This window comes from Okeania sp. SIO3B5, from assembly GCF_010692555.1.
Lineage (GTDB): Bacteria > Cyanobacteriota > Cyanobacteriia > Cyanobacteriales > Microcoleaceae > Okeania.
Genome location: NZ_JAAHHG010000008.1, coordinates 1 through 56,646 on the forward strand (window position 1 = coordinate 1; position 56,646 = coordinate 56,646).

The following is a 56,646-nucleotide window of genomic DNA, read 5'->3' on the forward strand; positions in this document are numbered from 1 at the left end:
TCTCTTTTGCTTGGCCTCATGGTAAGCGGCCAGAGGAAATGTTAACAGGATTATTACAGCCAGAACCTATAGTTTCAGGAGTTGATTGCTAGTATCAATGCCATCTCTCGACCGCTTTTTATCCCCTTAAAAGGTTATGCTTTATAAAGATTTTTCTTAACATAAAAATTGACAAAATAGACAAGTTATGTTCAAGTCTTTAAAAGGTTTTTGTCAGAGAAAAAGTGTATTAACAAAGTACATTTTTTTTGATAACTTAAACAGCTTTCACTAACTTTTTTAGTGTAAGAAGAAAATTATAGTGGTCAATAGGAGTTAATAATTCAGTAAGTATTTATGCTTAATGTTTTCCTGAGAATTTAACTTTTGAGCAGTAATTTATACAGTATAAATATTTACCAATAATAGAAACTGTATACTACTTTTAATCTTACAAATTGACGTGCGGTGTGAGTTAATGCGCTAACTTTTAAGCAAAAAATGACAGCTTTTTTTCCTTAACTGAAGTCCCTTTGAACCTTAATTATTCGGTAAAGTCTTTTAACCGCCCTAATTAGAGCTTGCTGATTAAATATTAAAGCATTGACTGATATTGGTTTCAGCCTTTTTTTGTCGAAAAAAGTGCAAACTTTTCGGTCTAAAAAGTTCATGAATGCTAGTATTTTGGGACGATTATGGCAGAACAATCTTGGGACGATTCTTCTGACTACTTCTTCTATAATTCCCATTTCTCCTGAATTCTGGATTCTGGATTCTGGCTCCTACCCTTACCAAAAAACTTTCCATACGCAAACCCTAATTAGAGCTTGCGGATTAAATATCAAAGTATTTACAGATAAAGGTTGTAGCATTTTTTTTGTCTCAAAAAGTATCAGCTTTTTGGCGGCAAGAGCTGCATAAAGCTAGTATTTTCAGACGATTATGGCAGAAAAATCACTCTTACAATTTTTCTGATTACCTCCTCTATAATTTCCATTTCTCCTGAATTCTGAATTCTGTTTGCGGAGCATAACAAACGGAAATTATGACTCCTACCCTTACCAAAAAACTTTCCATACGCAAACCCTAATTAGGGTTTGCTGATTAAATATTAAATAATTGCCAGATAAAGGTTTTAGCCTTTTTAGGTATTGAAAAAGTATATGGTTTTCAGCTCTTAATGGTCAAAAAGTTAGCATTTTTAGCGCATAGTTGGGCAAAAAAATTCTCCCCTACTCCCCTACTCCCCTTTTCCCCTCCTGGGAGGGGTTAGGGGTGGGTACCCTACTCCTTAAAAAGACTTTTTCAGCAAACCCTAATTATTCGTGACATTCTTTTTCCACACTTGGTATTAGTAATAGAAGTTATTCAATATAACTCCACAAAAAATAATTCCACAAATAAAGAACTTAGAAATTTATACCTAGAAGGAACTTATTCAATCCTATTTGTTATTTATATCTATTATTATTTTCCTTTTTTTATTCTCCCTTATCCCTTCTTCCTGATCCCTTATCCCTTATCCCTTATCCCTTCTTCCTGATCCCTTCTTCCTTCTTATACCAAATCCAGGTATAAAAGCAGGTTTTTCCTATCGGCCAATCCCTTATTTAGCAACAGTTGTAACTTTAGAAAACACCCTCTCACTAAGGCGGATTTGATATTACTTCTTCCTTTCTTAATCAAAGTATATATTCTAGAATAACTATGGTAACTTATTAGATAATAATGTCTCAAATTTTTATCTAAGTTAGGTGGTGTCACCCCCCAAGGATGATTTTTATTGAAGCTGCATTTCTATAATCTTGTCAATAATGCAATGCATATCTCGATCAAGGGAATTGTTTCTGATTTTGTCATAACTACTCTGGAAGAGATATCAAAGTTTGCTACTACAATTATCATCAAACAAACTCGAAAATTAAATAACCAACATGAAGCCAAATAATCTATATGATTCCTGCTATTTATTTCTATCAACTATAATAATATGCACATTATGTATATTAAATTTCGGTTGTAATAACCAAGTAAAAATTTCAGAAGAACCAGAATCAACTTCCTCTGAAAAACAGTTATCTTCTCCAGTTAATCAAGTATCAGACGAAATTTTTCAAACAGAAATCAAAGCTACTAAACCTTGGAAAATAGCCTACATCCTCAAAACAATTCCAGAGGAACCTTATTGGAAAGATGTCAAAGAAGGTGCTGAAAAGGCTGCACAAAATTTCAATATAGATATAACTATAATTAATTCCGAAAAACCTCAAACATCAGAATTTGTTGAAGATCAAATTATTCTAGTAGCAAATTTAATTAAAACAGAAGAAATAGATGGAATTATCATCGGTTCATCTGATTCAATTCGATTAGTTCCTGCGGTCGAAAAAGCTATTAATTCTGGTATACCAGTTATTGCTATGGATACTCCACTTAATAGCGATCAAATACTAACTTTTGTTGGATTTGATAATTTTTCTGGGGGAAAATCAATGGGTGAGTGGGTGGTTAAAAATTTAGGGGGAAAAGGTACAGTAGCTATTTTAGATGGTGCGCCTAATCACGATAATGCTATTCAGCGCCGCCGGGGTTTTATGGCTGGTTTAAAAACAGGGGATATGAAAGTAATTGCTATTGAATCTGCTAATTGGGAGCAATCAAAAGCACAAGAAATTGCCACAAACTTTTTCAAAAAGTTTGAAAATATTGATGCAATTATAGCAGCAAATGATAGTATGGCTTTAGGCGCTAGTCAAGCAGTAGAAAATACTCAATATCCACCAATAATTATTACAGGATTTGATGGTCTAGAAAATGGTTTACAAGCAATTAAACAAGGTAAAATTACAGCTACAATTAATCAAGTACCAAAACAACAAGCACGATTGGCAATTCAATTAATGATTCGCCATTTAGAAAATGGAGAAACTTTCCCCAATGTTATCCTTCTACCAAATACTGAAGTCATAACTTCAGAAAATTTTGATTGAAGAAGGAAGAAGGAAGAAGGAAGAAGGAAGAAGGCAGAAGGCAGAAGGTCTAATACCATTTCTCAAAAACTTTTCTACATTTTGTTGAGCAGGGGAGTAGGGGAGTGGGGGAGTGGGGGAGAAACAAACATAAGAATAATTAACATTAACGCAAGCTAAAATTAGCATGCAAAGTGATTTTGATTGTGCTGATTAGTTGATAACTGAAGTACTGCCCAAGTATAGCAATACTTTTGGGAATTGGTATAATTGTATGGGGATTAAAACTCCAAACAATTTTAAGTACCCCCCTTGACGGTGGGGTATTAAACCCAAAAGAAAAAAATAATAGTCAATAAATTTAATTACCAAAGCCATGAATATAAATAATATTTATACAAATTTTTTTTATCCTAATTCAAAAACTCAGGAATTAGAAAAACAACCAATATCCTTGAGAAAACAAGTAACATTTAGAGTTATTATACTTAGCTTAATTGCTATTCTCGGTATTACAGCTACAACTTTGTTAAGTTTGTTAGTGACTATACAACAAGCTCATCAAAAAATTAACCATGCAAAAGTAGAAGCAGCTACAAGTTTTAACCAATTTTTTTTAGCACTAGAAAGCGATATGATAGCAACAAGTGCTGCTTTATCAACAACTAATAATGTTAATAAAATTAACTTGATAATGAATCAGATGCGAGACAGAAATCGCTCTTTTTTAGATTTAGTAGTTGTAGATATGGACGGGAAAGTTTTAGTACAAAATAGTAGATTTAATCGTCTAAAACAAAAGCAAATAAGTCAACAACCTTGGTTATCGGATCGTGGCCGAGTTGAATCTTTATATATTAGTAACGTCAAATTTGAAAATCAACAACCATATTTAGAAGTAGCAGTTGCTGTTACTAATGATATTGGCATTTCTCAAAGTTCATTAGTGGCGAGAGTTGACTTGACAGAATTATGGGATAAAACAATTGAAATTAAAGTAGGAAACAACGGTTGTGTATATATAGTAAACAATGAAGGCTTAGTCATTGTTCATCAAAATCAAAATTTTATTCAAAAAACAACGAATCTTCAAGCATTATCTGGTGGGAACAGCAGCAAATATCAACCACAAGTAAATATATATCAAGCAATTGATAAAAATTGGGTATTTTCTAATAGTCAAAATTTAGCAAAAGTACCTTGGTTAGTTATTGTTGAAGAACCAATAAAAGAAGCTCTTAAACCATTCCTAGTACCAGTAATATTTTTATTGCTGACTCTGCTATCTATAGTTTTAATTGTCTATAACATAGTTTCTTTTACTCGACATAGAATCGTATTACCATTACGCTTTATACACCAAGCCGTAACTACTATGGCAAACGGAGCATTAAACCATAGAATAAAAGTTAAACATAATGACGAACTAGGAGTTTTAGCCCAATCTTTTAATAAAATGGCCGAACAGTTACAAAATTCTTTTGAAGCATTAGAAATTAGAGTCAAAGAACGTACTGCTGAATTAATGGAAGCCAAAGTAGCTGCCGATACTGCTAATAAAGCAAAAAGTGAATTTTTAGCAAATATGAGCCATGAATTACGGACTCCTTTAAATGGAATATTAGGTATAGCCCAACTTCTGCAAAATTCACCAAATTTTACATCTCAAGAACAACAAGAAGTTGAAATTATTTATCAATCTGGTTCTCATTTACTTACACTCATTAGTGACATTCTCGACATATCTAAAATAGAAGCTGGCAAACTAGAATTTTTACCAGAAGAGTTAGATTTCCCCAAATTTCTGCATGGAATAGTTGAAATATTTAGGATTCGTGCCCAAGAAAAGAAAATTTATTTGAACTATCAAGTTACTAACGAATTACCTTCTAGAGTTATAGCAGATGAAAAAAGATTAAGACAGGTACTAATTAACTTATTAGGAAATGCAATTAAATTTACTGTTAGAGGAGGGGTTAATTTTAAAGTAGTTTCTATGGAAGAAAATGATTCAAAATCAGAAAAACAACAAAAAATTCGTTTTCAAGTAGAAGACACAGGTAAAGGTATTCATCCCAATGATTTAGAAAAAATTTTCCTACCATTTGAACAAGTAGGAAGTAATCGAAATAAAGTTGAAGGAACAGGATTAGGACTAGCAATTAGCAATAAAATAGTAGAGACAATGGGAGGTTCATTAAAAGTAACCAGCAAACCAGGAATTGGTAGTATTTTCTGGGTAGATTTAGACTTGCCTATAGCTACAGAATTACCGCAACAAGTAAACTCAAATTCATCATTAATTACTTCTCAAAAATCTAATAATTCCCAGGCTATAAAACAATCTATTTTACGCATTCTCTTAGCAGAAGATAATCCTGTAAACCAAATTATTGCGAAGAAGATGTTGCATCGTTTAGGGTATACTATAGAAGTAGTAAAAAACGGTTTAGCAGCAGTAGAAGCAGTCAAAAACCAATTCTACGACATCATCTTTATGGATATACAAATGCCTGAAATGGATGGGATAGAAGCGACTCATCATATCCGTCAACAGTTTAAAAATACTGAATCTACTTGCCAACCTTGGATTATTGCTATGACAGCAAATGCAATGAAAGAAGACCGAGAAAACTGTCTCAAAGCAGGTATGAATGACTATCTAAGTAAACCTGTACAACTGCATGAGCTCGTTGCAACTCTAGAAAAATTCTTTGAAGAAGGAGTCAGGAGTCAGGAGTCAGGAGTCAGGAGGGAAAAAAGAGCCATTGCTGAGGGGCGGGATGAATATAAGTAGTAATATCATGTTCGGTTGAATACTTACACTTTGGAGGAAGGAAGGCAGAAGGCAACCCACCCCTCGCCCCTCCCCCTCCCAGGAGGGGAAGGCAGAAGGGAAGAAAGGGTTAAAAGGGATAAAGTTTTTTTATAAGTGATTATCCGAACATGATATAAGTGGAAGCAGGCATCTTGCCTGCCTTGAAGAAGGAGTCAGGAGTCAGGAGTCATATCATGTCCGGTAGCATCGGAGCGTGTATAAAATTAAGGTGACAATGAAAGAAAACCTTCTGCCTCCTGCCTCCTGCCTCCTGCCTTCTGTACACCAAAGTCTAATTATTCAACCGGACATGATATCAGGAGCCAGGAACGGGCAAGATGCCCATTCCACAAAACTCACAAAACTTACAAAACTATTAAAATTCCAAGCGCATTTATGCAACGCCTAATTCAAGAAAATTAGCTAGCTAATTCTTTAACCTTACTCATAATACCTTCAGGATCGATCCCTTGATGAGGGAACTGTTCCCATAAACCACCACAACCTTCTTGGTGAGTAGCTAGATAACCAAACTTAGGAGTCAAACCACGTTCCAGTAACCAAGAACCGAAACGGCTACCCAAACCTGTACGACGGTTGAACGCTTCAACAACCAATACAAAAGGAGCAGTACCAACTTTCTGCAACATATCTTCGTCAATAACATTGAGAGTCGGTTTATTAATCAAACCAACATCTATTCCTTCCTGCTTCAGACGTTCCACTGCATCAAGGGAGCGGTACAACGCATCACCAAAACTGACAATATAACCTGCTGTACCTTCCCGGATGACTTCATCTTTGCCAGGAGTAAACTTATAACCTTCACCAAAGAACTCATTACCATTGCTATCTAACAGAATTGGTACTTTAGAGCGGGTAGAAAATATAAACCGCATTCCAGTTTGAGTAAATACTGCTTCCACACAAGCTTTCATTTGGTTAGCATCAGCAGGGAAATATAAGCGAGTTTCATAACCATCATCAAGGCCGTTATCAGCAAACATATTATTGATGCCAAAGTGACAAGTATTGTCTGCCATGTCATCTATACCAGCGTGGGAGAAGTGACACAAAACGTTCGAGTTGTTCAACCGCGCCATTGTAATTTCAGAAATACACATTTCTAAGAAAGCACTGAATGTGGCAAAAATACCTTGCTTCCCTGCTTCCATACCAAACCCCGCAGCAGCAGAAAAATTGCCGCGTTCCATGATGCCACCACTAATAAACCGCTCTGGAAAAGCATCATGAATTTGTTTGAAACCGCAAGAACCTTCTAAGTCACTGTCAACAAATAAATGATTTTTGCGTTCCTCTTCACTCATACCTTTGAGGACAGATACCACACTTTCACCAAAGACATTACGGTTGGAACCCATTTTGTCACTTACACCCATGAATGTGTAACTTTGCTTTGGTTTTTCAATATCTTTAAGATAATTAACTGCTTCAGTTCTGCCTTTTGCATCTAGATATTCGATCGCTAATTTTAGAGGAATCACATCATGTCCGTGGGTAGAACCTTCTAAACCTTCAATACCCACACTCATTTTCCGCTTATTAATAATAGCGATCGGACCTTCGGTTGTAGCTGCTTGACATATTCGTTGATACAGACTATCTAAATCTTCCCCATCTCCTTCGAGTACTGTTAAGCCATGACCTGTCAAGGTTTTGTTGAGGTCGTAACCTTTTAAATAATCAGAAGGATGACCTGCAATAGTAACATCATTATCATCAATTATCAATTTAACATTGAGATTTTGTGCTACTGCCATTCTTGCTGCTTCAGCATCGTTACCCTCTTGTTGGGAACCATCGGAACCTAAGCAAAAGACTAATTTCTCAGGATTTGCCATTGCCACACCGTTGATATAAGGCCACATATGACCTAATCTACCGGAACTGAATTTTACTCCAGGAGTAAATCCAAGTTCTGGGTGTCCTGGTAAATGAGAATTTGCTGCCCGATAATTTACCAGGCGTTCCACAGGAAGTTCTCCTGCGATAGCTGCCATTAAGTATTGAGTAGCTACACGGTGTCCAGCTTCATCAAAGAAAATAGGTACAAACTTTTCTGCCGCACCTCGGAAAAAGGCATCTAAAATCATAACTTCGGGTACTGTGTCATAAGGGCCACCTGTATGACCTCCTACTCCTCTAGCAGCACCAGTGGCGGTGAAGAAGATTATTGTATCACGGCAAAGTTGAATATTTGCTTTGAGTGTTTCGCGTTGTTCGTCTGTGAGAGTTGGGTTTGTGGGGTCGAGAGAAAGTGGTTTATAGCTTCCTATGTCAATTGGAAATGGTGCTGTAGTAATTGTCATGCTTAATAAGAGTGATAATATCTATCTATGGTTTATGTATCTGTGTCCATGATTTATTTCATACCTGTGATGAGGGATAAAATGTTTATGGGCAAAGAGTTAAAGAAAGCCTACCATAGTTGGTGAATTTTTTAATAATTATTTTATTTTTTTGACTAAGGATGCTTAAGACTTTAAAATCTACTGTATAAAAAATTTAGTTTGTAGGTTGGGTTGACAAAGGAAACCCAACAAACGCATCTTTAATTGTTGAGTTGTGAATCGCACTTTTTCTTTTCCTTTGGAATGCTACGCAAACGAAATGCTCTGCCAACAGGTGGCGGAGCAAAACTAAACTTACGGTGCGATCGCTAATTAGGGCTTGCTGAAAAAGTCTTTTTTAAGGAGTAGGGGAGCGGGGGAGTAGGGGAGTAGGGGAGAATTTTTTTGCCCAACTCCTGCTAAAAGTGCGCTCATTTTTGAGCATGAAGAGCTGAAAACCATGTACTTTTTTAATACATAAAAAGGCTCAAACCTCTATCTGGTAATTCTTTGAGATTTAATCAACAAACCCTAATTACTTGAACCTGATATTGGATATTATTTTGTTTTGGGTCTTAGTCGGTATCCTAAAAATCAAGGTGGTGGTGCATTGTAATGGTGGTCTATTGTCATTATTTTGGTCAAGGACAAAATCAGTGGGAGCATCTTGCTCCCTCCAATTATTTTGATAAATTAAGGAAATTATGACACTTCCCTACGGAGCATTTCAAAATAAGGTTTATATTTGCTGAGAATGTCTTAGGGTAGTGGTATATCAACCACTTTAAATGGAACTTTCACTACTGATTCAGATGATTCAGATGTAAAAACGTACAAATTGAGTTGCGCTTTGGAAGGTAGTTTTTCCTTAAAGCCATAAACTCGAACTTCTTCCTCACTATCATTAATAGCAAAGGAACCTGCTGGTAAAATAACTTCACCACTTTCAGATTCAAATTCAATACCTTTCAGCTTTGAGTCTGCATCCCTAATCAAAATGATTACGCTCTTGTCTTGTTGGATAGAAGCAAACGTAGAAGCATATATCCCACACTGAATCTCTGAAAAAAAACTGGTCAAAGAACTAGCAAACACAGAGTCTTCTTCTTGCTGAGTAGCCTGCTGATCGACTGGACATTGGTCTTGATTTACATCCTCTGGTTTTTGAATCAAAACCTCAATGTCTGAATACTTGAGAACTGAACTGGAAATTGGCACACCAGTCTTTTCCTGGAAATTTTTCACTGTTACCGTTGATTTTGAATTTTGATCGGGAATAAACATTTCCAGAGTACCTGAAATCTCTTTGATTGTTGCAGCTTGCCTAGTAGGGCTTTTCAATGTTAAGTTAACTCTAGTAAAGTTGTGCCCTGGAAAAGAGATTTCTTCAAACTCACTTTCTGATTCTTCTGATTCATTGTTAACAATACTTTTCCCAGTTTCATCTATAGCTCGATCAACATTGACGCGCATTGCCTTAGCATCTACTAGCATATCTCCAAGAAACTTCAGGTCAATTGCTAGTCCACTATTATTATCAGTCATAGCATTATCCCTAACATCTATAATATTTTCCACCGTTACTTCCACCTGAGCTAAGGCAGCAGGACAAAACATTAATGTGGCAACAGCAGCAGACATACAAGCAAGCTTGACTTTTACTGCAGCTTTAGCGACTATCTCAATTGGACTTTTCATAACAACTATCTCTCTAGAAAAATCTATATTTGTTAATCAGGCATAAATACAAAATTTATGAAAAAAAGTTGAAAGTTTCAAGCTATACTGTGACTGTAGACAAAAAAATTCTCTTAGGAAATTTACCGAAAAATTCAGGTATAAAGCCTCTCCATTCATGGAGAAAAAAAATTCTTTGATCCAATCCTCTTATTTAATAAGAAGAGGTAATTCTAAATTCTAAATTCTAAATTCTAAATTCTTAAACCTCATCCATGCAGTTGCAACGTCAGTTCAGTGGACAACTCATCACATTAGACACCCAAAACTCGATCGGTGGCGGTGGGGAAGGCCGTATCTATCCTGTACTACAAGATCCTTCGTTAGTGGCCAAGATTTACCATAAACCCACAGATGAAGATGCTGATAAACTGACTGTGATGTTTTCTCATCCACCAGACGCACCGATGGCAGCCGGACATTCAGCGATCGCATGGCCTGTAGATTTACTACACACTCCCAATAGTAAACAGAAAATTATCGGTTTTCTAATGCCCCGTGTTTTTGAAGCTGAACCGATACATATATTCTATAATCCTAGAAACCGTAGAGAACAAAAACCCCACTTCAACTATCGTTATCTTCACTGCACAGCTCGTAATTTAGTAACAGCAGTTCATGCTTTACACAAGAGAGATTATGCTATAGGCGATATCAATGAGTCAAATATTTTGGTAAAAAATACTTCTATAGTGACTTTAGTGGATACAGACTCATTTCAAGTTCGCGATCCCTACACCAAAGAAGTTTATCGTTGTCCAGTAGGAAAACTAGAATTTACACCCCCAGAATTACAAGGTCAAAGTTTTCGAGAAGTCGATCGCCTACCAGAACATGATTTATTTGGGGTGGCGGTGTTAATATTTCAGATTTTGATGGAGGGAACTCATCCGTTTGCTGGAGTTTATCAAGGTAGAGGTGAACCACCCAGTCTTGAAGCTCGAATTAAAGCAGGTCATTTTCCCTACGGTAAAAAGCGAGTTCCCTATCGCCCAACGCCACTTGCACCAGATTTTAAGATTTTGCATCCCAGCATACAAGAATTGTTTATTGATTGTTTTGAAAAAGGGCATGAACATCCTAAAAAGCGCCCAGATACTAAAATTTGGTGGCAGGCGCTACGAGAAGCAGAAAAGAACTTGATGGTTTGTAAGAAAAATCATCAGCATAGATATGGTAATCATTTAAAATCTTGCCCGTGGTGCGATCGCACAAAAAAATTAAAAGGGCGCGATCCCTTTCCCTCAGAGGAAGCAGTGCGAAATAAGAAACATCTGCAACCAGCTCAAACGAAGCAACAAAAATTATTTTCGTTGGGGCCGCAGAAAACTACTACTCCCAAAAAATTAGCACCGCCAAAACCCATTATTATTAACAGAAAAATGGGTCAATATCAACCTTTATTAACACCTATTCTGACTAAAACTAAACCGCCATCATTACCAATAATTCCTCTACCAGGTGGTGGAAATGGTATTACTGGTATTGCTCAAGATGCTATGTGGGGTAGCCTTTGGGGAGTATTGTGTGCAGCAGCAGTAGCAGGTATAGTGTTAGGAATAATTAAAGGTAGCCTTGCAGTTTTTGGTGGTACGATCGTGGGAATGTTATGGGGCAGTTTTTTTGCATTAGCTTGGCAATATATTATTCCTGTGGGAATGTCTGGTGGTAGTTTAGGTTTAACTGGAGCATTTTGGGGAGGGTTTATTGCAGTTGCTATTAGTGGTAGTGTATATGGAATTGGCAATCGTATGGAGTCATTTGGGCAAGCAGTTTTATTTGGAGGATTTTTAGGTACTATTTGGGGTGTTTTTTGGAGTGCTTTTAAACCACCTTTAACATTGCCTGGGCCTGGACGAGTTTGGGGAAGACGTGGTTTATTTTTAGGTGCGATTTGGGGTGCTTTTTTGGGAACAGTTATTGGGGCAATTTTAGCTGGTGTTTTTGTATTTCAGGAAAGTATGAATGAGAATAGTAATACTTGGCAGGAATTAGTATCAATATTTCTAAGTAGTATGATTCCAGCAATAGGTGTAGGTGCAATCTGTGGGATTATAGGTGGTGCTTTTTTAGGACCAATTTTAGGTGCGCCAACTTTACCTTTACCAAAGAAATTATCAGGGTTCAGAGGTGCTTTTTTAGGTGGAACTTGGGGATGTTTTTTGGGAGTAATTATTGGGGTAATTTTGGGTAGTATTTTACCGCAACTTTGGTCTATAGATTTAGTTAGACTTATGCGAATTGATCAAGATTTTACTGTTATACTTTCAACAATTTTTGGGGCTGGTTTGGGTGCAATTGCTGGCTGTTTTTCTGGGGCAACTTGGGGAGGTATGGGAAAGTGGTAAGTGGTGAAAAAATATGGGTGGTGGGGGTAGGACACGGAGACGCGGAGACGCGGGAAAGTGGTAAAAAAATATGGGTGGTGGGGGTAGGACACGGAGACGCGGAGACACGGGGACGCGGAGATGTGGGAAAGTGGTAAAAAAATATGGGTGGTGGGGGTAGGACACGGAGACACGGAGACGCGGAGATGTGGGAAAGTGGTAAAAAAATATGGGTGGTGGGGGTAGGACACGGAGACACGGAGACGCGGAGACGCGGAGATGTGAGAAAGTGGTAAAAAAATATGGGTGGTGGGGGTAGGACACGGAGACGCGGAGACGCGGAGATGTGGGAAAGTGGTAAAAAAATATGGGTGGTGGGGGTAGGACACGGAGACACGGAGACGCGGAGACGCGGAGATGTGAGAAAGTGGTAAAAAAATATGGGTGGTGGGGGTAGGACACGGAGACGCGGAGATGGGTGAACAGGCAATGATTTCGGCCATTTTATGTTAATAAATTTTCTTGAATTTCAGCAGAAAATTTCAGTAAATTGATGCCAATAAGAGCCAATAACTAGGAGATAAATTGAATATAAAAAGTTCAATAGCTTTAACTATCCTGACTTTTAGCTTTATTCAGCAAGCCCTAATTAAACGGATATGATATTATATCAAATCCGCTTAATTGGACATAAAAAAATTATCCGATTATCATAACTACGCTCATCTTGTCTTATCTTTCTTCTCCTGAATTCTGAATTCTGAATTGCAGAATTGCTGAATTCTAAAGACTTAACCATTCTATGGCTGTTTAACCGGATTTGATATTAGACCTTCTGCCTTCTGCTTTTTTCAAGATATAATAAATAAAAATTTACTGATATAGCACTACAAGAATTGGGCGCGGACATTTTTCAATCCTAAAACCCTTTTACAGTTTGCTAGTCCCTGTTCCCTTTTCCCTATTCCCTAGCGCTACGCGCTATAATTTGTTTATACCATTTTGAAAAAAGAATGTTACGAATAATAAAAATCATAAATAAACTTTCAAATAAAGTCTATTTGACGAAAAAGATAATTTAAAACATCAAAAATGGTATTAAATATATCCCCATACGAATTCTGGATTCTGAATTCTGGATTCTAATAAATACCCTATCTATTTGTAGCAAACATTTATCAAATTGGTATTATGACTATATCACCCCCACCGAAAAACTCAGAAATTATCCCAAATATAGAGCAAATTGAAAGTTATTTTTTACAAAAATTCGTAGCTCCTCTAGCTAATGAAATAGATAGCGATAAAGAAACATTAAAAACAGCTTTAATGACTCTAGGAAGACCGGGTTTATTAGCACTAAAAATTCCGCAAAAGTGGGGTGGGTTAGAATTAAATCAACAAGATTTTTTTAACTATCAATTACTCATAGCAAGATATTCTGGTGCATTAGCTTTTCTGCAAACTCAACATCAAAGTGCAGCAGCAATGTTAGCATCAAGTCAAAACACTCAATTACAACAACAATATCTACCTTATTTAAGTCACGGCAAAATCTTGTTAGGAATAGGCTTTTCTCAACTTAGACGTTCTGGAGAACCACCTGTAAAAGCTTTCCCGACTACAGGTGGATACAAGATAGAAGGAATTGTACCTTGGATAACTGGGTGGGATATATTTCAGGAATTTATTATTGCAGCAAAATTACCTGATGGCAGAGCAGTTTTTGGCATAGTTCCTTTGATTGAAACCACTCAATTAAATGGCAGTATTACTTTCTCAGAAATAATGCCTTTGTGCGCTATGACTTCAACCAATACTGTTAGTGCTACAGTAAAAAATTGGTTTTTACCTGATGAGCAGGTAGTTTCTATCAAACCTGTAAATTGGATTCACAGTAACGATAGACAAAAAGTTCTATATTTTAGTGCTTTTGCTTTAGGATGTGCTTTAGCAAGTATAGATATCATGAAAGAAGTATCAAAAACTAAACTTCTTCCTTTTATTTCAGATGCAATTTCTTCCTTGCAAATTCAGGTTGATAAATGTCGAAATTCCATAGAAGAAGCTCATAAAAATCCGGATACTGATTTTGCTGAAAAACTCCACCTCAGAGCAACAGCTATTAACTTAGCCCAGCGTTGTACTGCTGCTGCTGTTACTGTTTCTAGTGGTGCAGCTAATCACAAAAATCATCAAGCGCAACGAGTTTATCGCGAGGCTTTAGTATACACAGTTTCAGGTCAAACTACAGATATTATGGAAGCTACTCTCAAATGTTATAGCAGGGAACACTTAACTGGGAACAGGGAACAGGGGGAAAAAAATTTCCCTGTCTGAGGTTCACCATCAGCACAAGTCCTAATGGTACTTAGGGTTTGCTGAAAAAGTCTTATGAGTGAGGGTAGGAGACAGGAGACAGGAGACAGGAGATAGGAGAAAAGGGAATTTAGAGGAGATAGTAGTAAGAATCGTCCCTAGATTTTTCTGCCCAACTCTTGAGAAAAGTCCGCTCTTTTTTGAACCATTACCACCTAAAACTTCGCACTTTTTGATACTTAAAAAGGCACTTACCTTTATCTGTAACCCACATTCCGCACCACAAAATGTAGCAACCGAAGGAGGAGTCAGGAGACAGGAGACAGGAGACAGAATTTGAGAAGAAAATCATAGCTGCCGTGATCGAGTACATGATCGAGTAAGTATTTATGCGTAAATTTTTTACTTCATTATTTGATCGACGAAAAAAGTAATTGAGATGATTTGTATAGTATAAATACCTACAAAGCTACGGATTTATATACTACTTTTAATGATACGCTCTTGAAGTGCGGAATGTGGGCTGTAAAGACTTTTAGATTTAATCAGCAAACCCTACTTAAACATTTTTTGCTAGGAAAAACGTTTCAAAGTTACTCTAGACAGGGGAATTATTGCTTGGGTTGGCGATCGCCTGTTTCCCTAATCATACTAATCTGTAGGGACGTTGCATGCAACGTCCCTACCTATTCCCTATTCCCTATTCCCTATTCCCTATTCCCTATTCCCTATTCCCTATTCCCTATTCCCTACTCCCTATTCCCTACTCCCTACTCCCTACTCCCTAAATTGAATCCAATGGCACCCCTAACCATCCTGCAAAATTTTTTAATTGTTTGAGTGTGGTACTGCTCAATGGTACTACTTGGTAATTACTAGGACTAGGAGTTGCTAAAGTTACCTTATGAGTCAGAAGTCGATCATGATGAAAAACCGTCACTTCAATCAAATCTCCTGGTTGATAATCTTTGAGGCGATCGCTCAACTTATCAGCACTTACCCGAAAACCATCTATTGCCAATAACTCATCCCCCGCATCCAATCCCGCCAACTGTGCTGGCCCTTGGGCTTCGACAAATTTAATTATTTCTTTGCCATTGTTAGTGACGACATTCATACCTAAATCAGGCCATTTATTCTCTTCTCTCTTAAGTCTTAATCCAAAAGGTCTTAAATACTCATCAAAAGGTAACTCATCTATACCATCAATATACCTCTCAAAGAAATCATCCAAATTTACTTCTGCTACTTCTTCAATTACACTTTTTAATTGTTCGGGAGTAAAGCCTATTTCTGGTTTACCAAACTGCTCCCACATTTTGCGCATTACATCATCTAGAGAGTATTGATTTTGGTGTTTTTCCCTAATTAACAAATCGAGCAGTAAAGACACCATCGCTCCTTTTAAATAATAGGAAATCTGGCAATTATTGCTATTAGCATCCCGACGATAAAGTTTAATCCAAGCATCCCAACTAGACTCACTTAGGGGTTGTACCTTTCGTCCTATTGTTTTTAGTAGAAGTGTAATTTCTTTCCCTAATCCTTGTAAGAAAGTTTGAACATCATAAACTCCAGCTCTGAAAGGAATTAATAAGTCATAATAGCTAGTTGTACCCTCACAAAACCATAGAGAAGGAGTATAGTTTTCCTGTTCATAGTTAAATACCTCTAGAGCTTGAGGTCGAATTCGCTTAACATTCCATAAGTGAAAAAATTCATGGGCGACTAATTGCATGAAGCGATCGCGTTTTTCCTTACTCCTAAAACTGAATCTAGGATAATTTAAAGTACAGCTAAATTTATGCTCCAACCCACCAAACCCCTGTCCAGATAGATGCAATAAAAATAGATATTTTTCATAAGGTAAACCACCAAACAACCTAGCTTCTACATCAATAATTTTGTTGATATCTGGAATTAACTTTTCTGGTTCCGCATTACCTGTCCCCCAAATAACTAACTGATGTGCTTTTCCTTGTACTTCAAATTGATATAATTGATGAGTACCTATTTCAAAAGGGCTATCTACTAAAGTATCAAAATCTACTGCCTCAAATGTATTATCAGAACCTGGAATTTCTGGTAAAGAAGTCGCTACTTTCCAATCAGGTTTAGGTGGAATAATTTTTATCCAAATCGAATTTTTCTCAGTTCCAGGAATATCAAAAAACAAAGCTGCACCATTAAAATAACCATGTGTAGAATCTAAATGATTAGTGCGTACTGTTAATTCATTTGCAAATATCCTGTACTGTACTATTACTTCAGAGCTTCCTGAAGTTTCTATTTGCCAATGATTTTTACTGAGCTTTTGCCAATGTAAAGAACTTTCATTTTCACTATAAGCACAAAAATCTTGTAAATGTTTAGCATATTCTCTAACTAAGTAAGAACCTGGTGTCCATACTGGCATCTTTAAATCCAGTTTTTGAGTTTTTTGTAATGAAGGAGATAGTTGTTCAAGTTGAACACACAAACTAACCTCAAACAGATGAGATTCTGGATGAGGCATAAATACTTGATATTGAATTGCTGGTTTTTTAATGGTGGGACTGAGAGATACTGTTCTAGTTTCAGTCATGGTTATTTATTTTTGATATGAACTATTTCCATGTGATTTTAGTATATACATTTCCTCTTAATTCATCCCAGATTAATTAATATTATTTTTCAGGCAAAGCTAGAGATTTTTCTTTTGCTTTTTGATTAAAGTTTGAATGCTTAAAACATTATTATTTATCTAGTCTATTGGTAAACATTCAGCTAGCTTTTAGCTGTTTTATAAATAATGAATATACACTGCTAAGGTCAAGGTTTTTGTAAGCATTCAGCTATTAGCTATCAGCTCTCAGCTTTTTAATAAATGAAGCAAGTACTCGTTTAACTTTACTACGTTTTCAACATATATGGAAAGAAATGTAGATGTGGCTCGCGCTTACTGCTAAGGTTAAGTAATGGGCAATTCTATTGCTCATACTTTTAATTCTAAAGCTGATTGCTGATTGCTGACTGCTGAATGCTTACAGGTTTTTTTCCAATACTTTGAATTCTGCTTAAATCTCTCAATACTAAGTAGAGCAAGCTAAAAAAAGACACTTTATATTTAACAAAAAAACTCGTAAAGCCATTTGATATAAACTTTTGAGCTAATTTACAATTTGATAAATAGCGCCCAAAATTTACCATTTTCTACTTAATTCCTGTTATAAAGCCAATGAATTATAGCTGATAGCTGAATGCTGACCGCTGTTTGCGCAGCATTCCGGAGGAAATGCTTACCTATTGACTTGCTAAATGTATTAAATGTTTGAGATTAAGTAAGTTAATTATCTGATTTTCTGTATCTCTATTCATCCACCCCTTAGTCTGTAGTTTTTCCATGATTTTGCTAGTTTCTTCGATTGTTATATCTGTAACATCAGCTAAATCTTGGTCAGGAATATTAAATATTTCACAGGATTTTTCTGTAGTCTGACCGTAATTTTCTGCTAATTCAACTAATGTATTAGCTAGTTTTATTGCAGGGGGTCTATGACGCAGTTGATAACGAATGTTTGTTTGCCTGAGACGTTTGACCATAAGTTGAAGCATTCGATGATGTAGCTGAGGATCTTTGAAGAGAGTTTGAATAAATCTTTGAGCTGAAATACTAATCAAACGTACTGGTGATAAGGCAACAACATCATTTGAGCGTGGTGACTCATCTAGAATAGCCATTTCTCCAAAAAAATCTCCTCTCCCTAGAATAGCCAGTGTCACTGAGTTGTCAGTGGACAATCTGCGTCTAACTTTGACCCAACCGGATACCACGAAGTAAACTGCATTACCCCAAGCATCTTCCATAAGGACTACTCTATTTGAGGGGTATTCGTGTTTTACTGCAACTGAAAGTAGCCATTCCAAGGTTTCTGGGTTTGCTCCCTTAAACAGAGGAAAAAGCTCGCTGAAAGCTTCTGTCTGCATGAAAGTTAGTGATCTTTATCGTATCTAGGTATTGTTAAATTCTACAGCTATAATACTGGAGTTTTTGAGTTAAGCCAAATTATGTTTTTATTCTTAATTATCTCTAGTAATTTTGATTAAATCCTACATTCCGCACGACAAAACGTAGCATAAAATACAAGTCAAAAGTCAAAAGTCAAAAGTCAAAAGTAAGAAGAAAATTATAGTGGTCAATAGGAATCAACAATTCAGTCCCTCTTGGGAGGGGGAGGGGCGAGGGGTGGGTCCCCTGCTCAACAAAATGTAGAAAAGTTTTTGAGAAATGGTATTATATGTTGCGGAGCAAAATGTCCCTACAAGGTTTTGGTTGTGACGATGTGGTTCAGAGATCGGCAAAAGCAGTGTAATATAGAAGTTGCAGAAAAGGACGCGGACAGTTTAAAAGCTTAAAACTCAGACAAAGCAATATTTTTCCTTCTTCCTTCTTCCTTCTTCCTTCTTCCTTTTTCCTTCTTCCAAAAAAAATAACTAAAAAAACGGGCTAACCCGGTCTTGGTTAACCCGCAAACTTGGGAACGCGCAAATAAATTACTTCTGCACTACCAACTTGACGTTAGCGTTTTGCAGACCGCGTTGCTTAACAGCAGCTAAAGTCTTGTTAACGGCATACTTCTGATTGATGGAGTTGATCAACTCAGTTTGATTGTGCTTTTTCGCAACACCCCAGAGGTCAGCAATGAGGTCAAAAGAACCATCACTGTTGGAAGACCAACCTAAATCATATTCACCTTCGAGAACAGCAACGATATCTGAACGTACACGTTGGCCATTATAGCCACGAACATCAGCGTTAGTTTTAACTGTGATGCCCAAGTCACGTAGAGAAGCTTTTAAGATTTCAGAATCAGTGATCTTGGTACGCAGTGTGCTGAAGTGAGACATTCGAGTTTCCTCCTAATTTTAAACTGAAAACAGAAACAACAACGGTTTTTATGAAACATTACCACTGCTCAGAATCGTTAAGTTGATATCGAGTCAAGGTGGTTTTTTTTTAGGCACTGCTAGTAACTTTATCCAGATTACTAGCCTTTACTCCTGTTTGGACCAGGAGAAAGCTTTTAGAACTCCAGTCTTTGATACTCGGCGACTGAAGCTGCAGCAGGCCGCGCACGTTGTCTTGCCCAATCTCGTAGTGCAGTCACCTGCTCTGTCATGGTTTTCGACAACGGTAGCGTAGATTTAATCGCGGCAATAATATCTAGCTGTGTAAATTCTCTATCTTGAGCAAATGCCTCATACATAGCAGCGATGATGGCTTGCTCTATTTCTGCACCTGAAAAGCCTTCGGAAACATTAGATAATTGATCGAGATCGAAGCGTTCTATTTCTCGACGTCTTTTTGCTAGGTGAATTCTGAAGATATCTTGACGTTCCTGTTTATTTGGTAAATCTACAAAGAAAATTTCGTCAAATCTACCTTTTCGCAAAAACTCTCCCGGTAAACGTTCTACTCGGTTGGCAGTTGCCATCACAAATACTGGGGAAGTTTTTTCTTGCATCCAAGTCAGGAATGAACCAAATATTCTACTGGAAGTACCTCCATCAGAGTCTGCTGAACCAGTACTACCAGCAAAAGCTTTATCCAACTCATCTATAAAAAGTATAGCTGGTGATATTGACTCGGCTGTTTTCAGAGCATTTCGTAAATTCGCTTCAGAACGTCCTACCATTGAACCATCGTAGACTCGTCCCATATCCAAGCGTAATAATGGTAAACCCCAAAGGCGAGATGTAGTCTTTGCTATTAAAGATTTCCCACATCCAGGTATTCCTAGGATTAACATTCCTTTTGGCTGAGGTAGGCCATATTCTCTTGCTCTCTCTGTGAAAGCATCAGAACGTTGCCTTAACCAGTGTTTAAGTTCCTCTAGCCCACCTACAGCATTAATAGTTTCATCTTCTTCGATGTACTCTAATATGCCGTTACGCTTGATTAGCTGCTTTTTCTCAGACAGTACAATCTCAACCTCTTGTTCGGTTAGACGTCCTGCTGTTACTTGAGCTTTGCGATATACCTTTTCAGCCTCGTCTTTTGTTAGACCTAAAGCTGCTTTCAGGAGCTTTTCCCTTGTCTCTGTAGAAATGTTACGTTTCCCTAAATGTTGTGACAAGACTCTATTCAACTCCTTCATATCTGGTAGTGGAAAGTCAAGTACAACTACTTCTTTTTCTAGTTCTATCGGAACATTCTGCACTGGGGACATCAATATAATTGTTTTATTTGTGCCCTTAAAGCTAGCGATCGCATCTCTTAACCACCTAGTAACTGGCGGTGAGTCAATAAATGGATGTAGGTCTTTGAATATATATATTCCAGCATTGTTGTTAGCATCTCGCTGCCTAATTACCCACTCTATAGCTGCCTCTGGTGAGACTGTATTATGTTGAGTGGTGTTTCTGCTTTGACCGTACTCTACTATTCCGTGAGTTACTGTCCAAACAAATACTTTTTTCTGAGACTGGGGCTTAAGTTGAGCGATCGCTGCAATTGCCTGCTCTGACCGTTCTTCCTCGGATGTTATGAGGTAGATCAGAGGATATTGAGCTTGGATGAGAATGTTAATTTCTTCTTTCATAGTCCTCGATCAAATAGAAACGGTACAATTGATTACGGCTTAATTGAGTTTATGATTGCTGCCTTTCTTAAGAAGCCTAAAATAATCTGTAAAATCTACAATTATCTGTAAAATCTACAATTATCTGTTCTATTCCTGCTTCAACCTGGAAGTGTCGGCAGTCCCCAGTCCACAAGCTGCCACGATCAAACTGACCGCCATAGCTAGATTTAAACTAGCATTCAAAATAGTCTTTCAGATGTAGTAGTTTCTACATTCATCAGCAGGGAACTAACTCTTGTTCTCCCGGTTGAGCTTCAGATTTTTCTGTTTCCGGGGTTTCCTTTACTGGAATATTTTGCTCTGCCAATACACTTGGCTGATTTTTTAGGGAGGCCAGTTCTCCTTCTCGCATTACAACTGAACTCGTACATTCTGGACAAGTGTATACCCGGTGGGTTTGTCCATATATTGAACTTAGTTCATCGACTACTTCTGGGTGTTCCAGATAGAAAAGGATAGCTCTTTCTGCTATTGATGACATTGGTTCCGAGTCAACTGCTGCCCTAATTTTGAGCTTGCGATGCAGTTCTGGTTGGATGTATAATGTTACTTTTTGCTTGTCTTGCATATGACAGTCAACTTGTTTACCCGGGTATGTATATTACATTAACTATTCTTTTTGGGAATGTCAAGCAGTTAAACTGTTTTAACTCCAATATTGTAACATTTGTTTACAAATTAGCCAAAGTAATTCACCGATGAAAAAAGCTGTACTTTCCTTTCTGTAGTACTTACAGCTTTTTTTAAGCTCATAAAATTTTTTACTTTTAGGGAATAGGGAACAGGGAACAGGGAACAGGGAACAGGGAACAGGGAACAGGGAACAGGGAACAGGGAACAGGGAACAGGGAACAGGGAACAGGGAACAGGGAACAGGGAACAGGGAACAGGGAACAGGGAATAGGGAATAGGGAATAGGTAAGAGTGAAAAAAGTATTTCCCTGAGACCAGGCAACAGGCAACAGCTCATCTAAAAATATTTCCCTGTCTTACTGTTTACCGAGAAATTGTGGTCTAAAGCCTCCCCTTTTACAGCGCTTTTCAAATTGATGAACCACATCGTCATAACCAAAACCCTGTAGGGACGTTGCATGCAACGTCCCTACTGTGGTCTACTGAAATGAAAACCGCTGTAAGAGGAAAAAAGCGGTCGAGGGATGGCGTTTTGCTCCGCAACATATAAAGCGAAGCGGCTCTGTCAAGAGCGGGTCTCCTCGCCATATCCATAAGACCAAGAGAAGAAAAAATTTTTCCTTTGAGTCAATCCTCTTCTTTTCAAGGAGAGGTAATAATTAATTATTAATTATTAATTATTAATTATTGAAGTGGTTTTGTGTTATGGACTTAACTAAAGCAATATATTTTGTAAATGACTACGAGGGTTAAAAGTGCGATTCGCTTTAATTTTTTCGTAGCACTCTTTTTCTATAGCACTAATATTTTTTGGGATAGTAATAGTAACCCGTACTAACTGGTCAGTACGTCCCCCTGACTTTGCTTTTGGCCATCCCTTACCTCGTAACCGTAAAGACTGACCGGAACGAATACCTGCAGGAATATTAACATTAACCATACCATCAGGAGTTGGTACTTCAATAGATGTACCTAATACAGCTTCATCAGGAGTTATTGGTACTTCACAGAGTAAGTTATCTCCGTCAAACTGGAAAAAAGAATGAGACTGAATATCTACCTTTAGATACAAATCTCCTCTTTTTTTGGTGTATGGATCTAATTGACCTCTACCTTTAACTCGAATTTTACTTCCTGGTTTCACCCCTGGAGGAATGGAAACTTCTCCAGTACCTACACGCTTTTGTGTTCCTCGGAAAGCTTCTGCAAAAGTAAGAGTAATCTCAGCTTCTAAATTCAAAGAAGCTGCTGACTGACGATTTTCAAAATTAGAAAAACCATCAAATCCATTATTAAATCCCTCTGGCCAACCTGTATTAGTTTTGTAGGTATAGGTTTGTCGTCCACCAGCATTACTACCTGGAGTTCCACCACGCCCTAATAAGGTATTGATAAAATCTTCAAAACTGGCATACTGACTAAAATCGAAGTTTCCAAAGTCTACGGCATTACCACCAGTACCTCCAGGCCATCCACCACTTGTGGAACCTACTTGATTCCAGTATTGACCAAATTGGTCATACTTTTTACGTTTTTCTGGATCTGATAAAACTTCATAAGCTTCATTAACTTCTTTAAAACGAGCTTCTGCTTTCTTGTCACCCGGGTTCATATCTGGGTGGTACTTCCTCGCTAATTTACGATAAGCTTTTTTTATTTCTTCGGCAGTAGCGCTTTTTGTTAAACCTAAGATTGAATAATAGTCTTTAAAATCAGTTGTAGCCATTCATCTATCTCCTCATTTTAATATTTTTCAGATTAACGTGAATGTAATATATGATTACTTAGTAATTAATTATAAGAAAACTATTTTTGACTACTGTCAATTACAAAAAGCCAAAAGCAATATACAATGTAGTTTCAAGTGTTTTTTTTGATTTTTCAATAGAAATTAGTTTAAACCTAGAGATAGGTTTGCAAAATTTTTGTAAGCATTTCCTGCGGAATGTGCTCACATTCAGTTATTAGCAATCAGCTCTTCGGTGCGGAATGCGCTCGCATTCAGCTTTTTAATGAATGAACCAAGTATTTGCTTAACTTCTACTACATTTTTGAACAAAGAATTGAAGCACAAGAACAACGAGCTTAAATTGCCCACTAAAGGTAATAAAGCTGATAATGCAGTTCCGACCATAGGAGGCTAGCTGACCGCTGAATGCTTACAAATTTTTTATAAAAAAACTACTGCCAAATATTAGTAACTAATCAGTCAGGCTGAATTGTAATGTTTGACTTTCTTTCAAGTTATCAAAGTTTAACATCCATTTAAGTTCGGTTTTTCCTGAAAGAGTAATAGCAATTTCCGTACTTTATTTTATAGTTTAGCTATAGGCACTCAGATATCATCTATCAGCTTGAGTTAAAATATTACCTGCAAGTTATTGAAGTTTCATGGCTGTAAGATTTTTTTTAGTGCTATAACTCCACATTAAAAGTTAATTATGAATTATGAAAAATGTAAGAATTAAAGCTATTTTTTAGTTATAATATTGGGATTAATTTAATGAATATTATATGTAGAGAAAATCTCATTTTAGTAATTAATAACTAACAATTCCCTTTTCTTAAAATCAGAGGATTGACTAAAAGATTTTTTTTCTTTTTTTGATGCGCAGAAGCTTTAAACCTTAATTATTCAGTAAAGTGCAAAAGAACCTCTTCTGTTTTATTTAGTAATTCGTTTCAATACGTCTAATCCTTCTTCACAACTTGGAGGAGCATCTGTTAACTGTCGATACATTTTCATTATTACTTCTTCAGGAACTTGACGCTGTCGTTGTTGATTTCTTTTTAAGCATAATTCTAATGATTTGTCAAGCCACAAACCTGTTAGATGGGTAAATCCACTTTCCTTTGCTAGGTCAATTACTTGTCGTCGTTGCCGACGTTGGACATTCGTAGCGTCATATATGCCTAGAGATTTCTGGCTTACAGCTTGGTAAAATTTTTGCTGTACTTGCTGCCATACTCGGAGCCAAGGTCCTTGAATTGCTTCGTCACCAAATAACTCAGCCCGGATAGCATCAGTAGAAATTAATTGACACTGAGGATATCTAGTAACTATTTTCCTTGCTAGAGTAGATTTGCCACTAGCTGGAAGTCCAATAAGAATAATTAGTTTGCTCATAAATTAGCAATTAGCGTTTAGTGGCTAGCATTCAACAATTAATAATTAATAATTAATAATTAATTATTACCTCTCCTTGAAAACGGATAGGATTGACGCGGAGCCTAAAACTCACAGAACTTACGCATAACCACTATATTTGCTAGGGGCGTTAACGATAGTTAACGCCTCTACTAATGTACCAACGTTTTATGAATTTGGTGTTACTAGATCACTGTGCCATCTGGGATAACGGCATTCTTCAGGACAACAACAATACCGCTACGAATGATAAATCCTTCATCCTCACGTTGAGCTTCCTCTATACGATCTTTATTAATAATCTGGACATTGCGACCAATGCGGGCATTCTTATCAATGATTGCCCCACGAACAGTCGTTTCAGCACCGATACCCAATGGGACACGACCCTTTTGTAGCCCAGATTTACGTTCTGCAAAAGGTTCATAGTAATCTGCACCCATCAGAAGAGAGTCCTCAATTACACAACCAGCTTCAACTCGCGATCGCAATCCTAAAACACAATGGTCAATTCGGCATTGTTTGAGAATACAACCTTCTCCGACAATTGACTCCGTAATCTGGCAATCTAAAAGTTTACTGGGTGGTAAATACCGGGAACGAGTATAGATAGGAGCTTTTTCATCATAGAAGCTAAAAGGTGGTTGAGGCTGTTGAGTCAAAGCCAAATTAGCTTCATAGAATGACCTAATAGTCCCGATATCTTCCCAATAACCTTCAAATGGGTAAGCTTGAACGTTATAATCTTTAGCCGAATTAGGTAGAATTTGCTTACCAAAATCTGGAGCTTCGGATTCTTCCAATAGTTTGACCATGACATCTTTATTAAAGACATAAATCCCCATAGAAGCAATGTAGGGTTGTTCTTTAGCGACTTCTGGACTAACTCCTAAAACAGAGGTATCCACTGCCATAATTTTTAGATCGTCCCCTTTAGGTTTTTCGCTAAATTCAATAATCCGACCTGAGTCATTGATTTTCATTAAACCAAAATCAGATGCCCGTGCTTCATCAATGGGCAAGACAGACAGAGTAATATCTGCCTTTGTGTCAATATGACGTTGGACAAACTCCCGATAGTCCATGCGGTAGAGATGGTCTCCGGAGAGAATTAGGTAATAATCAACATCCCACTCTTTGAATAACCAGATATATTTACGGACAGCATCTGCTGTTCCTTGGAACCACTCTGGATTATCTTTAGTTTGTTGAGCTGCGAGAACTTCTACAAAACCTTCACTGAAACCAGGGAAGTTATAGGCACGAGTAATATGACGGTTGAGGGAAGCGGAGTTGAATTGGGTCATAACATATATTTTCTGCATTTCTGAGTTAATGCAGTTACTGATGGGAATATCTATCAACCGATATTTCCCGGCTAGGGGTACTGCTGGTTTGGCCCGCAGTTTTGTTAATGGATAGAGACGGGTACCTGCGCCACCGCCTAGAATTATACTTAGTACATTTTTCACGGTTGAACCTCACTGCCAACAATTTTCTCATTCTCAGTGTCCAACGGTAGGGGATCGTTGGCAAGAGGTCTTTATGAAGTCAAAAGTCAAAATTCAGAAGTCAAAAGTTAGAAGTTGGAAGTTAGAAGTAATCCCTGACTGAGTTTGAGCATTTATAAATGTTCGCGCCATATTTTCGTGGTGTTATTTATGTAGATATGGTTAGGTTAAATTTTGGTTATGGGTAGGCGATCGCTAATTATCTTTTCTCTTGTAGGTTTAATTAGGTAAAAGGAAGAAAACAACAAATATTTGGTGGTATAGTCAAGGGTTATTACTGATAAGGACCGGGACTTGAATGCAGCACTGGTGTTATCTCAGTATGGGGAAATTAATCAAAATGCTAGGGGGTAGGCTGTACCCGAATTTACGCTTGTGAACTGGAAGAGGGCGGCCTCCCAGGTTGAAGCAAGAAGCAAACATCACCCACCCCCATCCCCTCCTGGGAGGGGAGCTAGAGGGGTGGGTCAGGTTTTACCAAGTTTTGCCGGAATTGTATAGGTATTGTACAGCAGCTAAGTTTATATTTCTTCAAGTCATCAAATGAGGCCCCGAATCTGAAAATTGTTTGGGCAGATCAAGGTTATAGAATAAAACTAGAGAAGCCAGTGGCAATGAGCAAGTGGATGGAAATTAACTATTCAGAACTGAAAAAGGGTTTAAAGTTTTGCCCAGACGTTGGGTGGTATAAAGGACTTTTGCTTGGTTAGGCTGTAATCCTAGACTTTCTCAAGATTATGAAGAATATCCTCACTAGCGAAACAGTGTAGTTGAAATTTTATAGTAGGTAAGTAAAGTATAAAATCAACTGTTTTTAGGAATATTTTAGAAGGTGAAAAACTGGAAGCGATAAAACTAGATATTTTAGCGATCGCCTATAGCAATCCTAAATTAAGTTGTAATATTTGATTGATCGTGGCGGTTTTGTTTCCAAACCCAATCTTTAATCTTAGGTGTGAATATCAAACCTCTACAGTTTTTTCTCACAAATAATTTGGGATTAGTAGTCCAAAAACATTTTGTATGTCAATACAAAAACTGATAGCTGATAACTTATAGTTACTATCATCAATGAATGTTAAGTAACCGTACGAAAAAAACTGTAGAAAATTGTAACAGCCTTTATCTTGATATTGGATTAACCAATACTGGCGCTCTCGGCGCAGCTCACTATTCCCTCGGCAGTAAATGCCCCTGGGAATTTCTTATCTTATATTTGAAGACTGCCATTAACATCGGCATTAATAACTATACCAGTTCCACTCCGTTTGGAAACCGCGTTTGACTCGCTTGCCTACATAGAATTCAATAGCATATTGGTTTTTCTCGCGTCAATAGCAGATGTTTTACTGGTATAACAATCTTGCTGTTTCAATTACCTTGATTCCTGCCAGTTGACATTTATAAGTTATCTGTTCAATTAGCTTGGAGTGAGGTATTTGGGTAAATTTTTGGTTGTTGATTTTGCCAATGTTTGCACCTTGTTTCCAATTATCATTTTTTCCAATTACTACAGTACCAATATTATTAGTCACTAAATAATTGACAACTAACTTACTGGTGTTATGCAGGTAATTCTCCACAAAACGATTTCTATGATAACTCAATGCTTTAATCTTACGGCTGGTTTTTCTGTTGCCTTTGAGATGACTTTGGTACTTGGCTTTACGCTTATTATACAGTTGATTGACGCTTTTTAGTGGCTTCCCATTAACAAGGAATGGTTTCACACCAGGCTTGGCAAGTAGCTAGAGCAACTAATCTATCAATTCCTAAGTCTATTCCGGCTACATATGTTGAGTGTATTTGTGGGTGAAGAGTTTTTTCATAGACTACTTCAATTATATAGCAGGCAGTAGCAGGTACTATCCTCACTTCGATTACAGTATCCACAACTACAGGTATGCATGATTTCACTCATTGATAAGTGACAAATACCATCTTTTAAAGGGGCTTTATAGACTGATTCCTTTGAATATATAACTACATTCCTACCTTGAGTTTTATTCTTATACTTTGGTATTTTGGGTTTACCTAAAAACTTTTGTGGATATTTTAACCATTCTTTTATAGCTTGAAAATAGCTACGCCAAGTGGCAACCAAGCATTTTATTATTTGTTTTGATACTTTAGTTGGCAAGGCTCTATAAGCATCGCTATCTTTGGTGGCGTGGTACAGTTTAGTTAGTGAGAGACTTTTACCAGTACAGAAAAAATGCTGACGACAGTTATAGTTAGCCAAGTTATATAGGTTTTTTGACTTAAAAGCTAACTCATCACACACCTGCCAAAAGTTATGTGTTCGTCTAATTATATGTCTGTCAACAACTTTCATGGGTCTGTCTACTCAAATTTTGTGGCCCTCGCCCGTGATTACTATAATGCTCGAAATCATTCATTACCTAAATTTACGTTTTCTATTAACTTGTTTAATATTACAATACTTTTCTACGTTTGACAACTATTTTCTACAGTTTAAGTTTAACAGTTAATAACCCTTAATCCTGACGTTAACTATTATTTGATCGAGGAGCAGATTTTGAACTATAAACCAGATCCAATAGATACTTCCAAGGTAAATCTGACAACAGAACATTTAAAAATCACTGAATTACTGGCTAAAAATACCCATGAAATTTGGGCAAAACAGCGAATTTCTGAAGGTTGGAAATATGGAAAAAATCGAGATGATGCCCAAAAATTACATCCTGGTTTAGTGCCTTATGAAGAATTGCCAGAGTCAGAAAAAGAATATGACCGCGTTGTTTCTATGGGAGTAATTAAAACTCTTTTAGCCATAGGTTATCGAATAGAAGGAAGCGAAACTACTACTGAAAAAACTGCTACAGTTGATGATAGTAATTTATCCTTAATTTTAGAAAGTTTAAAAAAATCATCCCAACTAAATTTAAAAAGTTTACAAACAATTCGTCGAGAAACTATTAATCTCCATTTGCGTTACCCAGAAATTTTTCGGATTTTGGGTGAATATATCCTGAAACTTGGGGAGCCATTAATGGCTTATGATATTTTATCGGAGGGGTTAAAAGAATGGCCGAATGATATCCGTTTACAACAACTTTTAGCTTTGAGTTTAGCTCGCAGTGGGGCAACTCAGCGGGCGAATAATTTATTATTGGAGTTAGTAAACTCTGGTAAAAATGATGAGGAAACTATTAGTTTGTTAGCCAGGACTCACAAAGACTTGTGGCAGCAAGCAAGCTCTCCAGAGGAAAGTGCCCAACAAATAGCATTGGCAGCTCAACGATATCAACAAGCTTATCAAATGAGTGGGGATTATTATCCGGGGATAAATGCTGCGACAATAACAATGTTGATGGGAGATGCTGAAACAGCAAAGGCGATCGCTGTTGAAGTACGGGAAAAATGTTTGGCTGAACTCCCACCAGTTTCTCAGAGGAGTGAGAATAACTACTGGTTACTAGCAACTTTGGGAGAAACTGCTTTAATTTTGGGGGAAAATTCTGAGGCAGAAGATTGGTATAGTCAAGCTGTGAAGCAAAGTAAGGGTGGATTTGGGAATTTAAGTTCGACTCGTCGTAATGCTACTTTAATCCTAGAATATCGACAAGGAGATATTAATTGGGTTAAAAATTGTTTGCCTATTTCTAGGGTAATTAACAGCTTGACATAATCTATGGTTATCTAGTATTATCTATGATAATCTATCTTTGATTTTATGCTACTAGGATTCAAAACTGAGTTACATCCTAATAATCGTCAAAAAACGTTACTGGCTAAACACGCTGGTGTAGCCCGTCATGCTTATAATTGGGGACTATGGTTAACTAGGAATATTCTTAATCACAACTCTAATAATCCTGAGAGTAAACTTAAATTTCCTACTGCTATTGATTTGCATAAACTTTTAGTAGCAATGGTTAAACCTAATAACTATTGGTATTATGAAGTATCTAAAACAGCACCCCAATATGCTTTGAGATATTTATCATCAGCTTGGAAGCGTTGCTTTAGTAAAGTGTCAGCTCAACCTAAATTCAAGAAAAAAGGTAGAGATGATAGTTTCACTTTAGATGGTTCAATATCGGTAGGTTTTAATCGTATAAAACTGCCTCGAATTGGATGGGTAAAAACATTTGAAATCTTGCCAGATAATGTTACCCCTAAATCTGTAACTATAACTAAAAAAGCCGATGGTTGGTTCATTAGCTTCAAGATAGAAACCGAGACTCAAGTCACTGAGAAATCAGTTGATGTAGTTGGTGTAGATTTAGGTATAAAATCTCTAGCTACGTTATCTACTGGTGAGGTTTTTGTTGGTGCCAAATCTTACAAAAAGTTAGAATCTAAACTATCACGACTGCAATATCTAAACCGACATAAAGTCAAGTTTTCGTCTAATTGGAAAAAAGCGCAACTCAAGATAGCTCAACTGCATAGCAAAATAGCCAATATCAGAAAAGATACATTACATCAATTAACAACTTATTTGGCTAAAAACCACAGCAAAATAGTAATAGAAGACTTAAATGTATCAGGCATGATGGCAAATCACAAGCTAGCTAAGGCTGTTGGCGACATGGGTTTTTACGAGTTCAGAAGACAGCTTAAATACAAATGTGAGTTATACAGTTCTGAGCTAATCATTGTTGATAGATGGTTTCCTAGTTCTAAGACTTGCAGTAGGTGTGGAACTGTTAAAGAGTCTCTGTTTTTATCAGAGCGCGTCTTCAATTGCGAACACTGTAATTTTAGCTGTGATCGAGACTTGAATGCAGCGTTAAATTTAGCTATGGCGGTCAGTTCGACCGTGACAGCTTGTGGACTGGATAACGCCGACGTTGCCAGAATGAAGCAGGAATAGAACAGATCATCATAGATTTCTATAGATTATCGTAGGTTTCTAAGAACGGTAGTAGTATTTAGTGGTCACATGATTGATGAGCCAGGGCGCACAATACCTAGATTTCCGCCAGAGATAGAATCACAGGTTTATGAGGCAATTCGCGATCGCCTAATTCAGTTAGATGCTCGTTTGGGTTATGCTTCAGCAGCTTGTGGTAGTGATATTTTATTCCTTGAAGCTTTGTCTGCATTGGAGGGGGAGACTCATATTGTCTTGCCCCATGAGCGAGAAAATTTTCTGAAAGAATCTGTTGATATTATCCCTAATAGTAATTGGCGACAACGGTTTGAGCAAGTTTTGGAAAAAGCGACAGAAGTGATTATTCCAACTCATTATAATCTTGAACAAAGCAATATTGTCTATGAATACACAAATAGGATACTCTATGGGTTGGCAAAAATGCGGGCACAACAGTTAGATACAGAACTTATACCAATGGCTGTTTGGAATCAACAAATTGGTGGGATAGGTGGTACAGCAAAGGCTGTAGAATTTTGGCGACAATGGAACAATAATGTGGAAATAATTGATATTCAGCAGATTTTAGAATCTGTGATGACAAAGAAAGTAGAGATTGTAAATACAGTATCTACAATGCCAACTTTCTTGCAACTAACTTCTACCCCAGAAGACGAAAATCATTTAATTATGGCGTTGTTATTTGCAGATGTTAAGAGTTATTCTAAGTTGAAGGAAAACCAGATTAGTCTATTTGTAGAACATTTTCTTGGTGCATTTGCCAATTTTGAAGCTAAATCTTCTTATAAACCAGTAATGAAAAATACTTGGGGAGATGCTTTATATTATGTATTTTCTCATGTCAGGGATGCGGGTTTATTTGCTTTGGAATTATGCAATCTTGTTCAGAGTACAGATTGGGAAAAAGTAGGGTTGCCGGCAAGTTTGAATTTACGGGTAGCGTTACATACAGGGGTGGTTTATAAATATACTAATCCCATCACTGGGATGACAACTTACAGTGGTACTCATGTGAGTTATGCTGCTAGGATTGAACCTATTACGCCACCAGGAAAGGTTTATTCAAGTCAAGCGTTTGCAGCGATGGTAGCTTCAGAGGGGGTTAAGGAATTTACTTGTGATTATGTGGGGCAAACTTCTTTGGCTAAATCTTATGGTACATTTCCTACTTATCATGTGCGACGTTATGGGGGTGGTTTTTAATAATTAATAATTAACAATTAATAATTAATAATTAATAGACTTCTCCGGAAAAGAGGGAGTAGGGAGTAGGGGGAAAGAATTAATGATTTATGCACTATCATTGATTTGATTTTTAATTATCACCAGATGTCTAATTATTACCTCTTCTTAAAACAGATAGGATTGGTTGACAATAATTAATTATTAACAATTAATAATTAATAATTACCTCTTCTTAAAACAGATAGGATTGGTTATACCAAATTGATAAATTTTTGCTACAAATAGCTTAGGAGAGGCTTTCAACCTTTATTTTTCGGTAAATACTTTTTAAATTGTTGATTTAGGTTTGATTAAATAGAAAAATATACAAACCCAAAATGTTAAACTAGGCAAAAACAAAGGCAATAAGATTGCAGAACTAATATAAATTTGTAGACTAGCTAAACTATAAATTATATTTAATAAAAATAGTAATAACCAAATACTTTTTTGTTTGTACCCTATAGAATAATTTTCTAATATTAATACTATTCCTTTCCCTAACACAATAGCTACCCCAATTAGCCATAAATCAGGAATAGGTATAACTAATCTTTGGTTCAGGAAATGATGAACCATATAAGCATGAATTTCTCCTCCTGTAAATGCCCTACTAGGATTAGGCGGTTGCTTTTCAGAACGCCAGTAACTAACAGCAGCAGGTAAAGGAAAATGGTCTTTTCCTCGCATAAATTGTGCATCTTTATATCCAGCAGCAATAATCACTATTGATGGAAGTTTTTCTAGTTTAGTTGTGGCTAATAATTGGTCTTTGCTACTTTCCAAAAGTTCCCAAGCTGGTAAACGAAGAAAAACTACTTCTGGAGGAATAGAAAAATCTATAATTGGATGCAGCCACATTTGCCCTAATCGATAAGAAAACTTAGTTAAAGGTTGTAAGCGAGATGAGCTAGAAAATAATTCCAAAAAATGTTTACCTGCAGTATGAACAATCTGAGGTTGCAGCCAATTCTCAGATTGTTGCGCGTTGAACACATGAGCAACTGCTAACAGATAAGCAAAGGGCAATGGTTTTTTAGCGGAATATTTCCTTGGTAGTAGTGTTACATGGGTAACGTAACGGCCATAACCTAGTACGCGAACATTTCCTTGTAGTCGCCAGTTAGGAGAAGCTAGCTCTGGTAATACTTCAAACCAACCACCAGAAAGATTCTGGGATGTAGCAAATACAAACCAAGTATTTTGTTTTTCTATTGATGAGCGTAAAGTTTGGGCTAGCTTTGTATCATTTTTGGGTTGATAGCGGTCAAAAAGATAGTCAAAACCAATAATTTTGGTGTTGATAGTTATCAGTTTATCGACAATTTTAGCAATATAACTACGATCCATTGGTAGAGGATCGAATATTTTGGCTTTTTTTAGGGAATCTTCGTCAATTTCCACTAACAGCACAGGCGGTGTATTTTTCCTCTCAACTTGATTGGTAAATTGACGATACATAGCTTGCACTAATACTCGCTTTTCAATCAAAAAACGTTGAGTTGACAATTGCCAACTAAATAAAATTAATATACTTATAGCGATCGCTTCTAAAGGTCTAAAAATAATTCTTTTTGCTTTCTTCTGTAACTTTTGTAAAGGTTCAACTTTTGGCTTACTCTTAAGAATAAATTCCTTCATATCCTTAGTTACTGGAGGCTGCTTAGATTTTGTTATTGCTAACTGTAACCACTCATAAGCTCTCGTATATTCACTTCCCCGCAGCAGTAAATCTATAGTTTTATTTCTTTGGTTCCATTCCAACGCCTTATGCAATATTTTAGTATGTTCCCGCACATATTCTCTATCTATATTTAAGGTTCGCACCAACTCAGTAAAATTAGCAGAAAAGTCTCCCCCATACTGATTAAAATCTAACCATTGCACTTTTGCTAATTCTGGATGTAATTCCGCAGGATTAACTTTTCGATGCAATACTGTCACAAATCGTTTATTTAAACTTTTGGCATATTCGACTTCATCAGCACAATAAGGAGAATTTACCGACTCTGGAGAAATAATAAATAAGAAATTATCCGACTGCTCAATTCCACGATAAATTTCTTGTTGAAAATCTGTGCCTGTAGCAATGCTTTCTTGGTCAAACCAAGTAGTTTTTCCCTGAGTTTGTAAAGCATCATTTAACTGTCGAGCAAAATCTGAATCTGCTCTGGAATAAGAAACAAAAACATCTAAAACTAAATTAGGTGGTTGTTTAGCACTTTCTGTAATAAATTCTGTTTGTAAATCTGTGGGTAAATTAGCCGTTCTATTCCCAGCTAATTCCAGCCAACTTTGATATTGTTCGAGATTATAACCCCGTAATAAAATACTAGGGTTACGATTTTGTTCAAGCCATTTCAAAGCTTTGACTAATAAAATTTTATGTCGTTGATAATAAACAGCTTCTGACTTTAATTCTTTCAGGAGTTTATCTATTCCTTCTGGCTCTGAGGCAGTAAAATCAATCAATTGTAAATTACTTATTTGCGGAGGAATTTTTGTTAAATCTGTGGGAGAAATTAAGATAGGAATAATTCGTTTATTCAGACTCAAAGCATAAGTTAATTCCTGTTGGCAATATTCAGATTTTATGGCTTCAGGAGACAATAAATAAATTAGATTATCCGCTCCAGCAATTCCTTGATTAATTTCTATTTGAAAATCTTTTCCAGTTTTAATATCGGCATGAGAACTCCAGACAGTAATTCCTGAACGCATCAAACTTTTCCTGATTTGCTCCATGATACTTTTATTTGCTTCAGCAAAAGCCAGGAAAACTTGAGTCATTAAATTATTAGCATTTTTATCACTTTCACAGATAAATTCACAATGTAAATCTGTAGGAATACAAGGGGGTTGTTCTTCTGTAAATTTAATCTTTAACCATTTTTCTGCTTGTAGACGTTCTTTTCCAATTAAGAGATAACGAGTTTGTTTTTGATTCTTCTCCCAGTCTAAACCTTTAACTAAAATCTTAGTATGTTGTTTGACATAATCTTGGTGACGATTAAATAATTCGATTAAGTCAGTTAAACTTTTGTCAAAATTATCAATATTTTCTCGAAAATAAACCCAGTTAATTCTACCTATTTCAGGGTGCATATTGGGAAAGCTGGAATGTTTACCTTTTTGTTGATAAATCTCCCATTCTTCTAAAGTTCCTTGAGGATTTCGTTGTTGCCAAATTTCATAAGTAATTTGTTCGACGTGAAGCAGGGGAATAATTCGTTTATTGTATTTAATAGCTAATTCTATTTCTTTGAGACAGTAGGGAGAATTAACAGAATGAGGGGCAATAATAAACAGAAAATTATCAGCTTTTATGATGCCATCATCAATTTGATTTTGAAAGTCTACTCCCAGAGGAATATCATTTTGGTCAAACCAGATTTTTAGACCATTTTCTGTGAGTTTTTCATAGAGTTTTGTGGCAAAAGATTTACTGTCAGCACGTCCGTAAGAGATGAAGGCATTGTAATATTCTAACATGATTTTATGGATTGGTAATTAGATTTTTGGAATGGGAATTTTTATCCCTAATTCATTAATTAGAGCTTGCAACTCTTGCTTGAACAAGTATTGACGTGAGCTATTGATGCCACCACTATCACAATGTAATTTTGATTTTTCTTGAAATAATTCTTTGCTAAGAGGTCATCATAGTTACTAATTTTTTTCAGTTGCCTTGGCCAATTCTAGAATATTATGTATCCTTTATAAATCTAACCTTTCTCTACATCAAATTGCCTAGTCATTGTGAAAAATTTTAATATTACTTGAATTTGTGATACTTTAAGACCAATTTCCTGTAAAAATAATATCGATTTCCTAAAAAGATAAAATTATCTATGCAAATTCAAACACCAGAATGGGTAAAACACGCTGTATTTTACCAAATATTCCCAGACCGTTTTGCCAAAAGTCAACCACCTACCCAAACTAGAAAAGGTATAGACAAAGGTTATTATCCTTCTACCCTAGAACCTTGGGATGAACCTCCTACTCCTCAAGGTTACAAAGGTGGCAACCTCTGGGGTGTCATCGAACAACTTGACTATATTCAAGACTTGGGTGTCACTGCTATTTATTTCACCCCTATTTTTCAATCAACTTGTAACCATCGCTATCATACTCATGACTATTACCGAGTCGATCCAATTTTAGGGGGTAATGAAGCTTTAAGGGTATTAATAGATGCTGCTCACGATCGCAATATTAAAGTTGTTCTAGATGGAGTTTTCAACCATGCTAGTCGGGGTTTCTATTTCTTCAACGATATCTTGGAAAACGGCCCCCACTCGCCCTGGTTACATTGGTTCAAAGTTGAAGGTTGGCCTCTATCTGCTTATGATGGCAGTTTACCTGCTAATTATGTGGGGTGGGTAGGCAACCGTGCTTTACCTGTATTTAATCACGATAACCCGGAAGTGAAAGAATATATTATGCAAGTTGGGGAATATTGGTTAGAGTTTGGCATTGATGGTTGGCGGTTGGATGTGCCGTTTGAAGTTAAGACTCCTGGGTTTTGGCAAGAATTTCGCGATCGCGTCAAAGCTATTAACCCAGAAGCTTATATTGTGGGTGAAGTCTGGAGTGACTGCGTGCAATGGTTGGATGGTACTCAGTTTGATGGGGTGATGAATTATTTGTTTACTGGCCCGACTATTGCTTTTACCGCAGGCGATCGCGTGGATATTGACCAAGTTAAAGGTTGTGACTATTCAGCTTATCCAGCTATATCTGCTGTTGAATATGGTCAAAAAATGCAGGAGTTGCTACAACTCTATCCGTGGGAAATTGAACTAACTCAACTGAATTTATTAGACAGTCACGATACAGCTAGAGTTTTGAGTATTGCTCAAGGGGATAAAGCAAGTGTTGAGTTAGCTACTCTATTATTAATGACATTTCCTGGCGCTCCTAGTATTTATTATGGTGATGAAGTAGGTTTACCAGGGAAGTTAGATCCTGACTCTCGTCGTAGTTTTCCTCCTAGGGAAAAGTGGGATGCTCAAGTTCTGGAATATCACAAACAGTTGATTGCTATTAGAAATCAATATTCTGCTTTGCGTACTGGTAGTTATGAGGTTTTATTTGCAGAGGGAAATGTGTATGTATTTGCTCGCATTTTAGGAGATGAAGAAATTATTGTGGCTATTAATAGTGGTACAGAAGTAGCGAAGGTAAATGTTCCTGTTACTCAGTTTAATTCTCAACCTAGTAAAATTGTTTATGGTAGTTGTGAAATTTTATGGCAAGAAGAATCTACTCAATTAGAATTAAATTTATTTCCTAGAAATGGCTCAATTTTAGTTAATAATTAATTGTATTATAGATTGACAAAAGTAGTTAATTATTGTAAGCATTTCCTGCGGAATGCTACGCAAACAGCTGTCAGCTCTCAGCAAAAAAAGAGAGTTTTAATGAGTATAGACTGTTGAGCGCCAGCTTTTATAGTAAAATTTAATTCAGACTGAATTAGTAAAGCTTTTATCTCAAACTAAAAACAATAGCTGATTGCTGATTGCTGATTGCTGACTGCTTACTAATTATTTTCTTGTTTTAAGAGGTTATTTGTCAACAAAAGAGCGAGTAGGGTGTGTGACGGTACGCTTACCATATTCTCGAATAATGGTCGGTTTGACTGTCACGCACTGCGTGCTGAATGATAAACTAATATCATGTTCGGTTGAATAGTTATGATTAAGATATAGATGGAAGAGATATCTCAAACCCCTGAGATTGCTTCCTTCCACTCCGTTACAGTCGCAATGACTTTATAGTTAGTGTTTATCCGAACATGATATAATAAAGTAATTGATGAACAGAAAAATTTTCATTATGACCGAAAAAAATTGGTCTCAAATTTCCCCTTTTAAGGGGAGAAAAAAAAGAGAATATTCCATATTTCAAATCTCTTGCTTAAGCTAGAAATACTGATAACTGATAACTGAAATGACAATAGCACCCAATATCCCAGAAATTTTACCAGCCACTGATACCTCAGCAACTTCAGAAACAGACCAAGAATTTAATTGGAGAAACTGTTGGTATCCAGTCACATTCATTCAAGACTTACCCAAAAACCGCCCTTATAGTTTTTCTTTGTATGATGAACCTCTGGTTTTATTTAGAAATAACGATGGTAAATTAATTTGCCTGACAGACGTCTGTCCTCACCGTGCTGCTAAACTCTCAGACGGACAAATAATTGACGGTAAAATCGAATGTTTGTACCACGGTTGGCAGTTTGGCAATGGAGGGGAATGTTTACATATTCCGCAGTTACCAGCAGATGCTAAAATTCCGGCAAAAGCTTGTGTAAAATCATTTCTTGTGACAGAAAAACAAGGTATGGTTTGGATGTGGGCAGGAGAAGCAGACATAGCAGATGAAAATAGTATTCCCACTTTACCAGATTTAGAAAAACCAGGATTTGTTGGTTCAGAGAAGGTCTCAGAATTACCTTTTGACCAAGGTTTTTTTATTGAGCAAGTGTTAGATCCAGCTCATATTCATATCAGTCATCATGGTAGTCAAGGAAATCGTAAAAATGCTCAACCCCTAGAAATGGAAATTCTTGAAAGTTCGATCACGGGAATAAAATCTAGATTTCGAGGCACTCGTAACCCTAATGACTTTTGGAGATATCTCACATTTTTTGCCCCTAACTTGGTACTATTGAATTTTTCCATTGGAGAAAAGGGTTGGGTGTTTGGGTTGGCGTTGTATTCGATGCCAGTGGGTAAAAACCGATGTCGGGTTTTGACGCGTAGTTATCGCAACTTTTTTGGGTGGAAAACGAAAATAACTCCCCGGTGGATGATACATTTAGGTCAAAGTAAAATTTTAGAGGAAGATTTGCCACAGGTTTTAGGACAGCAAGAATATATTGAAAGGACGAAAAAAAGCTTGAAGGAATTATATTTGCCTCTGAAGAGTTCCGATACTATTCTGTTGGAATACCGAAAATGGCTCGATCGCTTTGGTTCATCTCTACCTTATTATCAAGGTTATGCTACTTTTAAGACTGGGGAAAAGTGCGGTAAGATTGAGAAGGAAGATGTATCAATGGCTCGATATTATCATCATACTCAATTCTGTAGTTCCTGTAGTCGTGCCCATAAAACAGCTATTCGGGGGAAACAGACTTTTGTGGGAGTGGCGATCGCTCTAGCAGCTTTAGCAATAATTACAGAAGATTTTACCATTAAGTTGTTGATGGTTTCTGTTTCTCTATTAAGTGTGGGTTTAGCGGTTGTCGCTGAGAAGTTAAAAATTAGGTTTGAACGTTCTTATAGTAGGCATTAGACATCTCCAGAAAAGAGGGAACAGGGAACAGGGAACAGGGAACAGGGAACAGGGAACAGGGAACCCACCCGTAACCCCTCCCATGAGGGGAATAATTGATAATTTCTGGGTAAGAATTGATTTTATTTTTGATTTTTGGAGATGTCTATTAAGAAAAGAGATATTTTCAAAAGTCTAATATCATGTTCAACAGTTCTAAATGGAATTAAGTTGGGAGTCGGAAGTCAAAAGTATAGGAAAATTTTCCTATTCCAGTAGGTTAGGTACTTTGGTATTATAGCACTACGCAAATAGGTTATATCATGTCCGGATAATTAGGGATCAAAAAACTTGTTCCTACTTATATTAGTTTTCATCCTGGTGAAGTACATCAATGATCCCCTGCGCATCCCCCTTTTTAAGGGGGACTTCCAGTTCCCCCCTTTTCAAGGGGGGTTAGGGGGGATCTCCTGATATCATGTCCGGTAGCATCGGAGCGTGTATAAAATCAAGGTGACACTCTTGAGAAAACCTTCTGATTAAAGTAGCTAGGATACACGCCAAGATTAAAGATTCAAGAGGAGACTACACCCATAAACTGACAACCCAACTAATTAGAGAAAACCAAACGATAGTAGTTGAGGACTTGGCAGTAAAAAACATGGTCAAAAACCACAAATTAGCTAGGGCTATCAGTGATGCTAACTGGGGAGAAATAGTCAGACAGCTAGAATACAAAGCAGAATGGTATGGAAGGGAGTTAATCAAGATTGATAGATATTTTCCGAGTTCAAAACGTTGTTCTAACTGTGGTCATGTAGTAGAAAAATTACCTCTAAAGATTAGAGAGTGGGATTGTCCTGAGTGTGGTAGTCACCATGATAGGGATATAAATGCAAGTATAAACATTTTGGCTGCTGGGCTAGCAGTGTCAGTCTGCGGAGCGACCGTAAGATCTGAAGGGAACAAATCCCAGAGGACAGGTGCGATGAGGCAGAAAGCCCCTAACAGCAATGCTAGGGAATCCCGCGCTGTCTCGTAAGAGCAGCGTCGGGAGGATGTCAAGAATTTGATTTATTAATTAATTACGGAGAACTCAGGAGTCAGGACTCAGGACTCAGGAGGGAAGAAAGAAGCAAGAAAGAAGAGGAGGAAAAGGAGAAAGTTTTTTTGGTCGCGTAAGCGGAACGGAGTTCTATCGCGCTCTTCTCCGGACAATATATAGTGTTTTCCAGGCTAATGAAGTACACCTATCTTTATTTCTATTCTATTCTCTATTCTCTCTATACCTGTTCCCTGTTCCCTGTTCCCTGTTCCCTGAAACCTAGAATTTTGTACCTTACCAGTATGGGAATTGCTATATAACTGATTCAAACCTCCAATATTTTGCTGTAATATTTCAAACCATCCCAGATTCCTGCTGTGCCTGGATAAGGACTGTGATAAACATTGTCCATTGTTGCGATGTGTTTTACCAGTTTCGGTTCCGCATTTCCTACTGCAACACTTTTGAGTCCGGTTTTGAACAAAGATAAGTCATTGAGAGAATCTCCTGCTGGAATTACATTGTCTGTATTCAACCCTAATAATTCAATGAATTTCATCAGTGTAGGTCCTTTAGAAACACCTTTAGGCATTACATCTAAATAAACATCAGCAGATAGAATACAATCAAATCCAGCATCAAACACTTTTTGAACCGTGCTTTCTTGGAGTTTTTCTGGTTCGTAATAGTAAGAAACACGCCGTGGGCCACTACATTCTTGAAGTTCTATTCCTGGTTCATTTGCCATCATTTCTTTAACACGATCGCTGGCATTTCCCCAAATTTCTTCAACCCATCCTTGTATTGATTCTAAAGGTTCTAGAGTTTTACCATGAACTATTGTTGTACCAACATCGCCAATAATATAGTCAGGATTAGGAAATTTTGAATCTTCACATAAGCTTTGCACAAATTCCACGTCTCGCCCAGTGACGAACACTAAGAGTAGGCGATCGCGATGTTTTTGCAGATATTCGTAAAATTCTGCTCGTTGTTCATCTGAGCCTCCTAAGAAAGTTCCATCTAGGTCTGTTGCTAGTATCAAGGGATAATCAGAACACATTTTTTCTTAAAACAGTTTTCAAGGGCAGCTACAAGGTACAGCAAATATTTGTCTATATAATTAATATTTAACTGCTGTCCTAATTTTTAATATTTCTCTAATATCTCTAACTGACCCTGACCTGACGGTACAGCGCGGGACTTATTGCTCCCCCAAACCCCAGGGCTAATTCTTTGTCATCAGAAAATATTAACAACTCTATATTTCTATATTTTTGGTTAACTAATCCTAGCAAGATGTACGAAATTTCAAAGGATACAATTTTTCTCTAGTGATAATAAATTGACCCTATCCTCAAACCCCCTATCAAGTTAAATCAAGTTAAATATTGATAAGACCCACTAGAATTGAAAAAGAAAACATTCCCTCGGGTTTGGACAATTGCCTCGTTAGGCCATCAGAAAAAACAATACGAATAGTACAATTTTAAGAGAAAATTATACTAGCGGGACTTTAGCAAAAAATGCCTTAAAAATAGTTTTAAACCCTTGCTGTGTAATGCTTTAACGTCAAAATAGCCTATTTATTGATATATCTAGATTTGAGCCATTTTTAGCCAGAGCAACGTGTTTTCCTTGCTACCGTTGAGTTTGAAGCCATTTTCAGTCTAAAAAATATCAAAGTCCCGCTAGCAATCTCAAATATTATGATTTAAGGAGAGATAAATTAATGATATATAGCCGTAAATTAGCAAAAGCTCTAGCCCCAATATTTATCTGCTTATTACTACTAACATCTGCTTGTGGCGGAGCAAAACAACCAAGCCGTTTTGACCAGGCCCAAGAACAAAGCAAAACAGAACGTCCTTCCCAAGCCGAACAAGTATCTGGCGGTAGTCTCAACAAATTCTTTCCATCATCAAGTGGCGACTATAACCTAAACTATGCTCAAGAGAAAAAAGGTTTTGCTCAAGCAAGTCTCAAAAAAGGTGGTCAAGAAGTAGCAGTCATGTCTATCAATGACATCTCCGCTTCCCCTGCTGCAGCCAACAAATTCCAAAACAGCAGCAAGGAAATAGGAGGATATCCAGCAGTTGAACAAGGTGAAACTACCACTGCAGTATTAGTAGATAATCGTTTTCAGGTAAAAGCTCAATCAAAAGACCCCTCATTTACCCCCAGCGATCGCGAAGCATGGCTACAAAAATTTAATCTAAGTGGCCTATCAAGTCTTAAATAAACAATTCTGCCCTTAAACTTCAATAATATAATCTTCCTCTGTTATAGCAGTACACGCTGGTATATTTAGCAATTGCAGGAACTACTCAATAGCTAAAAGTCTCATAAGATTTTCTACCGAATGCTTGCGCAAAAAGTTTTTTATTCCCCCTATTGCCTGTTACTTATTGCCTGCGCAAAGCGCTATAACTTTCAAATGTTAACTTTTTACTGAACCAAAGGAGCAACATACAAATGAGTAAGCCAATTTTTGAATTAGTAGATGAACTGCCCGAGGACAATCTGACAATTAAATCCCTACGCGCCTTAGATTTTATTGTTCCTGGAGAATGGGATAACTTGGTAGGATTTGAAAATACCATCCGCACTGTCACAGGGGAAGACGACGAAGACCTAATTCAGCAAATAGGCGATCGAGCCGTAATTCTATTCAATGACAAAGCTCAAGGATATCAACGAGCTTTGTGGCTCTACCAAACTGTTAGTGGAGCAGGTCGTGCTGTAGGTGCAGCTACCCTAGCTAATATGGTTGGTAACAAAATTCCTCTGGTCGGAGGTTTGTTAACTAGCCTCACTCCTAAACCAGGAAAAGCCCAAACTATCGATCTATCTCTAAAAGTAGTGGCAGAATTATTAGGTTTTTGTTCTATCAATGGCATTCCCGGAGATAGTATTGGTGACTTTGTAGGAGCTTTGGGTGATTATAGTGGGGAATCTTTGATGCGATTAGCAGCCTTAGTTTGTTTTGATGGTTTAATTCCCCTTGGGCCAGACTTTTTACAAGCAGTTTCAGAATGGATCGAACGACTCTCCCCCTCAGATCTAGAAGAAAATGAAGGTTTCAGGGAAATGGAAGATGCTATTCCTGGAGATAATAAAGACAGTAAGTTAGGCTTTATTGGGGAAGCTTTCGGCTCTGTTTCTGGCTGGATGGGAGATTTTGTCAGCGATCGGGGCATTACTCCAAATAATGTGGCCAATAGCCTGCAAAGTTTCGTAGAATTTAGCGATGATAAATTGGATTATTTGGCTGCATTCCTAGATGTGAGTACCAATTATTATGAACATACAGGAGTTCAAACCCTGGCTCGTCGTTTAGTAGAACGAGCTTATGCAGAAATTTAATTAAGGAAGCATTATGGCTGAAGAAAAAGAAGCTAAAAAATCTGAAACTAAGCCTGCTGGAGGCAAGGTAAAAAAAGAAAAGCCCCCTGCTGTGGAAGATAAACCTTTTGCAGAGTTTATACAGCAAGATTATTTGCCAGCTTTGCAACAAGCTCTGACTGAGCAAGGTATTGACGATCTTGACCTGAATCTAGTTAAACAAAAATTACCTATGGTTGGCCTCAGTTCATCTGAAGAATGTTGGCAAGTGATGGGTAAGTTTAAACAAGGCCAGCGTCAGTTCAATGTTTATTTCCCGAAAAAGGATATTAAAGGCCCTAGAGCTTTTTCTTGTGCAGATAATGGAGCTAAACCTGCTACTCTGGAACCTTTTTTAATTGATGAGCGTAAAATTACTCTGGGTTTATTAGTGTTTGGCGTGATTCAACGTCTTAATGCTCAAAAGTGGCTCAGTTTAAATTAGAAAGTTAGAGCTGATTGATAAACTGAACTGAAACTCTTATGCTATCTAGGTCTGTCTCTGCTCTAACTAACTCGCTGCCCATCGATCTCGAATAATTTCGTAGAAGTCCACGTCTGTTTCTAGCAAGCAGGCGTGACCACTATTTGGCAGAATAACCATTTTAGCTTCAGGCAAATACTTGACTAAAAACTTAGCTTGTGATATAGAAGGCAAAAGTCTATCGGCTGCGCTAGCAATAACTAATACAGGTTTTTTTAACTTTTCTAGTTGATTTTTGTCTACCTGAAATGAACGCATTAACTCTAATCGCCAGATTGAGGTCTGTTGAGAAACTGACTGCATGGCCTCTAATAAGGCTTGACGTTCTGCCCTTTCTATCCGGCCAAGAGCTGCTAAAAATGGTAAAGTCCCTGTCACCGATAATTTATATAAATGGCTTGGTAGGTATTGAGTTAGATATGAGCCATATTTGACTAAAGGTTGTTGACTGAATGAGGAGGCTGAATTGACTAAAATTAGCTTGTTGAATAATTCAGGAGCAGTAAAAGCAACTTTTAGGGCTAGACATCCACCAAAAGACTCTCCACATAGGTAAACTGGCCTTCCTGGTATTGCCTGTCTTTCTATTTCAATCAACTCTACTGTCTTTTCTAATAACTGCTCCCAGCTCGATAGATCGTTGGGTGGGATACTCAGACAGCGAAGGTCAAAAGCAGTTGATAATCTGGACTGTTGTGATCGCAACAATTGACCTGTTCCATCCATAGCAGGCAGGAAAATTAACAGAGGCAATTCCGGTCTAGGTGTAGTTGGCCTTAAAAAACTAATTTGGCTATTTCCCACTTGCATGATTGAATACAATTGACATTCTCCCGACGATGCTCTAGGAAACAACGCGGGATTCCTAACCATCGCTAATATTGATAATTTAATAATTAGGGCTTGCTGATTAAATATCACGCGCATTGACTGATATTGGTTTTAGCCTTTTTAGGGCCTTTAAAAAGTGCGCCTGTTTCAGCAATTAGGTAGACAGTCACCATCTAAAAATGAAGGCATACTTGTATAACTCTCTTCTATTTCTATTATTTCTATAAACATTATTCCATATTCATAACACAACTGAGCTATTCTTTCTTTCAGTCTAGCTGTAGGTAATTTCTCATTTAGCTTTTATTCTATATATTAAATTTTTTTGTTTTTACTATCTACCTATCTATCTAATTATTACTTAAGATTCCCCTAGTCTGACTTAACTAGCAATATAATAGTTTCGGGGGAAAAATTTTAAAATTATTTAATTATTAAATTTGTTTATAAATAAGAGCAATTTTTTATATGAGTTTATAGAATAAAATAGAGAGATAAATCAAGTAAAATCTAAAAGTTTAATCCTGAAATACAACCTTCTATCAGAAAATTAGCAATTTCTTGGCTAACATAATCAGTCAAATTGTTGACTTAACTGTTTAGCGTGCTTTCCATGATATTGCTGACGGTGGGAAGACTTAACCCAAAACGGGCGACCAAACATAATATTAGAACGTTGATAAACTATCGCTGGATGCCATCCAGATTGATTAAATAAAGGTTCTGAAGGATCAAAAAAACTTAATAACTTCAAAGGTATTCTCGAAGAAATTAACCGCTCATCAGATGAAGCGATCGCTACTGGCAAAACTGCCAAATTTGTAACTGGCGATCGCAAGGCCAAATGAGCAAATCCTCTTTGAAAATCACTAATCAAATTAGGTGGAGTACACCTAACCATAGGTACAGTTCCTTCTGGAAAAACTCCCACCATTTCTTCAGCTTGTAATAACTTTGTTGCCTATCGGAAAAAATCTTGTTGTCTATGAATCGAATTATCTAAAGGAAAACAACCCAAAGCAGTAACCATTTCTCGTAGTACAGGTACTTTGTCCATATAGTGATGACAAGCAAATTTAATTTGCCGATTAACGGCCACTGTAAGTAAAAAAGGGTCCATAAAACTACGATGGTTACTTACAAAAGAACTAGCGGGACGTTAAAAGCCCCTACTCTTAAGAGAGGGGATGAAAACGAACACGGCGGGATTTATCCCGCAGTTTCCAGGCCATCTTAACATTACAAATAGAAAATCAGGAGATAATTCATAATATTAAGGAGGTGATTTATTTGTATGGTTCTCAGCAAAGTCTCATCAAGCCCGATGGTGACTTAAAATCAATTCTTGAGTTTATTTGTTCCGAGTCCCACAAGCTAACCAATTGTGGTATTTATTATGGTCGTCAATTGTTTTTCAAATCCCAGAAAATAATTGGTAAGTATGACCTAGAAAAAGAGTACAAATCAAATAAACATGTGTCAGCTTTGTATTCACAGACAGCGCAGCAAATATTAAGGTCTGTTGCTGAATCTTTTAAGTCATTTAAAGAGTTAAACAAAAAATACAACAAAGGCAATCTACACTTTTAACCAAAGATTCCTAAATACCGAAAAAAAGATGGTTTAGCAATAGTGACATATGCCAAACAAGGTTTAAAACTTATTGATGATAATATCAGAATTCCTCTGGGAAAAACCGTAAAACGATGGTTTAAATTAGAAAGCTTTTTAATACCAATGCCATCTAATCTACAGTTTTCAGATATCAAAGAACTACGGATACTACCTCGTAATAGATGTTTTTATCTAGAGTTTGTCTACAAGAAAAAAATCGTAGTTCCAGAAGAATTAAACCCTAAAAACGTCTTAGGTATAGACCCCGGAATTAATAATTGGTTAAGTTGCGTTTCTAACCTTGGTACTAGCTTGATTATTGATGAACGTAAGGTGAAAAGCCTGAATCAGTGGTATAACAAACGAGTTTCCATACTAAAAGAAGGTAAGGCCCAGGGTTATTGGGATGAGCAATTAGCCCAAATCACAGAAAAACGTAACCGTCAGATGAGAGATGCAGTTAACAAAGCTGCAAAAATAGTGATCAATCATTGTCTCAAGCATCAAATTGGTACGGTTGTGTTTGGATGGAATCAAGGACAACGACAAGAGTTCATTAATTGATAATGGATAATTGATAATTACCTCTGGTTAAAACCGAGAGGATTGAATCTCAGGAGATATTATTTCTTTTTTTTCCCCTTAAAAGGGGAGGCTTTAAACCAGAATTATTAATAATTAATAATTAATAATTCGGTAAATTTAGGCAAACAGACCCAATCATTCGTACAAATTCCCACAGCTAAACTTAAAGAACGAGTTAAACAACTGTGTGAGGAAAGCAACATTAAATTTGTGGAAAAAGAAGAGTCATATACAAGTAAAGCTAGTTTTATAGATGGGGATTTTCTGCCTACTTTCGGTGAGAAACCCGTAGGGTGGAAAGCATCAGGGAAACGAGTTAAACGTGGGATGTACCAAACAGGTAAAGGTTTGGAGCGTTAATGCTGACTTAAATGGTGCAGCGAATATACTTCGCAAAGTAGAGACACAATTAGGTCTAAGCCTAGTCAAGGACTGTAGGCGAGTTTTGACCCTCGCGCTCCTGATTTTCTATCTGGGAAACCAAAACTAAAAAAGCTACCAGATGTGGCTAATGCCCATATTGTAGCAACAGTTAAGAATCCCCGCGCTTTTAAGCCAGGGAGAGGTCAAAACAATTATGCCTCCTTCTGAAGGAATCCTGTCTGCATGATAAAAAAAGTTCTACTGCCAATAGCAGCTAAGAACAAACGAGAAATAAGCAGTAAATTATTTGCTTGGTCTCCCATCCTGCCTCTGAATAATTAGATATATCTGTAAATTCTAGACTCTCATAAATATTTTCTCAGAATAGTAGCGTTAGGATACCAAAAGTTAAAATTTCTTTGAGAAAGTCCAGAAAAACATGATAACAGCATTACTGTTATGGTAGGGGGTTTTGTTGGCTTTTACAGCTCAATTCATTAATGATGTTGATTAGGTCAAGAAACAACCAGTTAAACAAAGTATAAATCAAATAGGTCGATACTACTAGACTTGTTATGGTTGTACCCACCTTTGAAAAACCTAGCCAACCCTAGACATTTCTAAGGTTGTCTCTCAAAGGTTGCAGATTAAGTCTTAACTGACTACGTTGGCAGGTAACGACCACCATAAGTGAACTCCAGCTTATGTGCTGGTCGCTCTAAATTAAGGACAGCGTTAAAGTGCGTCAATCGGAAGTAGGTTTGATACCGATAGTGTTTAGAGCATGAACAAGCCTGGCCAACATAATTGAGGAAGACTTTACTGAAAAGGACTAGACACCACAATGTCTAATACTAATTAGGGTTTGCGTATGGAAAGTCTTTTAGTAGGGGTAGGAGGTAGGAGGTAGGAGACAGGAGACAGGAGACAGGAGACAGGAGAAATGGGAATTTAGAGGAGGTAGGAGTAAGAATTGTCCCTTGATTTTTCTGCCCAAATCTTGACCAAAATCCGCTCCTAAATTGAACCATTACTACTTAAAACCTTGCACTTTTTGATACTTAAAAAGGCTAAAACCTTTATTTATAAAGACTTTTAAATTTAATCAGCAAGCCCTAATTACATTTTTGTCATAGACACAAACAAAAAACCATTACAACCTTGCAAACCTTCTGTGGCTGGTAGATTGCTAAATTCTGGCAGTTCAAATCAATAGTATTTCACTCTGATTTTCCATGAAAAACACATATAAAACTCAGGATACCTTTGCAATTACAACTCCCCTTTACTACGTTAACGCTCTACCGCATATAGGCAGTGCTTATACCACTATTGCCGCCGATACGGTAGCTCGTTTTCAAAGGCTACAAGGTAAATCAGTGCTGATGATTACTGGCACAGACGAGCATGGCCAAAAAATCCAAAGGACAGCTCAGAGCAAAGGAAAATCCCCCCAAGAACATTGTGATTTAGTGGTATCAGGATTTGAATCTCTCTGGCAACAACTAAATATTCAGTATGATCGTTTTAGTCGTACTACTGCATCTAACCATGAGTTAATTGTCAAAGAATTTTTCCAAAGAGTTTGGGACCGGGGTGATATCTATTTAAGTCAGCAACAAGGATGGTATTGCGTAGCTTGTGAAGAATTTAAAGAAGAACGCGAACTTTTAGAAGATAAATATTGCCCCATTCATACTAACCAAAAAGTAGAATGGCGTGATGAGCAAAATTACTTCTTTCGTCTTTCTAAATATCAGGAAAATCTACAAACTTTTTACCAAGAACAGCCTAATTTTATTCAACCGGAAAGTCGTCGCAATGAAGTATTAAATTTTGTTAACCAAGGATTACAAGACTTTTCAATCTCTAGAGTTAATGTAGATTGGGGTTTTCAACTACCAGTCGATCCCAGCCATACTATCTATGTTTGGTTTGATGCTCTATTAGGTTATGTAACAGCACTCCTAGATCCTGATAGTGAACCTACTCTAGAGAATGCTTTATCAAAATGGTGGCCGATTAATCTACACCTAATTGGTAAAGATATACTGCGTTTCCATGCTGTTTATTGGCCAGCAATGCTAATGTCAGCAGATTTACCAATCTCTCATCATGTTTTTGGACATGGATTTTTGACCAAAGATGGGAAGAAAATGGGTAAATCTCTCGGTAATACTTTAGATCCATTTGAATTAGTTAAAAAGTATGGCTCTGACGCAGTTCGTTACTATTTTCTCAAAGAAATAGAATTTGGAGTCGATGGTGATTTTAGTGAAACCCGCTTTATTAATGTCCTAAACGCGGACTTAGCCAATGATTTGGGTAATCTACTAAATCGTACTCTCAAAATGGCTCATAAATATTTCAAAGGCCAAATTCCAGATATTAACGGTGAGGAAATAGAAGTCACTCATCCACTGAAGGGAATAGGTATGAGTTTGGGCGAACAAGTTATTCAAGCTTATACTGATTTAGCTTTTAGTCAAGTTTGTGAAGCCGTATTGACCTTAATTAGAACTGGCAATAAATATATAGACGAAACTGCCCCTTGGAGTCTATATAAGCAGGGTCAGTTAGGGGCCCTAGCAGAAGTGTTATATTCTGTGTTGGAATCTGTTAGACTAGCGTCTTATCTTTTATCGCCAATAATTCCTAATATTAGCAATGCTATCTATCAGCAACTAGGTTTCTCAAATGACTTTAACGATAAATCAGTAATTAATAGTTCAGAAATTTTTGTCAAACAAGCAAGCTGGGGCGATTTACCAAAAAATCAAATTCTTGGGCAACCTCAACCGATTTTTCAAAGAATAGAACTAGCAGAAACTGTTTCTTAAAAAGCTAATTGTAGTATCGTTTTTTTTCAAATTACATCGTCTATTTTTTGTGCTGAAAATTATATCTGATTAAGAATTCAATTTCTTTATTCAATAAAAAAACTGAGGTTAAAAATTATGTTGAATCATCAACAAATAGAAATTCATGAGATATTTACTCCTGAACAAGTTCTAGAAAATCGTGGCAGAGTAGCAATTTTTATTGATGGATCTAATCTATTTTATGCTGCTTTGCAATTAGGAATAGAAATTGATTACACTAAACTTCTTTGTCGTCTTACTGGTGGTTCTCGCCTCCTACGTTCCTTTTTCTATACAGGAGTAGATCGTACTAATGAAAAACAGCAAGGATTTTTGCTGTGGATGCGTCGTAATGGTTATCGTGTCATTTCTAAAGATTTAGTACAACTACCGGATGGTTCTAAAAAAGCTAATCTTGATGTAGAAATAGCTGTTGATATGATGGCTTTAGTTGGCTCTTATGATACTGCTATATTGGTGAGTGGGGATGGAGATTTAGCTTATGCTGTAGATGCTGTTAGTTATAGGGGTGTTCGGGTTGAGGTAGTTAGTCTTAGGTCTATGACTAGCGATAGTTTAATTAATGTTTCTGACCGTTATGTAGATCTAGAAAACATTAAAGAAGACATTCAAAAAACTTCTAAGTCTGCTGGTTATACTTATCGTCCCTTATCAGCTATAGGTTTAATGGAAGAACATGATGAAAGATAATACTTGTTCTAATTTAATTTAGAAAAATTACCAAACTCTAGAACAATAATAAATTTCAAAGTTTTGTTAGTTTTTGTTAATGTTAATAGATTAATAACTAGAGAATTACATACTCTAGATTTTAGCGGTAAGTTAAAGCAAAAATTGAATATTATTTACTACAAGGAAAGTTAGAAAAAAAGAGCATTATCCTAGTAAAAACAGGAAACTTTTTGCTCATAATTAAAAAACTTTCCTTGCACTTTTTTACTGGTATAGCAATATGATTTGAGTTGTGAGAGATTGAAAATTTTTAGGGAATAGGGAATAGGGAACAGAGAATAGGGAATAGGGAATAGGGAACAGGGAACAGGGAACAGGGAACAGGGAACAGGGAACAGGGAACAGGGAAGAAGAAAAAAATGTATCATCTGAATATAATAATTGCTATATTCTATACTTTTAAGGAACATCTCAATTCTCACAACTGATTCGGTGATTGCTATATAATACAAACGTAAGCATTCAGCCGTCAGCCAGCCTCCTATGGTCAGAACTGCGGACTTCAGCTATCAGCTATTGTGCTTTTAGTTTAGGAGAAAAGCTTTATAAACCGTCTTACTACAAAAGTTGCCTCCCTTGCCCTTAAAGTCCGTTGTTAATTTAAACACCGTCCTTTAAGTAGAGAGTCTTGTTGCTGATAGCTGACTGCTAATAGCTGAATGCTTACATACAAACTTTATAGCCCTACGCGCAAGTCAAAAGTAATAAGTAATAAGTAGGTAAGCATAAATAAAGGTCAAAATAAAAAATATGAAAAATAACTTATAACCCAGTCTTCAAGAGGTTTTCACTGTTTTGAATTTTTATTGCTATTTTACTGATAATTAGGGTTTGCGCTCAAAAGTCTTTTAGTAGGGGTAGGAGACAGGAGACAACCCACCCCTAGCCCCTCCCCCTCCCAACCCACCCCTAGCCCCTCCCCCTCCCAACCCACCCCTAGCCCCTCCCAGGAGGGGAGGGGAAGACAGGAGAAATAGGAATGAGCGAGGAGGTAGTCGGAAAAATTGTCCCTTGATTTTTCTGCCCAACTATGCGCCTAAAATACTCACTTTTTGAGCATGAAGAGCTGAAAACCAGGCACTTTTTTCAAACCCAAAAAGGCTAAAATCTTTATATGTCAATGCTTTTCGATTTAATCAGCAAGCCCTAATTAAGCCCACCTATCTTATACCATTTCTCAAAAACTTTTCTACATTTTGTTGAGCAGGGAACCCACCCCTCGCCCCTCCCCCTCCGGTGGAGGGGAAATAGGGGAGTGGGTAGGGACGTTGCATGCAACGTCCGTACAGGGAGAAGCAAACACAAGAATAATTAACATTAACGTAGCTGAAATTAACAAAAAAGTAATTTGGCTTGTGCTGATTAGTTGACAACTGAAGTATTGCTCAAGTATAGCAATACTTTTGGGAATTGGTATTATCTGACTGAGTTTGAGTATTTATCAATGCCCTAATACCAAGTGTGAAAAAAAGAATGTTACGAATAATAAGTAGGGGCGATTCGCGTTTGCGGAGCATTCCGTAGGAAATTGCCCCTACTTTAAACCCACATTCCGCACTTTAAGCGCTTTTCAAATTGATGAACCACTACTGCAGAATGCTTACAATTGTTATAATAACTATTCTTGTAGATTTAGACTTTTTATGCTCGAACAAAATAATTCTTTTTCTTATTTCCAGAACTCATCAATACCTTTATTAATTTTATTAACTCTACTTCTAGGAATAACTGCTTGTAATCAACAAAATCAAGTTCAAGAAAACATATCGGAACAACCTATTCCTACTCAAACACCAGAGAGTGATTTGACTTTAAATGATGTTACTTTAGAAGAAGCATCAGAAGAAGGTCAAATGTTGTGGCGAGTAAAATCTCAACGAGCTTCATATTTGGAAAATCAAGAACTAATAAGAGTGACAAAACCTGAAGGTGAATTATTTCAAGACGGAAAAGTAACCTATAAAATTACTGCTTTAAAAGGAGAAGTCTATCAAGATGGAAACAAAATTATACTGATAGATGAAATAGAAGTATACGACATTCAAAATAAAGTAGTTATTAGAGGACAACAACTCGAATGGTTGACAGGACCAGGAATTATTATTGTCACTAATAATATTACAGGTAGTAACGAACAAGTACAAGCATCAGCTCAGAAAGCAAAAGTTATTAGTCAAGAAAAAAAAATAGAGTTTTATGGTCAAGTAGTAGCTATGATCAAAGAACCTGTGCTGAAAATACAAACAGAACAATTATTTTGGGAAATAGAGCAAAAAAAATTGGTTACTAATCAACCTATAAAAATTGAACAACTCAAAGATAAAAATGTTATTGGCAGTGCTTATGGTGACGAATCAGAATATGATTTAGGCAATAAAATAGCTACTCTTAAGAAAAATGTGCAGCTACTCCAAACTGACCCAAAAGTACAAATAAGTAGCGAATTAGTTACTTGGAATATGCCACAAAATTTAATTACTTCTCCAGGACCTATAACAGTATTAGAACAAGAAGAAAAAGTAGTCTTGAAAGCTAATCAAGGTCAAGGAAATTTTCAAAACAATACCTTTAATTTATCAGGAAACGTTATTGGTGTAGGACAAAACAATCAAGCTCAGTTAAATAGCGATCGCCTAACTTGGTACTTTGAAAATCAAACTTTTGAAGCAGAAGGAAACGTATTTTATCGTCAAGTTGACCCACCATTTAATGTGAGAGGTCCTCGGGCAGTTGGACAACTAGAAAATGAAAAAGTTACCATTGAAGGTGGTCGTAGTAATGTAGTAACAGAAATTATTCCTCAATGAAGGAAGAAGGAAGAAGGAAGAAGTTAAGAAGTTAAGAAGGAAGAAGTTAAGAAGTTAAGAAGTTAAGAAGGAAGAAGGAAGAAGTTAAGAAGTTAAGAAGGAAGAAGTTAAGAAGTTAAGAAGGAAAAATCTTACCGAATAATTAATAATTAATAATTAAATAATTTTGGTTTAAAGCCTCCCCTTTTAAGGGGAAAAAAGCGGTTGAGGGATGGCGAGGTCCCCTCGCCATATCCAATCAACCAAGAGAAGAAATAATATTTCATTATATTCAATCAAGAATGGTTTTAACCAGAGGTAATTATCAATTATCAATTATCAATTATCCATTATCCATTAATGAAGTTGTCTGAGTTTTCAGCTTTTGATATGTCCGCGACCTTTCCTTCGACTACTATATACATAGTTGATGTTTATCAAAATAATTAGGGTTTGCGCTCAAAAGTCTTTTTTTCAGAGGAGAAGCCAGAATTTCCTAGGTCATGCTCCGCAAACAGAATCGGTGAATTCAGGAGAAATGAGATTCCGAGAAGAGGCAGCTAGAAGAATCTTCCCTTGATTTTCTACCCCTCGAAATGCCCAAAATCTTAGACTTTTGAACTGGAATTACCTAAAAGCTGGTACTACCTTAGTACCTGTAAAGGCTGAAACCTTTGCCAGTAAACACTTTGACATTTAATCAGCAAGCCCTAATTAGGTCGCGCAACCTTGCATTAAAAAGCAAAATATTTTTGGAGGGTTGCTCATCCATCCCTGTGAAAAAAATAACTATTTAATATTTACAAAAGCCCTAAAGTTCTGAAAATATTAACCTACAACCTACAACCCACCACCTACAACCTTCTTTAGCCAAATCTCGAAAATTTTCATAAAATATTCTCAAGTCTATTATATTCGCAGTTGTGAGAACATATCCAAAACAAACACCCCATAGTGGCTATCACTGGGATGGTAGCGATCGCCGTTTTTTTGAAGGTTGGTATTACCGAGTCACTCTACCAGAAGAGAAACAAACCTTCGCCTTTATGTACTCTATAGAAGACCCCATAGGTGGCCAACCTTACAGTGGTGGTGGCGCTCAAATTCTCGGTCCGAATGATGAATATCTCTGTCGCACCTTCCCAGATGTCAACAAATTTTGGGCAGCACCAGAAGTCTTGGAATTAGGTCATTGGGGAAAAACAGATTTGCCAGGCCCAGTTGGCTATCTAGATCCACAAGTATTCGATGCTCAAATCAAGCAAGGATATCAAGCTACTGCCACTTGGCATCAAGGAATTCTCTCTGACCCTGGAAAAAATAACTACTGTCGTTGGCAATATCAAACAAAACCTATCTATGGCTGGGGAGACCCAGATGCACAACAACAATCAACCGCTGGTTGGATATCATTTTTACCAATTTTTGAACCTGGATGGCAAATATTAATGGCTCATGGTCTTGCCACTGGATGGATAGAATGGAATAGCAAAATCTATGAGTTTACCAATGCACCTGCCTATAGCGAGAAAAATTGGGGTGGTGCTTTTCCCAAAAAATGGTTTTGGTTAAACTGCAATAGTTTCTATGACGAATCAGATTTAGCTTTAACTGCTGGTGGTGGTAAGCGAGGAGTATTGTGGTGGATGGAAGAAGTGGCAATGGTGGGTATTCATTATCAAGGCAAGTTTTATGAGTTTGTACCGTGGAATTCGGAAGTACATTGGCAAATTCAGCCTTGGGGAGAATGGCAAATGCAAGCCAAAAATGACAAGTTTGAAGTAGAGTTGAATGGGACGACGAACTTATCTGGTACACCTCTACGAGCACCATCTGAACAGGGATTAATATTTTTGTGCCGAGATACTATGCGCGGTCATTTGATTTTGAGGTTAAGAGAAAATCGGGGTAGTCATTCAAGGTTGATTCTGGAAGCAAGAAGTGATTTATGTGGTTTAGAAGTTGGTGGAGAGTCTTGGGAGAAAACCTGGATTAATTAGGGTTTGCTGAAAAGGAGTGGGGGAGTGGGGGAGTGGGGGAGTGGGGGAGTGGGGGAGTAGGGGAGTAGGGGAGGAGGGGAGTGGGGGAGGAGGGGAGTGGGGGAGTAGGGGAGCAGGGAACAGGCATCAAGACTCGCTATG

General features: G+C 37.0%; 42 protein-coding genes and 1 pseudogene. 26 read left to right on the plus strand and 17 right to left on the minus strand.

Annotated features, from left to right (window positions below):
• The first annotated feature begins 582 nt into the window (after positions 1–582).
• The 4 genes from F6K54_RS01995 to F6K54_RS02010 all read left to right on the plus strand — a co-directional run bounded on the left by F6K54_RS01995 (position 583) and on the right by F6K54_RS02010 (position 5,745).
• The gene (locus F6K54_RS01995; RefSeq protein WP_293073745.1) at positions 583–900 is read left to right on the plus strand and encodes a hypothetical protein; all 318 of its coding nucleotides are present in this window, start codon (positions 583–585) and stop codon (positions 898–900) included.
• Positions 901–1,798: 898 nt separating this feature from the next.
• A complete protein-coding gene (locus F6K54_RS02000; RefSeq protein ID WP_293073748.1) occupies positions 1,799–1,927 on the plus strand; it encodes a hypothetical protein in 129 nt (42 codons plus the stop codon).
• Positions 1,914–2,969: a sugar ABC transporter substrate-binding protein gene (locus tag F6K54_RS02005; RefSeq protein ID WP_293073751.1), complete on the plus strand. Its 1,056-nt coding sequence runs from the start codon at positions 1,914–1,916 to the stop codon at positions 2,967–2,969. Before F6K54_RS02000 ends, F6K54_RS02005 begins: the two co-directional genes overlap by 14 nt.
• A 355-nt stretch (positions 2,970–3,324) precedes the next feature.
• Complete coding sequence (locus tag F6K54_RS02010; protein WP_293073754.1) at positions 3,325–5,745, plus strand: hybrid sensor histidine kinase/response regulator; 2,421 nt, start codon at positions 3,325–3,327, stop codon at positions 5,743–5,745.
• Positions 5,746–6,185: 440 nt separating this feature from the next.
• On the opposite strand, the gene F6K54_RS02015 is transcribed toward F6K54_RS02010, so the two are convergent.
• The gene (locus F6K54_RS02015; RefSeq protein WP_293073757.1) at positions 6,186–8,096 is read right to left on the minus strand and encodes a transketolase C-terminal domain-containing protein; all 1,911 of its coding nucleotides are present in this window, start codon (positions 8,094–8,096) and stop codon (positions 6,186–6,188) included.
• Between the two features lie 780 nt (positions 8,097–8,876).
• Positions 8,877–9,815: a hypothetical protein gene (locus tag F6K54_RS02020; protein ID WP_293073760.1), complete on the minus strand. Its 939-nt coding sequence runs from the start codon at positions 9,813–9,815 to the stop codon at positions 8,877–8,879.
• A gap of 254 nt (positions 9,816–10,069) precedes the next feature.
• Between F6K54_RS02020 and F6K54_RS02025 the strand changes: the two genes are divergently transcribed.
• From F6K54_RS02025 to F6K54_RS02045, 5 genes are all read left to right on the plus strand, one after another.
• Positions 10,070–12,202 (plus strand): DNA-binding protein, encoded by a 2,133-nt coding sequence (locus F6K54_RS02025; protein WP_293073763.1) that lies wholly within the window; start codon positions 10,070–10,072, stop codon positions 12,200–12,202.
• The gene (locus tag F6K54_RS02030) at positions 12,196–12,339 is read left to right on the plus strand and encodes a hypothetical protein (RefSeq protein ID WP_293073766.1); all 144 of its coding nucleotides are present in this window, start codon (positions 12,196–12,198) and stop codon (positions 12,337–12,339) included. Before F6K54_RS02025 ends, F6K54_RS02030 begins: the two co-directional genes overlap by 7 nt.
• Positions 12,340–12,345: 6 nt before the next feature.
• Positions 12,346–12,477 (plus strand): hypothetical protein, encoded by a 132-nt coding sequence (locus F6K54_RS02035; protein WP_293073769.1) that lies wholly within the window; start codon positions 12,346–12,348, stop codon positions 12,475–12,477.
• Positions 12,478–12,483: 6 nt separating this feature from the next.
• A complete protein-coding gene (locus F6K54_RS02040) occupies positions 12,484–12,615 on the plus strand; it encodes a hypothetical protein (RefSeq protein WP_293073772.1) in 132 nt (43 codons plus the stop codon).
• Between the two features lie 757 nt (positions 12,616–13,372).
• Complete coding sequence (locus F6K54_RS02045) at positions 13,373–14,521, plus strand: acyl-CoA dehydrogenase family protein (RefSeq protein ID WP_293073775.1); 1,149 nt, start codon at positions 13,373–13,375, stop codon at positions 14,519–14,521.
• A gap of 763 nt (positions 14,522–15,284) precedes the next feature.
• On the opposite strand, the gene F6K54_RS02050 is transcribed toward F6K54_RS02045, so the two are convergent.
• From F6K54_RS02050 to F6K54_RS02095, 10 genes are all read right to left on the minus strand, one after another.
• Complete coding sequence (locus F6K54_RS02050) at positions 15,285–17,084, minus strand: M61 family metallopeptidase (RefSeq protein ID WP_293073778.1); 1,800 nt, start codon at positions 17,082–17,084, stop codon at positions 15,285–15,287.
• A gap of 698 nt (positions 17,085–17,782) precedes the next feature.
• Entirely contained in the window at positions 17,783–18,466 is a 684-nt protein-coding gene (locus F6K54_RS02055; protein WP_293073781.1) for a Crp/Fnr family transcriptional regulator, read from the minus strand.
• Between the two features lie 567 nt (positions 18,467–19,033).
• Entirely contained in the window at positions 19,034–19,387 is a 354-nt protein-coding gene (locus tag F6K54_RS02060; protein ID WP_202219736.1) for a DUF1257 domain-containing protein, read from the minus strand.
• Positions 19,388–19,563: 176 nt separating this feature from the next.
• Positions 19,564–21,081 (minus strand): AAA family ATPase, encoded by a 1,518-nt coding sequence (locus F6K54_RS02065; protein ID WP_293073784.1) that lies wholly within the window; start codon positions 21,079–21,081, stop codon positions 19,564–19,566.
• 259 nt (positions 21,082–21,340) lie between these two features.
• Positions 21,341–21,691, minus strand: coding sequence for a hypothetical protein (locus F6K54_RS02070; RefSeq protein ID WP_293073786.1), 351 nt, complete (start codon positions 21,689–21,691; stop codon positions 21,341–21,343).
• A 780-nt stretch (positions 21,692–22,471) separates the two neighbouring features.
• Positions 22,472–23,482 (minus strand): DnaJ C-terminal domain-containing protein, encoded by a 1,011-nt coding sequence (locus F6K54_RS02075; protein ID WP_293073789.1) that lies wholly within the window; start codon positions 23,480–23,482, stop codon positions 22,472–22,474.
• A 939-nt stretch (positions 23,483–24,421) separates the two neighbouring features.
• Complete coding sequence (locus F6K54_RS02080; RefSeq protein ID WP_293073792.1) at positions 24,422–24,883, minus strand: AAA family ATPase; 462 nt, start codon at positions 24,881–24,883, stop codon at positions 24,422–24,424.
• Between the two features lie 206 nt (positions 24,884–25,089).
• The gene (locus F6K54_RS02085; RefSeq protein WP_293073794.1) at positions 25,090–26,376 is read right to left on the minus strand and encodes a glucose-1-phosphate adenylyltransferase; all 1,287 of its coding nucleotides are present in this window, start codon (positions 26,374–26,376) and stop codon (positions 25,090–25,092) included.
• Between the two features lie 1,385 nt (positions 26,377–27,761).
• Complete coding sequence (locus F6K54_RS02090; RefSeq protein WP_293073796.1) at positions 27,762–28,145, minus strand: IS200/IS605 family accessory protein TnpB-related protein; 384 nt, start codon at positions 28,143–28,145, stop codon at positions 27,762–27,764.
• 107 nt (positions 28,146–28,252) lie between these two features.
• Entirely contained in the window at positions 28,253–28,750 is a 498-nt protein-coding gene (locus tag F6K54_RS02095) for a hypothetical protein (RefSeq protein WP_293073799.1), read from the minus strand.
• Between the two features lie 204 nt (positions 28,751–28,954).
• On the opposite strand from F6K54_RS02095, the gene F6K54_RS02100 reads away from it, so the two are divergent.
• From F6K54_RS02100 to F6K54_RS02110, 3 genes are all read left to right on the plus strand, one after another.
• Entirely contained in the window at positions 28,955–30,070 is a 1,116-nt protein-coding gene (locus F6K54_RS02100; RefSeq protein ID WP_293073802.1) for a TRAFs-binding domain-containing protein, read from the plus strand.
• 45 nt (positions 30,071–30,115) lie between these two features.
• Positions 30,116–31,261: a transposase gene (locus tag F6K54_RS02105; protein WP_293073805.1), complete on the plus strand. Its 1,146-nt coding sequence runs from the start codon at positions 30,116–30,118 to the stop codon at positions 31,259–31,261.
• A gap of 69 nt (positions 31,262–31,330) precedes the next feature.
• Entirely contained in the window at positions 31,331–32,485 is a 1,155-nt protein-coding gene (locus F6K54_RS02110) for an adenylate/guanylate cyclase domain-containing protein (RefSeq protein WP_293073808.1), read from the plus strand.
• A gap of 309 nt (positions 32,486–32,794) precedes the next feature.
• Here the strand turns inward: F6K54_RS02110 and F6K54_RS02115 are convergent, their stop codons facing one another.
• On the minus strand, positions 32,795–35,998 hold the full coding sequence (locus F6K54_RS02115; protein ID WP_293073811.1) for a TIR domain-containing protein: 3,204 nt from the start codon (positions 35,996–35,998) through the stop codon (positions 32,795–32,797).
• A 359-nt stretch (positions 35,999–36,357) separates the two neighbouring features.
• Here F6K54_RS02115 and F6K54_RS02120 point away from each other — a divergent pair, with 359 nt between their 5' ends.
• The 3 genes and pseudogenes from F6K54_RS02120 to F6K54_RS02130 form a co-directional block, all read left to right on the plus strand.
• Positions 36,358–37,833, plus strand: coding sequence for a glycoside hydrolase family 13 protein (locus F6K54_RS02120; RefSeq protein WP_293073814.1), 1,476 nt, complete (start codon positions 36,358–36,360; stop codon positions 37,831–37,833).
• 631 nt (positions 37,834–38,464) lie between these two features.
• Positions 38,465–39,820 carry a Rieske 2Fe-2S domain-containing protein gene (locus F6K54_RS02125; RefSeq protein WP_293073817.1) on the plus strand — a complete coding sequence of 452 codons (1,356 nt, stop codon included), beginning with the start codon at positions 38,465–38,467 and terminating at the stop codon, positions 39,818–39,820.
• Positions 39,821–40,340: 520 nt separating this feature from the next.
• Positions 40,341–40,841 (plus strand): annotated as a pseudogene (locus F6K54_RS02130) (RNA-guided endonuclease TnpB family protein); the annotation flags it as partial.
• Between the two features lie 328 nt (positions 40,842–41,169).
• Here F6K54_RS02130 and F6K54_RS02135 read toward each other — a convergent pair.
• Entirely contained in the window at positions 41,170–41,907 is a 738-nt protein-coding gene (locus F6K54_RS02135; RefSeq protein ID WP_293073819.1) for an HAD-IIB family hydrolase, read from the minus strand.
• Positions 41,908–42,576: 669 nt separating this feature from the next.
• Here F6K54_RS02135 and F6K54_RS02140 point away from each other — a divergent pair.
• From F6K54_RS02140 to F6K54_RS02150, 3 genes are all read left to right on the plus strand, one after another.
• Positions 42,577–43,086 (plus strand): hypothetical protein, encoded by a 510-nt coding sequence (locus F6K54_RS02140; protein ID WP_293073822.1) that lies wholly within the window; start codon positions 42,577–42,579, stop codon positions 43,084–43,086.
• 233 nt (positions 43,087–43,319) lie between these two features.
• Complete coding sequence (locus tag F6K54_RS02145) at positions 43,320–44,210, plus strand: hypothetical protein (RefSeq protein WP_293073825.1); 891 nt, start codon at positions 43,320–43,322, stop codon at positions 44,208–44,210.
• A gap of 13 nt (positions 44,211–44,223) precedes the next feature.
• Positions 44,224–44,673 (plus strand): DUF2996 domain-containing protein, encoded by a 450-nt coding sequence (locus F6K54_RS02150; RefSeq protein WP_293073828.1) that lies wholly within the window; start codon positions 44,224–44,226, stop codon positions 44,671–44,673.
• A 66-nt stretch (positions 44,674–44,739) separates the two neighbouring features.
• On the opposite strand, the gene F6K54_RS02155 is transcribed toward F6K54_RS02150, so the two are convergent.
• The 3 genes from F6K54_RS02155 to F6K54_RS02170 form a co-directional block, all read right to left on the minus strand.
• Positions 44,740–45,522 carry an alpha/beta fold hydrolase gene (locus tag F6K54_RS02155; protein ID WP_293073853.1) on the minus strand — a complete coding sequence of 261 codons (783 nt, stop codon included), beginning with the start codon at positions 45,520–45,522 and terminating at the stop codon, positions 44,740–44,742.
• Positions 45,523–46,117: 595 nt separating this feature from the next.
• Positions 46,118–46,477, minus strand: coding sequence for a hypothetical protein (locus tag F6K54_RS02165; protein ID WP_293073831.1), 360 nt, complete (start codon positions 46,475–46,477; stop codon positions 46,118–46,120).
• Between the two features lie 27 nt (positions 46,478–46,504).
• Positions 46,505–46,663, minus strand: a complete 159-nt coding sequence (locus tag F6K54_RS02170) for a hypothetical protein (RefSeq protein ID WP_293073834.1) — start codon at positions 46,661–46,663, stop codon at positions 46,505–46,507.
• 170 nt (positions 46,664–46,833) lie between these two features.
• Here F6K54_RS02170 and F6K54_RS02175 point away from each other — a divergent pair, with 170 nt between their 5' ends.
• The 8 genes from F6K54_RS02175 to F6K54_RS02205 all read left to right on the plus strand — a co-directional run bounded on the left by F6K54_RS02175 (position 46,834) and on the right by F6K54_RS02205 (position 56,505).
• Positions 46,834–47,133: a hypothetical protein gene (locus tag F6K54_RS02175; protein ID WP_293073837.1), complete on the plus strand. Its 300-nt coding sequence runs from the start codon at positions 46,834–46,836 to the stop codon at positions 47,131–47,133.
• Positions 47,134–47,175: 42 nt separating this feature from the next.
• Positions 47,176–47,721 carry a transposase gene (locus F6K54_RS02180; RefSeq protein WP_293073840.1) on the plus strand — a complete coding sequence of 182 codons (546 nt, stop codon included), beginning with the start codon at positions 47,176–47,178 and terminating at the stop codon, positions 47,719–47,721.
• Between the two features lie 231 nt (positions 47,722–47,952).
• A complete protein-coding gene (locus F6K54_RS43690) occupies positions 47,953–48,102 on the plus strand; it encodes a hypothetical protein (RefSeq protein ID WP_375341947.1) in 150 nt (49 codons plus the stop codon).
• A 1,135-nt stretch (positions 48,103–49,237) separates the two neighbouring features.
• On the plus strand, positions 49,238–49,321 hold the full coding sequence (locus tag F6K54_RS42580) for a hypothetical protein (protein ID WP_366558026.1): 84 nt from the start codon (positions 49,238–49,240) through the stop codon (positions 49,319–49,321).
• Between the two features lie 19 nt (positions 49,322–49,340).
• Positions 49,341–50,945 carry a methionine--tRNA ligase gene (gene metG, locus F6K54_RS02190; protein WP_293073843.1) on the plus strand — a complete coding sequence of 535 codons (1,605 nt, stop codon included), beginning with the start codon at positions 49,341–49,343 and terminating at the stop codon, positions 50,943–50,945.
• Positions 50,946–51,062: 117 nt separating this feature from the next.
• A complete protein-coding gene (locus F6K54_RS02195) occupies positions 51,063–51,677 on the plus strand; it encodes an NYN domain-containing protein (protein WP_293073846.1) in 615 nt (204 codons plus the stop codon).
• A 1,685-nt stretch (positions 51,678–53,362) separates the two neighbouring features.
• Positions 53,363–54,526 carry an LPS export ABC transporter periplasmic protein LptC gene (gene lptC, locus F6K54_RS02200; protein WP_293073848.1) on the plus strand — a complete coding sequence of 388 codons (1,164 nt, stop codon included), beginning with the start codon at positions 53,363–53,365 and terminating at the stop codon, positions 54,524–54,526.
• 902 nt (positions 54,527–55,428) lie between these two features.
• Positions 55,429–56,505, plus strand: coding sequence for a tocopherol cyclase family protein (locus F6K54_RS02205; RefSeq protein ID WP_293073851.1), 1,077 nt, complete (start codon positions 55,429–55,431; stop codon positions 56,503–56,505).
• Positions 56,506–56,646: the final 141 nt, after the last annotated feature.

Excerpts from the sequence above, each read along its gene's own strand:
- F6K54_RS02000 (WP_293073748.1), top strand. The coding sequence starts at position 1,799 with ATGCATATCTCGATCAAGGGAATTGTTTCTGATTTTGTCATAACTACT.
- F6K54_RS02005 (WP_293073751.1), top strand. The coding sequence starts at position 1,914 with ATGAAGCCAAATAATCTATATGATTCCTGCTATTTATTTCTATCAACT.
- F6K54_RS02010 (WP_293073754.1), top strand. The coding sequence starts at position 3,325 with ATGAATATAAATAATATTTATACAAATTTTTTTTATCCTAATTCAAAA.
- F6K54_RS02015 (WP_293073757.1), bottom strand. The coding sequence starts at position 8,096 with ATGACAATTACTACAGCACCATTTCCAATTGACATAGGAAGCTATAAA.
- F6K54_RS02020 (WP_293073760.1), bottom strand. The coding sequence starts at position 9,815 with ATGAAAAGTCCAATTGAGATAGTCGCTAAAGCTGCAGTAAAAGTCAAG.
- F6K54_RS02025 (WP_293073763.1), top strand. The coding sequence starts at position 10,070 with ATGCAGTTGCAACGTCAGTTCAGTGGACAACTCATCACATTAGACACC.
- F6K54_RS02035 (WP_293073769.1), top strand. The coding sequence starts at position 12,346 with ATGGGTGGTGGGGGTAGGACACGGAGACACGGAGACGCGGAGATGTGG.
- F6K54_RS02040 (WP_293073772.1), top strand. The coding sequence starts at position 12,484 with ATGGGTGGTGGGGGTAGGACACGGAGACGCGGAGACGCGGAGATGTGG.
- F6K54_RS02045 (WP_293073775.1), top strand. The coding sequence starts at position 13,373 with ATGACTATATCACCCCCACCGAAAAACTCAGAAATTATCCCAAATATA.
- F6K54_RS02050 (WP_293073778.1), bottom strand. The coding sequence starts at position 17,084 with ATGACTGAAACTAGAACAGTATCTCTCAGTCCCACCATTAAAAAACCA.
- F6K54_RS02055 (WP_293073781.1), bottom strand. The coding sequence starts at position 18,466 with ATGCAGACAGAAGCTTTCAGCGAGCTTTTTCCTCTGTTTAAGGGAGCA.
- F6K54_RS02060 (WP_202219736.1), bottom strand. The coding sequence starts at position 19,387 with ATGTCTCACTTCAGCACACTGCGTACCAAGATCACTGATTCTGAAATC.
- F6K54_RS02065 (WP_293073784.1), bottom strand. The coding sequence starts at position 21,081 with ATGAAAGAAGAAATTAACATTCTCATCCAAGCTCAATATCCTCTGATC.
- F6K54_RS02070 (WP_293073786.1), bottom strand. The coding sequence starts at position 21,691 with ATGCAAGACAAGCAAAAAGTAACATTATACATCCAACCAGAACTGCAT.
- F6K54_RS02075 (WP_293073789.1), bottom strand. The coding sequence starts at position 23,482 with ATGGCTACAACTGATTTTAAAGACTATTATTCAATCTTAGGTTTAACA.
- F6K54_RS02080 (WP_293073792.1), bottom strand. The coding sequence starts at position 24,883 with ATGAGCAAACTAATTATTCTTATTGGACTTCCAGCTAGTGGCAAATCT.
- F6K54_RS02095 (WP_293073799.1), bottom strand. The coding sequence starts at position 28,750 with ATGAAAGTTGTTGACAGACATATAATTAGACGAACACATAACTTTTGG.
- F6K54_RS02105 (WP_293073805.1), top strand. The coding sequence starts at position 30,116 with ATGCTACTAGGATTCAAAACTGAGTTACATCCTAATAATCGTCAAAAA.
- F6K54_RS02110 (WP_293073808.1), top strand. The coding sequence starts at position 31,331 with ATGATTGATGAGCCAGGGCGCACAATACCTAGATTTCCGCCAGAGATA.
- F6K54_RS02115 (WP_293073811.1), bottom strand. The coding sequence starts at position 35,998 with ATGTTAGAATATTACAATGCCTTCATCTCTTACGGACGTGCTGACAGT.
- F6K54_RS02120 (WP_293073814.1), top strand. The coding sequence starts at position 36,358 with ATGCAAATTCAAACACCAGAATGGGTAAAACACGCTGTATTTTACCAA.
- F6K54_RS02125 (WP_293073817.1), top strand. The coding sequence starts at position 38,465 with ATGACAATAGCACCCAATATCCCAGAAATTTTACCAGCCACTGATACC.
- F6K54_RS02135 (WP_293073819.1), bottom strand. The coding sequence starts at position 41,907 with ATGTGTTCTGATTATCCCTTGATACTAGCAACAGACCTAGATGGAACT.
- F6K54_RS02140 (WP_293073822.1), top strand. The coding sequence starts at position 42,577 with ATGATATATAGCCGTAAATTAGCAAAAGCTCTAGCCCCAATATTTATC.
- F6K54_RS02145 (WP_293073825.1), top strand. The coding sequence starts at position 43,320 with ATGAGTAAGCCAATTTTTGAATTAGTAGATGAACTGCCCGAGGACAAT.
- F6K54_RS02150 (WP_293073828.1), top strand. The coding sequence starts at position 44,224 with ATGGCTGAAGAAAAAGAAGCTAAAAAATCTGAAACTAAGCCTGCTGGA.
- F6K54_RS02155 (WP_293073853.1), bottom strand. The coding sequence starts at position 45,522 with ATGCAAGTGGGAAATAGCCAAATTAGTTTTTTAAGGCCAACTACACCT.
- F6K54_RS02165 (WP_293073831.1), bottom strand. The coding sequence starts at position 46,477 with ATGGTGGGAGTTTTTCCAGAAGGAACTGTACCTATGGTTAGGTGTACT.
- F6K54_RS02170 (WP_293073834.1), bottom strand. The coding sequence starts at position 46,663 with ATGGACCCTTTTTTACTTACAGTGGCCGTTAATCGGCAAATTAAATTT.
- metG (WP_293073843.1), top strand. The coding sequence starts at position 49,341 with ATGAAAAACACATATAAAACTCAGGATACCTTTGCAATTACAACTCCC.
- F6K54_RS02195 (WP_293073846.1), top strand. The coding sequence starts at position 51,063 with ATGTTGAATCATCAACAAATAGAAATTCATGAGATATTTACTCCTGAA.
- lptC (WP_293073848.1), top strand. The coding sequence starts at position 53,363 with ATGCTCGAACAAAATAATTCTTTTTCTTATTTCCAGAACTCATCAATA.